Annotated in this window: 40 protein-coding genes and 2 tRNA genes; 28 read left to right on the plus strand and 14 right to left on the minus strand. The window is 71.5% G+C overall.

Features of this window, described 5'->3' with window-relative positions:
- Nucleotides 1-172: 172 nt before the first annotated feature.
- On the plus strand, nt 173-550 hold the full coding sequence (locus ACIRS4_RS30460; RefSeq protein WP_404202132.1) for a hypothetical protein: 378 nt from the start codon (nt 173-175) through the stop codon (nt 548-550).
- A 205-nt stretch (nt 551-755) separates the two neighbouring features.
- On the opposite strand, the gene ACIRS4_RS30465 is transcribed toward ACIRS4_RS30460, so the two are convergent.
- The 9 genes from ACIRS4_RS30465 to rfbB all read right to left on the minus strand — a co-directional run bounded on the left by ACIRS4_RS30465 (nt 756) and on the right by rfbB (nt 13,587).
- A complete protein-coding gene (locus ACIRS4_RS30465; RefSeq protein WP_404202134.1) occupies nt 756-2,321 on the minus strand; it encodes a DUF6020 family protein in 1,566 nt (521 codons plus the stop codon).
- Entirely contained in the window at nt 2,318-5,893 is a 3,576-nt protein-coding gene (locus ACIRS4_RS30470; RefSeq protein WP_404202136.1) for a CDP-glycerol glycerophosphotransferase family protein, read from the minus strand. The genes ACIRS4_RS30465 and ACIRS4_RS30470 overlap by 4 nt, the downstream gene beginning before the upstream one ends.
- Before the next feature lie 59 nt (nt 5,894-5,952).
- Nucleotides 5,953-8,175: a CDP-glycerol glycerophosphotransferase family protein gene (locus tag ACIRS4_RS30475; protein ID WP_404202138.1), complete on the minus strand. Its 2,223-nt coding sequence runs from the start codon at nt 8,173-8,175 to the stop codon at nt 5,953-5,955.
- 72 nt (nt 8,176-8,247) lie between these two features.
- Nucleotides 8,248-9,156, minus strand: a complete 909-nt coding sequence (locus ACIRS4_RS30480; protein ID WP_404202140.1) for a glycosyltransferase family 2 protein — start codon at nt 9,154-9,156, stop codon at nt 8,248-8,250.
- Nucleotides 9,153-9,881, minus strand: coding sequence for a glycosyltransferase family 2 protein (locus tag ACIRS4_RS30485; RefSeq protein ID WP_404202142.1), 729 nt, complete (start codon nt 9,879-9,881; stop codon nt 9,153-9,155). Before ACIRS4_RS30485 ends, ACIRS4_RS30480 begins: the two co-directional genes overlap by 4 nt.
- Nucleotides 9,878-10,273, minus strand: a complete 396-nt coding sequence (locus ACIRS4_RS30490) for a DUF2304 domain-containing protein (protein ID WP_404202144.1) — start codon at nt 10,271-10,273, stop codon at nt 9,878-9,880. Before ACIRS4_RS30490 ends, ACIRS4_RS30485 begins: the two co-directional genes overlap by 4 nt.
- A 163-nt stretch (nt 10,274-10,436) precedes the next feature.
- The gene (locus ACIRS4_RS30495) at nt 10,437-11,705 is read right to left on the minus strand and encodes a hypothetical protein (RefSeq protein ID WP_404202146.1); all 1,269 of its coding nucleotides are present in this window, start codon (nt 11,703-11,705) and stop codon (nt 10,437-10,439) included.
- Nucleotides 11,702-12,601 carry a dTDP-4-dehydrorhamnose reductase gene (gene rfbD, locus ACIRS4_RS30500; RefSeq protein ID WP_404202147.1) on the minus strand — a complete coding sequence of 300 codons (900 nt, stop codon included), beginning with the start codon at nt 12,599-12,601 and terminating at the stop codon, nt 11,702-11,704. Before rfbD ends, ACIRS4_RS30495 begins: the two co-directional genes overlap by 4 nt.
- On the minus strand, nt 12,598-13,587 hold the full coding sequence (gene rfbB / locus ACIRS4_RS30505; protein WP_404202149.1) for a dTDP-glucose 4,6-dehydratase: 990 nt from the start codon (nt 13,585-13,587) through the stop codon (nt 12,598-12,600). Before rfbB ends, rfbD begins: the two co-directional genes overlap by 4 nt.
- Nucleotides 13,588-13,691: 104 nt before the next feature.
- On the opposite strand from rfbB, the gene rfbA reads away from it, so the two are divergent.
- From rfbA to ACIRS4_RS30540, 7 genes are all read left to right on the plus strand, one after another.
- The gene (gene rfbA, locus ACIRS4_RS30510) at nt 13,692-14,561 is read left to right on the plus strand and encodes a glucose-1-phosphate thymidylyltransferase RfbA (RefSeq protein WP_130436800.1); all 870 of its coding nucleotides are present in this window, start codon (nt 13,692-13,694) and stop codon (nt 14,559-14,561) included.
- Between the two features lie 22 nt (nt 14,562-14,583).
- Nucleotides 14,584-15,189 (plus strand): dTDP-4-dehydrorhamnose 3,5-epimerase family protein, encoded by a 606-nt coding sequence (rfbC, locus tag ACIRS4_RS30515; RefSeq protein ID WP_403806902.1) that lies wholly within the window; start codon nt 14,584-14,586, stop codon nt 15,187-15,189.
- 161 nt (nt 15,190-15,350) lie between these two features.
- Nucleotides 15,351-16,457, plus strand: a complete 1,107-nt coding sequence (gene proB, locus ACIRS4_RS30520) for a glutamate 5-kinase (protein ID WP_404202224.1) — start codon at nt 15,351-15,353, stop codon at nt 16,455-16,457.
- Nucleotides 16,458-16,672: 215 nt separating this feature from the next.
- On the plus strand, nt 16,673-17,149 hold the full coding sequence (locus ACIRS4_RS30525; RefSeq protein WP_404202226.1) for a hypothetical protein: 477 nt from the start codon (nt 16,673-16,675) through the stop codon (nt 17,147-17,149).
- A gap of 86 nt (nt 17,150-17,235) precedes the next feature.
- Nucleotides 17,236-18,522, plus strand: a complete 1,287-nt coding sequence (locus ACIRS4_RS30530; RefSeq protein WP_404202152.1) for a glutamate-5-semialdehyde dehydrogenase — start codon at nt 17,236-17,238, stop codon at nt 18,520-18,522.
- Nucleotides 18,523-18,619: 97 nt separating this feature from the next.
- Entirely contained in the window at nt 18,620-19,213 is a 594-nt protein-coding gene (locus ACIRS4_RS30535; protein WP_404202154.1) for a hypothetical protein, read from the plus strand.
- 87 nt (nt 19,214-19,300) lie between these two features.
- Nucleotides 19,301-20,371: a hypothetical protein gene (locus tag ACIRS4_RS30540; RefSeq protein WP_404202156.1), complete on the plus strand. Its 1,071-nt coding sequence runs from the start codon at nt 19,301-19,303 to the stop codon at nt 20,369-20,371.
- A 65-nt stretch (nt 20,372-20,436) separates the two neighbouring features.
- On the opposite strand, the gene ACIRS4_RS30545 is transcribed toward ACIRS4_RS30540, so the two are convergent.
- Nucleotides 20,437-21,531, minus strand: coding sequence for a M48 family metallopeptidase (locus ACIRS4_RS30545; protein ID WP_404202228.1), 1,095 nt, complete (start codon nt 21,529-21,531; stop codon nt 20,437-20,439).
- 142 nt (nt 21,532-21,673) lie between these two features.
- On the opposite strand from ACIRS4_RS30545, the gene ACIRS4_RS30550 reads away from it, so the two are divergent.
- From ACIRS4_RS30550 to ACIRS4_RS30595, 10 genes are all read left to right on the plus strand, one after another.
- Nucleotides 21,674-21,835, plus strand: a complete 162-nt coding sequence (locus ACIRS4_RS30550) for a hypothetical protein (RefSeq protein ID WP_404202158.1) — start codon at nt 21,674-21,676, stop codon at nt 21,833-21,835.
- Between the two features lie 107 nt (nt 21,836-21,942).
- Nucleotides 21,943-22,107 (plus strand): hypothetical protein, encoded by a 165-nt coding sequence (locus tag ACIRS4_RS30555; RefSeq protein WP_165430287.1) that lies wholly within the window; start codon nt 21,943-21,945, stop codon nt 22,105-22,107.
- A 79-nt stretch (nt 22,108-22,186) separates the two neighbouring features.
- Entirely contained in the window at nt 22,187-22,825 is a 639-nt protein-coding gene (nadD, locus tag ACIRS4_RS30560) for a nicotinate-nucleotide adenylyltransferase (protein WP_404202160.1), read from the plus strand.
- Between the two features lie 16 nt (nt 22,826-22,841).
- Nucleotides 22,842-24,713, plus strand: coding sequence for an LCP family protein (locus tag ACIRS4_RS30565; RefSeq protein WP_404202162.1), 1,872 nt, complete (start codon nt 22,842-22,844; stop codon nt 24,711-24,713).
- 97 nt (nt 24,714-24,810) lie between these two features.
- Nucleotides 24,811-25,254, plus strand: coding sequence for a ribosome silencing factor (gene rsfS, locus ACIRS4_RS30570; RefSeq protein WP_351091057.1), 444 nt, complete (start codon nt 24,811-24,813; stop codon nt 25,252-25,254).
- Nucleotides 25,251-25,925, plus strand: a complete 675-nt coding sequence (locus tag ACIRS4_RS30575; protein ID WP_404202165.1) for a histidine phosphatase family protein — start codon at nt 25,251-25,253, stop codon at nt 25,923-25,925. The genes rsfS and ACIRS4_RS30575 overlap by 4 nt, the downstream gene beginning before the upstream one ends.
- Nucleotides 25,926-26,041: 116 nt before the next feature.
- Nucleotides 26,042-26,114 (plus strand) — tRNA-Ala (locus ACIRS4_RS30580).
- A 276-nt stretch (nt 26,115-26,390) separates the two neighbouring features.
- On the plus strand, nt 26,391-26,564 hold the full coding sequence (locus ACIRS4_RS30585; protein ID WP_404202167.1) for a hypothetical protein: 174 nt from the start codon (nt 26,391-26,393) through the stop codon (nt 26,562-26,564).
- 3 nt (nt 26,565-26,567) lie between these two features.
- Entirely contained in the window at nt 26,568-26,801 is a 234-nt protein-coding gene (locus ACIRS4_RS30590; protein ID WP_003976229.1) for a hypothetical protein, read from the plus strand.
- Between the two features lie 108 nt (nt 26,802-26,909).
- A tRNA-Ala gene (locus ACIRS4_RS30595) sits at nt 26,910-26,982 on the plus strand.
- 137 nt (nt 26,983-27,119) lie between these two features.
- On the opposite strand, the gene ACIRS4_RS30600 is transcribed toward ACIRS4_RS30595, so the two are convergent.
- Nucleotides 27,120-28,730, minus strand: a complete 1,611-nt coding sequence (locus ACIRS4_RS30600; RefSeq protein WP_404202169.1) for an NADH-ubiquinone oxidoreductase-F iron-sulfur binding region domain-containing protein — start codon at nt 28,728-28,730, stop codon at nt 27,120-27,122.
- Nucleotides 28,727-30,034, minus strand: a complete 1,308-nt coding sequence (locus tag ACIRS4_RS30605; RefSeq protein WP_404202171.1) for a cytochrome b/b6 domain-containing protein — start codon at nt 30,032-30,034, stop codon at nt 28,727-28,729. Before ACIRS4_RS30605 ends, ACIRS4_RS30600 begins: the two co-directional genes overlap by 4 nt.
- A gap of 422 nt (nt 30,035-30,456) precedes the next feature.
- Here ACIRS4_RS30605 and leuS point away from each other — a divergent pair, with 422 nt between their 5' ends.
- The 8 genes from leuS to holA all read left to right on the plus strand — a co-directional run bounded on the left by leuS (nt 30,457) and on the right by holA (nt 41,309).
- Nucleotides 30,457-33,333, plus strand: a complete 2,877-nt coding sequence (gene leuS, locus ACIRS4_RS30610; protein WP_404202173.1) for a leucine--tRNA ligase — start codon at nt 30,457-30,459, stop codon at nt 33,331-33,333.
- Nucleotides 33,334-33,470: 137 nt separating this feature from the next.
- Nucleotides 33,471-34,199 carry a hypothetical protein gene (locus ACIRS4_RS30615; RefSeq protein WP_404202175.1) on the plus strand — a complete coding sequence of 243 codons (729 nt, stop codon included), beginning with the start codon at nt 33,471-33,473 and terminating at the stop codon, nt 34,197-34,199.
- 120 nt (nt 34,200-34,319) lie between these two features.
- Nucleotides 34,320-35,165 carry a DegV family protein gene (locus ACIRS4_RS30620; protein WP_404202177.1) on the plus strand — a complete coding sequence of 282 codons (846 nt, stop codon included), beginning with the start codon at nt 34,320-34,322 and terminating at the stop codon, nt 35,163-35,165.
- Nucleotides 35,166-35,323: 158 nt separating this feature from the next.
- Complete coding sequence (locus tag ACIRS4_RS30625) at nt 35,324-36,502, plus strand: helix-hairpin-helix domain-containing protein (RefSeq protein WP_404202179.1); 1,179 nt, start codon at nt 35,324-35,326, stop codon at nt 36,500-36,502.
- Nucleotides 36,499-39,126, plus strand: coding sequence for a ComEC/Rec2 family competence protein (locus ACIRS4_RS30630; protein WP_404202181.1), 2,628 nt, complete (start codon nt 36,499-36,501; stop codon nt 39,124-39,126). Before ACIRS4_RS30625 ends, ACIRS4_RS30630 begins: the two co-directional genes overlap by 4 nt.
- A 4-nt stretch (nt 39,127-39,130) precedes the next feature.
- The gene (locus tag ACIRS4_RS30635) at nt 39,131-39,997 is read left to right on the plus strand and encodes an arylamine N-acetyltransferase (protein WP_404202183.1); all 867 of its coding nucleotides are present in this window, start codon (nt 39,131-39,133) and stop codon (nt 39,995-39,997) included.
- On the plus strand, nt 39,990-40,235 hold the full coding sequence (locus ACIRS4_RS30640; protein ID WP_404202185.1) for a hypothetical protein: 246 nt from the start codon (nt 39,990-39,992) through the stop codon (nt 40,233-40,235). Before ACIRS4_RS30635 ends, ACIRS4_RS30640 begins: the two co-directional genes overlap by 8 nt.
- A gap of 87 nt (nt 40,236-40,322) precedes the next feature.
- Nucleotides 40,323-41,309: a DNA polymerase III subunit delta gene (gene holA, locus ACIRS4_RS30645; RefSeq protein WP_404202187.1), complete on the plus strand. Its 987-nt coding sequence runs from the start codon at nt 40,323-40,325 to the stop codon at nt 41,307-41,309.
- A gap of 575 nt (nt 41,310-41,884) precedes the next feature.
- Here holA and rpsT read toward each other — a convergent pair.
- On the minus strand, nt 41,885-42,151 hold the full coding sequence (rpsT, locus tag ACIRS4_RS30650) for a 30S ribosomal protein S20 (RefSeq protein ID WP_053750780.1): 267 nt from the start codon (nt 42,149-42,151) through the stop codon (nt 41,885-41,887).
- 232 nt (nt 42,152-42,383) lie between these two features.
- Here rpsT and lepA point away from each other — a divergent pair, with 232 nt between their 5' ends.
- Nucleotides 42,384-44,252, plus strand: a complete 1,869-nt coding sequence (gene lepA / locus ACIRS4_RS30655; RefSeq protein ID WP_404202191.1) for a translation elongation factor 4 — start codon at nt 42,384-42,386, stop codon at nt 44,250-44,252.
- A gap of 199 nt (nt 44,253-44,451) precedes the next feature.
- Nucleotides 44,452-46,335 carry an AMP-dependent synthetase/ligase gene (locus ACIRS4_RS30660; protein WP_404202193.1) on the plus strand — a complete coding sequence of 628 codons (1,884 nt, stop codon included), beginning with the start codon at nt 44,452-44,454 and terminating at the stop codon, nt 46,333-46,335.
- A gap of 320 nt (nt 46,336-46,655) precedes the next feature.
- On the opposite strand, the gene ACIRS4_RS30665 is transcribed toward ACIRS4_RS30660, so the two are convergent.
- Nucleotides 46,656-49,783 (minus strand): HAMP domain-containing protein (locus ACIRS4_RS30665; RefSeq protein WP_404202195.1); only part of this gene is annotated, 3,128 nt, incomplete at its 5' end.

A 49,783-nucleotide genomic window follows, 5' to 3' on the forward strand; every position in this document is an offset into this window, starting at 1 on the left:
CGGGTGGGAGGGCAAGGGCCGGTTGTACTTCGCCGACGTGACGGGCGACGGCAAGGCCGACATGGTCGTCCACGGCACCGACGGCAAGATCGCCGCGCGGGTCAACGCCGGCATGTACTTCGCCATCGCGCCCGGCGACGACTGGATCTGACGGGCCCACTCGTCCGAGGGCATGACGGGCTCACACCTCGTTTCCCGCCCCGGCCATCACCCGTGGCCGGGGCGGGCGAGTGGTTCTCCTGCATCTGCGGTGGCACGCCGACGCTCTCAGCACGCTGCCGCAGGCTCGATTCCCGGGGAGCGGAGAATCGGGGAACTGGGGCAGGCGCCGCGTCCATGGAGCCTTCGAGGCCCCCACGGCGTCGAGCCTCGTTCTCAGCGCCACGCCCGCCGCAGCCGCGACCCGCAAGCCCGAACCCGGCAGAGACGGCGATCCGTTAGCCCGCCGGACACGGAGCGCACGAAGGTCGTCCGCGCCTGGCTGCTCGGCGGCAGAGCCGTCCGTGCCGCCGCGCAACTCGCGCTCATGGGCTCCGACACCGACGTGTAGACGTCTCTGGCGGTGGACCTGCCCAGGCTCACCGTGGAGGACGACCGCTTCGCCCTCGTCTCCGCCTGGCGCAGCACATCACTCGTGCCCCTGATCAGGAGCGGCACCGGGGCAGCGGCCTGCAGGCCGCTGCCCCGAATTTTTCTTTTCTGCCCCCAGGCGGATCGTGAAGCCACCGAGAGGTGCCGTGCGGCGTCGTCGGATGTCAGGTGACGGGTTCCGGGTGCGGATCACGGTCCTTGGGGGAGGCGCTCTCGGACTCCAGGGTCGGATCAGCCGCTGGAGACTCCGATTCCTGCCGTCGGCCGAACCTCGGCTTCGCGGCGAGCAGTGGCAGCGTCAGGATGCCCAGGAACATCGGCGCGAACATGTAGCGGGCCAGCGGCGCCGGGTTCGCAGCGATCACCGTCAGCTGGAGCGCCAGCGTCACCGACATCAGGCCCACCGGCGCCCAGGAGCGGTGCCGGCGTGAGAATGTCAGCAGCACCGCGTACGCCACGTAGCACCAGGTGCCGCCGCGGAAGAGCAGCCACTGCAGCTGCGGCGTCTTGCTGGCCTTCCAGACGAAGAACGCCACGTCGTGCAGCTGGTCGTTGAGCGGGCGGATCTTCAGGACGGGCCGGTAGGGGCTGTCCTGGATCTCCTTGTTCCAGTCCGCCCAGCCGAACAGGTTCTTCGGCACGGACGGCGGGCTGATCAGGGTGTGGCCCATCATGTCGACCGGGCCGGGGAAGGGCGACCAGGCGATGTGCGAGCGGCACAGCCGCGCCGCGATCATCTGGTCCGGCGTCCGCTTCAGCACCCGCATCCACAGGTCCAGCAGCTGGCTGTTGAGCTCGTCGGCCTTCTTGCGGTTCATCGGCGGCCGCATCGCCCAGTCGGCGTTGTAGCAGTTGGCCGCGCGGCCGCCCCAGTGCGACAGCGGGGCCACCTTCGACATGAGGTCGGTGTCGGCCTTGCTGAAGGTGTTGGGGGCCTTGCCGTAGACCACCGCGATGTCCGCGTAGTTCATCGCGTAGACCTGGTCCTTCGTCGGCGTGATGACGCCGATCGCCGGATAGATCACGGTCTGCAGCAGACCGGCGGTGAGCGCCGGGATCACCGTGGCGACCAGCAGCGCCTTGCGCATCCTCGGCAGCACCAGCAGCAGCACCGGCGCGGCGATGACCGCGACGAGCAGGCCGTTGTTGCGGAACAGGCCCATGCACAGGAAGCCGGCGAACAGGACCGCGATCTCGTTGCGGAACGCCTTGTCGCGCGCGGAGTCCACCCCGCGCATCCGGCGTACCACGAGCCGTCCGGCCGCGCCGAACGCCAGGACGGAGCCGATGACGAACGGCACGTCCTTCCAGACGAAGATGACGAAGGAGCCGATGGACGGCACCGCCGCACAGGCGACGGTGGCCGCCGCGCTCCACTTGCCCGGCACGCCGAACTGGCGCAGCGTCACCGCCACATAGGCCAGTGCCGCCGCCATGGCGACGCTCTGGGCGAACGTCAGCAGCGCCAGGTCGCCGGTCGTGTTCAGGGACAGCCACACCAGCGCGTCGTAGGCCACCGAGTGGTTGGACATCCAGTGGCCGGTGGTGACGTGCCACACGTACGCGATGGAGTCGTAGCTCATCCCGCCCGGGTAGAAGGCCGCCCACCAGATCAGGAAGATCAGCTGAGTGGTGCCGTAGACGGCCAGCGGCAGCCGTCGCCGCGGCGGAATGCGCTCCAGACGCTTTCTCAGACGCTCTCGGTCAAGGGGGATCCTCGTTGCTTTCAACGCTGCTCCGCGGGCTCAAGAGGGGGTCGGTCGGGGTGCGCGAGCTCCAGCATCCGGGTGATCACCCGCTCGGCGGCATGCCCGTCGTCGAGGTCGCAGAACACGTCCTTGAACTCGCGGTAGGCGTCCGCGTACGAGGCGCTGATGTCCTCGATCCCGGCCAGCGCGTCGATGAGTTCGTCGGAGCTCTGCAGGAGCGGGCCTGGAGCCCGCTTCTCGAAGTCGAAGTAGAAGCCACGCAGCTGGTCGCGGTAGTACTCCAGGTCGTAAGTGAAGAACAGCATCGGGCGGCCCGTGTTAGCGAAGTCGAACATCAGTGACGAGTAGTCGGTGACCAGGATGTCCGTGATCAGGAACAGCTCGGCGATGTCCGGGTAGCTGGACACGTCGAAGACGAAGCCGTCACCGGCGCCGGGTACCGCGTCGACGATGTTGGAGTGCTTGCGTATGAGGAGGACGTGGTCGTCGCCGAGGCGCTCGCGCGCCTTCTTCACGTCGAGCCGCAGATCGAACTTGTAGTTGCCCGCCTGGTAGAACTGGTCGTCCCGCCAGGTCGGCGCGTACAGCACGACCTTCTTGCCCTCGGGCAGGCCTATTCGCTCGCGTACGGCGCGGGCCACGTCCTGCGTCTTGTCGGACAGCAGGAGGTCGTTGCGCGGGTAGCCGGACTCGAGGATCTCGCCGTCGTACTGGAACGCCCGCTTCATGATCGGGGTGGAGAAGCGGTTCGGTGAGACGAGGAAGCTCCAGCTCGGCGTCTCCTCCGCGACCTTCGAGAGGTACTTGCGGTCGGCGAACTGGACGCTGTCGATGTCGTGGCCGATCCGCTTGAGCGGGGTGCCGTGCCAGGTCTGCACGATGACCTGGCCCTCGCGACGCCGGATCCAGTGCGGCAGGTGGGTGTTGGTGACGATGTACCGGCTGCGGCCGAGCGCCTCGTACCAGTCGCGGCTCCACCGGCGTATGACCTTGACGCCCGCGGGGATCTCGGCGCGGCGGTCCTCGACCACCCAGATGTGCTCCAGGTCGGATCCCTGGCGCACGAGCTCCTCGTAGACGGCGCGCGGCGAGTCGGAGAACTGGCGGCCGGAGAAGGAGGCGTACAGGACCGTGTCGCGCAGCGGTGCGGTGCGCGCCTGCGCGTACACGCCGGTGCGCATCTGGCGCTGGCGGAACCAGCCGAACTCCTCGGGGCCCAGGTCGGGGGCGGCCTCGATCAGCAGCCGGTCGAAGAAGCGGTGGGTGAGGGCGTAGTCGCGGCCGCGGACGGCGAAGCGCACGGGCAGGCCGGCGCGCGCGGACGGCACGACGCGGACCGGCACCTCGACGCGGCTTTGGGTGGTGCGGGCGAACAGGTACCAGCGGCCCTGGCGCAGCGGCACCTCGCTGATGCTGGTGGGCACGGGCAGGAAGTCGGCGCGGAACGTGCCGTCGACGACGCCGGCCGGGTGGGAGTGCTCCTCGGCGTGCCGGCTGTGCCGCAGCACGATCTCGACGGGCTCGTCCACGGTCACGGGCAGGGCGCCGGTGAGGAGGAGGCGGCCCTCGGGGGTGACGGAGAGCTCGCCGACCATGGGCTGGACGGGCTGGGTGCGCAGCGCGAGCCGGCCCACGCCGTCGTCGGTGACGGCCGTGACACGGCCGCCCCACTCGGCGACGGGGCCGCCGTGCAGGGGGTGCTGCGGTTCACGGTCGTCGCGGGCGGTGTCGACGGCCACGGAGTGCCCGCGCCTCGCGCCGCCGACGAGCAGTTCGGCCGTCCACTTGTCGACGACCTCGAGGTTCCCGGAGTCGCGGCCCTCGACGTCGAGGTCGGCGAGCGGCACCCGCAGGGAGAAGCCCTTCCCGGCGGTGCGCTCCACCGGGTACTCCAGCTTCGCCTCGGTCGAGCCGTGCTTGAAGCGCAGGGTGAGGGGCGCGTCGCCGGTGGCGGCCTCATGGCCGAGGACGCCGGTCAGCTCCAGTACGCCGTCCTCGACGCGGTGTCCGGTGAGCTTGGCGCGGACCCGCTCGACCCGCAGATAGAGGTGGTCGTCGTTGATGAACGGGATGACCCGTACGTCGTCGTCGACCCAGAACGGGGCGGGGCTCTCGGCGCTGCCGCTCTCGCCGGCCTTGAGCCGGGTGTGGCGGACGATGCCCTGCTGGACGGTGGCCACGGTCACCCGCCACACGGCGTCCCGCCAGCCGCCGCGGGCCTTGAGCTTCGCGGGGTCCAGGTCGAGGGTGAAGCCCGACCAGTCGTAGTTGTGCAGCGACTGACCGGAGGTCTGGGTGGCGCGCGAGGCCTGGGTGCGGGTGGGCCGGACCAGGACGGTGCGCCGGCTGCCGGTCTCGCGCAGCATCAGCACGCGCAGGGTGGTCGGCTGCGGCCGCTCGGCGGCCAGGTTGCGGATGTAGGAGTGGCCGCCGATGTGCAGCCGGCCGTCGCGCCAGACGATCTCCTCGGCGCGGGCCCGGGCGGCGAAGTCGGAGTCGACGCGCAGCACGGAGCGGGGCACGGCGCGCTTCTTGTCGATCACCGGGTAGTCGGCGAGGTAGCGCAGGCCCTGCCGGACCACCGGGACGGCCCGGCCGGCCTCGCGTTCGAAGGCGAGCAGTTCCATGAGCTCGTCGAGCCGGCCCTCGCGGATGAGGTGGCACTTCAGGCGCATCGCGACGGGCAGCCGGGGCATGACGCGGGGGTCGACGCGGCTGAGGAAGTCGGCGGCGCCGGACATGAACAGGTCGCGGAACTCGTCCCCGGCCTGGTCCAGGACGCCCATGAAGAGGGGCAGCTCGTCGGTGATGAAGATCTCGTCGTACCAGCGCTTGTGCTGGACGTACGCCTCGCCCGGCTGGGAGGCGAGGAACCGGCTCACGGAGTCGCAGGAACGGATGCGGTCGCGGACGTTGACCGGCTCGGTGCGGCGCTGGGTGATGGAGGGCGCGCCGCCGGTGCGCTGGCGCCACAGGTAGATCGGCTCGCTGAGCACGTCGACCGCGGAGGCCAGGAAGTGGGCCGGCAGGGTGACCGGCGCGTCCTCGTAGAGGATGCCGGGGAACTGGAAGGCGTGCTTGTCCCAGAACGACCGGCGGAAGACCTTGTTCCAGGCGGTGCGGTCGTAGACGAGGTCCTTGTCGCGGCTGATGTGGGTGCGGGAGCGGTCGGTGCGCAGCCGCTTGGCGTGCAGCGGGGAGACGAGGATCTCACCGGCCTTGAGGAGGTTGACGTTGCCGCTGACGAAGTCCGAGCCGGACTTCTCCAGGCTGGCGATGCACCGCTCGTAGGCGTCGGGCAGGACGATGTCGTCGCTGTCGACGAAGGCGAGGAACTCGGTGCCCTCGGTGAGGTGGGCGACACCGGTGTTGCGGGCCGGCCCGAGTCCCTGGTTCTCCTGTGCGACGACCCGGATCCGGGCGTCTCTCTGCGCCCACCTTTCGGCGATCGCCAGGCTGCCGTCCTTGGAGCCGTCGTCCACGACGATCGCCTCCCAGTCGGTGAACGTCTGGTCCACGAGCGACTGCAGGCACTCGTCGAGGAACAGTTCCACGTTGTAGGAGGGAACGACTAGGGACAGACGGGGAGGCATCTGGGGTACTGCGCCTTTCTACAGGTGTTCGTCAACCGGACTTGCCGGACACGGTAGCTCTAGCCCCGCGCCGGACGGCTCGGACGCTCCGGGGAGATCACCGCAGGGGGGTCGACCTCCTCGTCCAGGAAGACCCTGCGTACCACACGTTCGGCGGCACGCCCGTCGTCGAACTCACAGAAGCGCCTGCGGAACTCGGTACGCGCCTTCGCGGACGTGTCGTCGCACCAGCGCCCCGAGAGGAAGATGTCGACGAGGTCGGTCTCGGTTGCCGTCACATGGCCGGGGGACTGGGCGTGGATGTCGAAGTACGTGCCGCGGGTGGCCCGGTAGGTCTCCCAGTCGTTCGCGAAGAGCACGATCGGCCGGTCGAGGAGCGCGTAGTCGAACATCAGCGACGAGTAGTCGGTGAGCAGGCAGTCGGCGGCGAGGAACAGCTTCTCCACCGAGGGGTGGTCGCTGACGTCGACGACGGTGGAGCCCTCGGCGGAGCCGGGGCCGGAGCCGAGGTTGAAGTAGTGGGCGCGCACCAGCACGGTGAAGCCCTCGCCGAGCTGCTGCGCCAAGTGCTCCACGTCGAGCAGCGGACGGGGAACGGCCATGTAGTCGCGGTGCGTCGGCGCGTACAGGACGACCTTGGCGTCGGGGGCGAGCCCGAGCTCGGCGCGGGCCGCCGCCCGGTCCTCGTCGCCGGCGTTCACCAGGACGTCGTTGCGCGGGTAGCCGTAGTCGAGGGAGGTGTAGGTGGAGGGGTAGGCCCGGTCCCAGACGGCGGTGGTGAAGCGGTTGCTGGAGACGCTGTAGTCCCAGCGGTCGACCCGCTTCATCAGCGTGTCCATCTCCAGGTCCTTCTGGCCGAGCGGGAAGTCGACCAGATCGACGCCCATCCGCTTGAGCGGTGTGCCGTGGTGGGTCTGCACGAAGACCTGGCCCGGCCGCTTGACCACGAGGGTGGGAAAGTTCACGTTGTTCACGAAGTACTTGCTGCGGGCCATCGCGCGCCAGAACGGGAACGAGCCGGGGTGCACGACGGCGGTGCCGGGCGGCGGGGCGTTGCGCGCGCCGGGCTTGAGCACCCAGGTGCTCTTGACCTTGGGGGCGAGTTCGCGCAGCTTCTGGTGGACGGCCGCCGGGTTGCAGGCGTAGTCGGCGTTCCAGTAGGCGGCGAAGACGGCGGTGTCCTTCTGCACCGGCAGCATCCGCTGGGTCCGGTAGTAGGCCATCAGGACGGCGTGACGGACCGGCTTCTTCAGCTTGCGGGCGGCGCGGTAGGCGCGGCGGGCGGCGGGGCGCAGCCGGCGCGGGAGCCGGTCGGCGGGGCGGCGCCGGCGTGCGGCTTCCTTGGCTCCGCTGTCCTTGGGCTCGCGGTAGCCGGCCGGGCGGTGGGCCTGCTCGGCTTGAAGGCGGCGGGCGCGGAACTCGGCGCGGGCGCCGGCGGGCAGCCGGCCCGGCATCCGCTCGATGACGCCGAGGTGGAAGGTCATGCGTTCGAACAGCGCGGGCCGCCAGCGCTCGAACTCGGGGTGCTCGGCGAGGAAGGCGAAGACCAGGTCGTACTGGTCGAAGACCTCGAAGTGCTTGCGGCTCGCGGAGGACAGGATGCTGCCCTGGCGGCGCTGGCGGTAGTGGACGCAGATCCGGTCGAGGACGGCGATGGTCTCGGCGGCGACCAGCACCGGGTAGGTCCAGGGGGTGTCCTCGTAGTAGCCCGTGGGGTACTCGAAGCCCCAGCGCTCGACGAAGTCGCGGCGGTAGGCCTTGTTCCAGGCGACCTGGAGCAGCTGGAGCAGTTCGGGGTTGCCGTCGAGGCCCACGGCCTCGCGGGGGCTCGCGGTGAGCACCGAGCGCTTGGCGTTGGGGCTGACGCGGCCGTCCCAGTAGGTGCGGGCGTAGTCGAAGACGAGCAGCTCGGGGTCGTCGGTCTCCTGGAGCCGGCGGGAGACGGCGAGGAGGGAGCCGGGGAGCATCGTGTCGTCGCTGTCGAGGAAGAGCAGGTACTCGCCGCGGGCGCGTTCCATGCCCGCGTTCCGCGCCCGGCCCAGGCCCACGTTCTGTTCGAGCTGCACCGCCACGACACGGGGGTCCGTGTCCGCGTACTCGGCCATGATCTCGCCGCAGGCGTCGGGCGAGGCGTCGTTGACCGCGATGATCTCGAAGTCCCCGAACGACTGGCTCAGGACGGAGTCGAGGCAGTCACGCAGATACGCCTCGACCCCGTACGCCGGCACGATGATGCTGAACCGGGGAGTGGGGGACGGTTCTGCGGCTTGCGTGGGAGTCATCAGGGCTTGGACTTTCGGCAGGGTTCGGCGGTTTGCGGTCCGCGGGGCGGGGACCCGTCCCGCGCGTGACGATCACTCGGATCTGGTGAGGGCATATCCGAGCAGGCGGCGCACGGCGTCCGAACGGCGTTGACGCAGGGCTCCGGGGAGCATGGTCAGCGCGTGCAGCCGCATGGACAGGTGCCGCCGGGCGGCGCGGGCGGCCTTGGGCCAGCCGTGCCGGTCGAGGTCGTCGGCGACCTCGTTGAAGAACCGTACCGCCTCCGAGAAGCGGGCCCCGGTCACGGCCTCCGCCGAGGAGAGGCTGCCGGAGTGACGTCGGTAACGGAAGGCGAGGGCCGGGTCGACGACCAGCTTCTCGCCGCGCTTGATCAACTCGATGATCATCGCGAGGTCCTGGATGACCGAGAGGTCCTCGCGGAAGCCGACCGGTTTGACGGCGTCGGCGCGCCAGCAGATCGACGGGAAGTACAGCCAGTTCCCGCCCAGGAGGTTCGCGGCGAGCGGCTCGCCGGAGAGCACCAGCCGGGCGCCGTCGGGGTTCTTCGGCGCGTACAGCCGCCGTTTGACCTCGTCGCCCAGGGAGGTGGAGGGGTTGCCGTTCTCGTCTATGACCTCGACGCCCGGCTGGTAGATCGCCGCGTCCGGTTCGGCCTCGACGGCCGCGCGGATCGTCGCGACGTAGGTCGGCAGCAGCAGGTCGTCGCTGCCCAGCATGGTGAAGTGCGTCGACTCGACCAGGTCGACGCACTTGCGGAAGTTGCCGGTGATGCCGAGGTTGCGTTCGTTGCGCATGTAGCGGACCCGGCTGTCGCCGAGTGAGGAGAACCACTCGGGCACGCCCTCCTCGCGGCCGTCGTCGACGACGGTGAGCCGCCAGTCCTTGTCGGTCTGGTCGAGCACGCTGCGCACGGCCGCCTGCATCAGGGCGGTGTCGCCGTAGTGCGGCAGCATGATGTCGAGGGTCTGCACCTGGCTCACTTGCCCTTCTTGCCGAGCGAGGAGCGGCGGCTGAACGCGAGGAGCAGGATCATGCCGATGCGGCCGAGGTAGAGGGTGGCCTTCCACGGCGACTGGCTCGGGGTGCCGGTCACCCGCGGGCGCATCGCGACGGGCACCTGCTCGACGCGGTAGCCGGCGCGCAGGACGGCGATCGTGGACTCCACGGTGTCGCCCAGGTACTCCACCGGGTACCAGCGGGCGAAGGCCTCGATCAGGTCGCGGTTGCAGGCGCGGAAGCCGGAGGTGACGTCGGTGAGCTTGGTGCGCGCCATGCGCGACAGCCAGAAGGCGAGCACGAGCATCGCCCAGCGGCGCGGGCCGCGGGCCTCGTATTCGCCGGTGCCGGCGAACCGGGCGCCCATGACCAGGTCAGCGCCGGTCTCCAGGCGGTCCAGCAGTTCGGGCACGTTGCGCGGGTCGTGCTGGCCGTCGGCGTCGACCTGGATGGCGATGTCGTAGCCGCGGTCGTGCGCGAACTTGTAGCCGGCGCGCATCGCGCCGCCCACGCCGAGGTTGTAGGGGAGCTTCATCACGGTGGCGCCGGCCGCCTTGGCGACGACGGCCGTGTTGTCGGCGGAGCCGTCGTCGACGACGAGGACGTCCACTCCCGGAAGCGTGGTGTAGGTCTCCTTGATGACGTCGGCGACGCCCTCGGCCTCGTTCCACGCCGGCATGATGATCAGTACGCGCTTGCCGTCGATCACTTCAGATTCCCCCGTTCGGCAGATGCGGCCGGGGTCTCCTGTGCGGCGAGCCGGGACCGCAGCTCCGTGACGTCGATGCGGAGCAGGGCCACTTCCTCGGAGAGCGTGCGGCCCTCCTCCTCCAGGTGACCCACCTCCCAGCTGAGCTGGAGGCACACGATGAAGAGGAACGCCACACTCAGGAACAGGATGAGGCTGACGCCCGAGGCGACTCCGACCAGGCGGGCCACCGAGTCCAGACCGGTGGGGAAGAAGCCGAGCGGGATGATCACCAGCCCGGTGATCACCCACAGGAACGCGTACTTCTCCTTGAGCTTCCGCCGGCGCAGCAGCTCGACGATGCACAGGACGAGAAGGACTCCGGTGACCGAGGTCAGCATCCACAGACTCATGCCGCACTCCGGTGTATCGGACGACTCATTGGAAAAAGGCCTGTCTACTCTTCCAGGGGAATTCCGACGCGGACGGCCGCAGAACGAGGCCGCCGGACTGCAGTCCACTGTCCGTCACATTTTGTCGCAATGCTTACGGAGAGTGATAGAATGGTGATCATTCTTAGGAGTGCAACGAACGGTAGCCTACACGAGCGCGGACAACGAGCGTCATGAAGGCGACCACCACGAAGGACCCCGCCGTGTACGCCACCTCGACCCGCGTGCGCAGGGGAAGGGAACTCAGAGTGACCGCCACCAGGGCCGCCGTCCCCACGATCCACGCCACCAGCTGAAGCCGCGCGGCGCCGCTGGTCAGCAGAGCCTGACCCAGCACCATAGCCAGCATGTAGAGGGTCGTCCCGAGCGACAGCCAGGCGAAATCGACCGGCCCCAGCACGTCGGGCGCGCCGAACAGCGCCGGCAGCAGCGCCGGTCCGAGCGCCACCGCGCCGATGCCCCCGGCCACGCCGAGCCCACCGGTGACCGACGCCGCCTTCAGCAGCAGACGGCGGTACTTCAGCGTGTCGCCCTCGGCCGCCGCCGACGACAGCCCCGCGAGCAGCGACACCTGGAAGGCGCCGAACACGAACAGCGGCACCCGCGCCAGGACCAGCGCCGACAACAGCGCCGCGACCAGCGCGTCGTCGTCCGTGGAGATCAGCTTGGTGCTGATCACCGCGATGTTCACCAGCACCTGGGCCAGCAGCGTGGAGCCGACCAGCAGCCCCAGGTGCTCGATCAGGTCACGCCAGTGCGCCGGCGACCCCGACCGCGCGCCCTTGACCACCGGCCCGATCGTCGCCAGCACGGCGAGCAGCGGGGCCACCGTCAGGACCGCCGCGAAGGCGAACACCGAGTGCACGCCGGACAGCGCGAGTCCCGCCGGCAGCACGATCCGCAGCGCGCCGTCCAGCCCCAGCTGCATCCCGTAGGCCTCGAACCGGCCCAGACCCGCGAGGACGCCCCGGGTCACGTACGCCACGGCCAGTGCCGCGAACGCCCCGCCCAGCGCGAGGACCATGCCGGTGTCGCCGTGGAAGAACAACTCGGCGACCTGCCGGGCGAACACGCCCAGCGGCACCAGCACCACCGCGAGCAGGGAGGCGGAGAGCACCGCGCCGCGCCGCAGCACCGGCAGCGCCCCGTCGCCGTGCACCACCCGGGCGGCGACCACCCGGGTGATCTCCTGCTCGACCGGGAAGAAGAGCCCCAGACCTATGGAGGACACCACCGTCCACAGGACCGAGAAGCTCGCCATCCCGTCGACGGGGAGCGAGTGGCCCGCCGCCGCGAGATGGATGTAGCTCGCCACGCCGAGCAGCGCCGTCCCGGCGCCGACGAACGCGGTGCCCTGCGGCAGCGCCGTGGCGATGCGGTCGAGGAGACTCACGCGCCGGTCCGCCCGGATGCGTCCGTCCGCCCGCCGGGAGCGATGACCTTCAGCGCCTCGGCGAGCTGCTCGCGCCAGTCCGGCTGGACCGCCACGCCCGCCGTGGCCCACCGGTCGTGCGCCAGCACGCTGTAGGCGGGACGACGGGCCGGCCGTACGAACTTCTCCGACGTCGTCGGGCGCACCCGCTCCGGGTCGAGACCCGTCAGCTCGAAGGCGGCCCGCGCCAGGTCGAACCAGGTGCCCGTGCCGGACGCGGTGCCGTGATAGACGCCGGCCGGGGCCCGGCCGGCCACGGCCGCCTCGCCCAGGTCCGCGATCTGCCGGGCGAGCGCCACGGTCCAGGTCGGCTGCCCCCGCTGGTCGTCGACCACGTCCAGGGTCTCGCGCTGCCCGGCCAGGTTCAGCATCGTCGCGACGAAGTTGCGCCCGTGGGCGCCGTACAGCCAGGCCGTGCGCACCACATAGCCGCGCTCGGGCAGCAGCCCGGTCACCGCCTCCTCGCCCACGAGCTTGCCGCGCCCGTAGGCGTTCACCGGCGAGGTCGGGGCGTCGTGCGGGTACGGCTCGGCGGCGTCGCCCGGGAAGACGTAGTCGGTGGAGACCTGGATCAGCGCGGCGCCGCTGTCCGCGCACGCCTGGGCGAGCACCCGCGGGCCCTCGCCGTTGATCCGGGTCGCCGCGGCCTCGTCGGCCTCCGCGCCGTCCACGTCGGTCCACGCGGCCGCGTTCACCACGACGTCGTGGCCCGCCACCGCCGCCCGCACCGCGGCGGCGTCGGTGACGTCCAGCTCCTGCCGGGTCGACGCGGTGACCTCGGCCCCGCGCTCCGCGAGCACGTCGGTCAGGTCCCGGCCGAGCATGCCGCCCGCGCCGGTGATCAGCCAGCGGGTCATGCGGGAAGCGCCGCCTTCGCCTTGAGCGGCTCCCACCAGGCGCGGTTGTCGCGGTACCACTGGACGGTGTCGGCGAGGCCCTGCTCGAAGGTGACGAGCGGCGTGTAGCCGAGCTCCTCGGAGATCTTCGCGATCGACAGGGAGTAGCGCAGGTCGTGGCCCTTGCGGTCGGCGACGTGCTCGACCATGTCCCAGCCCGCCCCGCAGGCGTCCAGGAGCAGACCGGTGAGCTCCTTGTTGGTGACCTCGGTGCCGCCGCCGATGTGGTAGACCTCGCCGGCCCGGCCGCCGCGCAGCACCATCTCGATGCCCCGGCAGTGGTCGGAGACGTGCAGCCAGTCCCGCACGTTCAGGCCCTCGCCGTACAGCGGGACCTTCTTGCCGTCCAGCAGGTTCGTGGTGAACAGCGGGATCATCTTCTCGGGGAAGTGGTACTGCCCGTAGTTGTTGGAGCAGCGGGTCACCACGACGTCCATGCCGTGCGTGCGGTGGTACGACAGCGCCAGCAGGTCCGAGCCCGCCTTCGAGGCCGAGTACGGCGAGTTCGGCGCCAGCGGCCAGTCCTCGGTCCAGGAGCCCTCGGCGATCGAGCCGTAGACCTCGTCGGTGGACACGTGGACGAACCGGCCCACCCCGTGGCGCTTGGCGGCGTCCAGCAGCACCTGGGTGCCCAGCACGTTGGTCGTCACGAACGGGGAGGAGTCCGCGATCGAGCGGTCCACGTGGGACTCGGCGGCGAAGTGCACCACCGCGTCCTGGCCGCGCATCACATCGTCGACGATGGCGACGTCGCGGATGTCGCCGTGGACGAAGGTGTACCCGTCCTTGCCGGCGACGGGGGCGAGGTTCTCCTCGTTGCCGGAGTAGGTCAGGTTGTCCAGGACGGTGACCTGGGCGCCCGCGCCCGAGGGCAGCTCGCCGAGGAGCAGCGCCCGTACGAACTGTGAACCGATGAACCCGGCACCGCCGGTGACAAGAATCTTCATAAGAGCCCACATTCTATAGCCCGCCGTATCACGCGCTGTGCAGTGGCCCTTTTCACGGCGGGGGTGGCGGGAGTGGTCCGTACCCTGCCGTAGGCTGCGGGCCCATGCGTGGAATTCTGCTCGCCGGTGGTACCGGTTCCCGACTGTGGCCGATCACCCGTGCGGTGTCGAAGCAACTGATGCCGGTCTTCGACAAGCCGATGATCTATTACCCGCTGTCCACCCTGGTGATGGCGGGACTGCGGGACATCCTGATCATCACCGGACCGGCCGAGCGACCCCAGTTCGAACGGCTCCTGGGCGACGGGTCCGACTGGGGCCTGAACATCGAGTTCGCCACGCAGGAGCACCCCAACGGCATCGCCGAGGCCTTCGTCATCGGCGAGGACTTCATCGGCGACGAGGCCGTCGCCCTGATCCTCGGCGACAACATCTTCCACGGCTACGGCCTCGGCCGTCAGCTCGCCCGCTACAGCGACCCCGAGGGCGGCGTGGTCTTCGCCCACGCCGTCTCCGACCCGACCGCCTACGGCGTCGTCGACTTCGACGAGCAGGGCCGCGCCCGCTCCATCGAGGAGAAGCCGAAGAACCCCAAGTCCCGCTACGCCGTCCCGGGCCTCTACTTCTACGACAGCCGGGTCGTCGAGATCGCCAAGGGCCTCAAGCCGAGCGGCCGGGGCGAGCTGGAGATCACCGACGTCAACAAGTACTACCTCGACCGCGGCGAGCTCCAGGTCTCGGTCCTCGACCGCGGCACCGTCTGGCTCGACACCGGCACCTTCCAGTCCCTCGTCCAGGCCTCCGAGTACGTCCGGGTGGTCGAGGAGCGCCAGGGCATGAAGATCGGCTGCCTGGAGGAGGCCGCCTGGCGCGCCGGGTTCATCGGCGACGACCGCCTGCGCGCGCTCGCCGAGCCGCTGACCAAGAGCGGCTACGGCGACTACCTGCTCGACCTGCTCGCCCACGAGGCCTGAGAGAGAAACGGAAACGGTTCCGATGAAGGTGAACCCCCTTGGCATCGAGGGCGCCTGGGAGTTCGTCCCCCAGCAGCACGGGGACGCCCGCGGCCTCTTCCTGGAGTGGTACAAGGCCGAGCGCATGGAGGAGGCCGTCGGCCACCCGCTCGACCTGAAGCAGGGCAACCTCTCCGTCTCCGCGGCCGGCGTCGTGCGCGGCATCCACTTCGCCGACGTGCCGCCCGGCCAGGCCAAGTACGTGACCTGCGTCCGCGGCGCCGTCCTCGACGTGATCGTCGACGTCCGGGTCGGCTCGCCGACCTTCGGCCGCTGGGAGACGGTGCGCCTCGACGACCAGGACCGCAAGGCCGTCTACCTCTCCGAGGGCCTCGGCCACGGCTTCTGCGCGCTCACCGACGACGCCACCGTCACCTACCTGTGCTCCGAGGGCTACGCGCCGCAGCGCGAGCGGACCGTGCACCCGCTCGACCCGGCGATCGGCGTCGAATGGCCGGTCGAAGGCGTGCCCGAGCTGTCCGCCAAGGACGCCGAGGGCCCGACGCTGGCCGAGGCCCGCGAGGCGGGCATCCTGCCGGTGTACGAGGAGTGCGTGGCCTTCCGGGCCTCCCTGGCGAACCGGGGCTGAGCCCCCCTCCGGTTGTCCCCGGAAGCCGTCCGACCGGCGAAACGCGAAGGCGGCGCCGCCCCCCGCTCACGTAGATTGCGGGGCGAGCGCCGTGGCGGGGAGCACGCGGCGCCAGGGACAGCCGAGTGAGGACGACGCAGGTGACAGAGGCAAGGCAGCACGTGGCGCAGGCCCGCAGGATCGTCGTCAAGGTGGGCTCCTCGTCTCTGACGACCGCCGCCGGGGGACTGGACGCCGACCGCGTCGACGCGCTCGTCGACGTCCTCGCGAAGAGTCGCAGCGGCGGGGAGCGGGAGATCGTCCTGGTCTCCTCCGGCGCCATCGCCGCCGGACTCGCCCCGCTGGGCCTGCGCCGCCGTCCCAAGGACCTCGCCCGTCAGCAGGCCGCCGCCAGCGTCGGCCAGGGCCTCCTCGTCGCCCGCTACACCGCCTCCTTCGCCCGCTACGGCGTCCGCGTCGGCCAGGTGCTGCTGACCAGCGACGACATGAGCCGTCGCGCCCACCACCGCAACGCCTCGCGCACCCTGGACAAGCTGCTGGCGATGGGCGCGTTCCCGATCGTCAACGAGAACGACACCGTCGCCACCGACGAGATCCGCTTCGGCGACAACGACCGTCTCGCCGCGCTCGTCGCCCACCTCGTCCACGCCGACCTGCTGGTCCTGCTCTCCGACGTCGACGGTGTCTACGACGGCGACCCCGGCAGGCCGGGCACCTCGCGGATCGCACAGGTGCGCGGGCCCGCCGACCTGGCGGGCGTCGAGATCGGCAGCGCCGGCAAGGCGGGCGTCGGCACCGGCGGCATGGTCACCAAGGTCGAGGCCGCCCGGATCGCCGCCGCCGCCGGCATCCCCGTCGTCCTCACCAGCGCCGTCCACGCGGCCGACGCCCTCTCCGGCGGCGACACCGGCACCTTCTTCCACGCCACCGGCAAGCGCTCCGCCGACCGGCTGCTGTGGCTCCAGCACGCCTCCACCCCGCAGGGCTCGCTCACCCTGGACGACGGCGCGGTGCGCGCGGTCGTCGAGCGGCGCAAGTCGCTGCTGCCGGCCGGGATCGCCGGCGTGGAGGGCGAGTTCAACGCGGGCGACCCGGTGGAACTGCGCGACGGCGCCGGGCACGCGGTGGCCCGGGGACTCGTCAACTTCGACGCCAGGGAGATCCCCCTCCTGATCGGCCGCTCCACCCGCGAACTGGCGAGGGAACTCGGCGCCGAGTACGAGCGCGAGGTCATCCACCGCGACGACCTGGTGATCCTCCATCCCTGAGCGGGTCCACGAGGGGCACGGGTGACCCCCGGGGCGTCGAACGACGGATTCCGGGCGGGGTCGAACGGCCGGGACCGGCGGGGGACGTTCCGTGAAACCGCCCCAAGGAGCCGCGCGGCCTGCTCAACTTTGTGTCGGGGGCAAGGACCCGTCCACGTCCCCTGCACGGACACGTTCCGCACGAGCGCTGCGTAAAGGAGGCCGTCGTGAGACGAGTGCGCCCTGGGGCGGCGGCGACCCGCGGCGGCGCCGGCGAGGAACGCGCCCTGACCAGCGTCGCGGCCGGGGACCGGTACCGGGCCGCGGAGGCCGACGGCGACGAGGGCGCGCTGGGAGCCGGGCCCGAGGACCTGCCCCGCCTGTGGCACGTCACCCTCAGCGTCTCCGGAGCCGACGCCGACCTGAAGGAGCTGCGGCGCGCCCTGGAACAGCTGGCCCACGACCACCCCTTCCTCCTGACCAGCCGCTACGCCGCCGACCACGCGGAGATCCGCTACTGGGAGGAGGCCCGCGACCTGCACGACGCGGCCGCCGTCGCGCTGCGGCTGTGGGGCGAGCACCGGCAGACGGCCGGACTGCCGGCCTGGGAGATCGTCGGCCTGGAGGTCGTCGACCGCCAGACCTACCACCAGCGCATCGCCGAGGGCTACGGCCCGGCGCCGGCCGCACCGGTGGGCGTCCACCCCTTCTGACCTCGCTTCCGGCACCCGTCCCAGCACGTGTCTCGGCGTGTGGAACGCACGCCGAACGGCGCAGCCCGGCGCACTACCCTTCCCGTATGACCACGCTCTCGCCGTACGACGCCCTCTCCCCGGTCACCCAGGCCGCCTACCGCGCCAAGGCGGCCGCCGCCGACCTCGCGCCGCTGCCCCGGGCCGTGAAGGACGACGCGCTCCTCGCCATCGCGGACGCGCTGGAGGTCCGTGCGAGTGACGTCGTCGAGGCCAACGCCAAGGACATCGCCAAGGCCCGCGAGGCCGGCACCAGCGAGGCCATCGTCGACCGGCTGACCCTCACCCCGGAGCGGGTGCGGGCCATCGCCTCCGACGTGCGGGACGTCGTCGCGCTGCCCGACCCGGTCGGCGAGGTGGTGCGCGGCTCGACCCTGCCCAACGGCATCGACCTGCGCCAGGTCCGCGTCCCGCTCGGCGTGGTCGGCATCATCTACGAGGCGCGGCCCAACGTGACCGTGGACGCGGCCGCGCTCTGCCTGAAGTCGGGCAACGCCGTGCTGCTGCGCGGCTCCGCCTCCGCCTACGAGTCCAACACCGCCCTCGTCCGGGTGATCCGCGACGCGGTCGGCGGCGCCGGGCTGCCCGCCGACGCCGTCCAGCTCGTGCCCGGCGAGAGCCGGGAGAGCGTGCGCGAGCTGATGCGCGCCCGCGGTCTCGTCGACGTCCTCATCCCGCGCGGCGGCGCCTCCCTCATCCGGACGGTCGTCTCCGAGTCCGTCGTCCCGGTGATCGAGACCGGCACCGGCAACTGCCACGTCTACGTCGACGCCCGCGCCGACATCGACATGGCGATCGAGATCCTGATCAACTCCAAGGCCCACCGGGTCAGCGTCTGCAACGCCGCCGAGACCCTCCTCGTCCACCAGGACATCGCCCCCGAGTTCCTGCCCCGCGCCCTCGACGCCCTCGCCGAGGCCGGCGTCACCGTCCACGCCGACGAGCGGGTCATGGCGTACGGCGAGGACTCCAAGGCGACCGTCGTCGAGGCCACTCCGGAGGACTGGGAGACCGAGTACCTCTCCCACGACATCGCCGCCGCCGTCGTCGACTCCCTGGACAAGGCCGTCGAGCACATCCGGCTGTGGACCTCCGGCCACACCGAGGCGATCGTCACCACCTCGCAGCAGGCCGCCCGCCGGTTCACCCAGCTGGTCGACTCCACCACCGTCGCCGTCAACGCCTCCACCCGCTTCACCGACGGCGGCCAGTTCGGCTTCGGCGCGGAGATCGGCATCTCCACCCAGAAACTGCACGCCCGCGGCCCCATGGGCCTGCCGGAGCTGACCAGCACGAAGTACATCGTCACCGGCGACGGACACGTCCGGCGCTGACCCGCGCGCCCCTCGAGGGTTCGCCGAGCCGTCTCAGCAGGCGGATGAATTTCCCTTCCGCCTGCCCAAGGCGACCGCCCAGGTCTACTCTGGACCCGTGCCGGAGGACGTGGGGGGCACGCCGTTCCCGGACGGCTGGGAGCCCGACGACGACCAGGACCGCGGGGTGTCGGACGAAGAGTTCGCCTCCGTGGTCTTCGACGAGGCCTTCGTCCAGGCGGCCGTGGTGCACGAGCCGACCGCCGTCGAACGCCTCCTGGCCGCCGCCGAGGCCAGAGCCGAGGCCTCCGAGGCCGAAGCCCGCCGGGCCCGTGCCCGCGGCGAACGCCACGGACCCGAAGGCCCCCGGCCTTTCGGCCGTGATCCGGACCAGGGCGGCCTCGACGACGACGTGGCCGCCTGGGAACGCCACTACGACGACTACGACGACATCGGCCCCTACGGCCGTCAGGCGCGCTGGCACCGTCCCGTCGCCTGGGTGCTCGCCCTCGTCATGGGCATCGGCATGGTCGCGCTGGCCTTCGCCGCGGTCTACCGGGGGGCCTCCTCCGACAACCGGGACCAGATGCCACTGCCCGCCTCCACCGGCCTGGGCCAGGGCGGCGGCCCCTCCGCGCCGCCCGAGGCGGCCGCCGAAGGGGCCGTCGACCGGCTGCGCTCACCTGTCCCGGCGGTCCCGCAGACGCCCTGAACGACGCCCCCCGACGGGTGAGAACCTGTCAGAAGTTGTCAGAATGCAGGGCGTTTACCCGAGCTCCCCGCGACCTACCCTGAAAGTATGGGCGGGCCTGGCGACCCACCGCAGGGGACACCTGAGGGAGCCCCCGGCGGCGGCGAGGAAGAGTACCGATCCGTCGTCTTCGACGAATCGTTCGTCCGCGCTGCCCGCCTCCAGGAGTACTCCGCCGAGGAACGCATCACCGAGCACGCGCCCGCCGTGCGCCGCCGCCCGCCCGCGCACCGGGGCCTGTCCCGGCAGGCGCTCGTCCTGGTGGTGCTGATCGCGCTCGCCTTCGGCACCGCCGTCTACATGGGCGTCCGCCACCCCTACCAGAACGCGGCCGCCCGCCGGCCGGCGGAACCCCTGCGGATGACGGTCATCCCGCTCGCCCCCCAGGGAGCCGTACCCGGCTCGACCGACACCGCCTCCCTGTACGCGCACAGCCCGGCCGCCAACTTCCGCGTCGGCGCGGCGGGCATCCCGCTGCCCGCCGCCCGGCGCACCGCGCACTTCTCCGACAGCCAGGTCGTCACCGCCCTGCTCACCGCCCGGGACTACGTCATGCGCTCCTCCCTCTACCCGGAGGTGCTCACCGGGCAGCAGGTCCGGCCGGTGCGGCTGCTGATCTCACCCGACCAGCTCGACCAGTTCGACGAGAGCTTCGCCCACCCCGCCGCCGACGGACGGCACGCGCCCACGGGCTGGCTGGTCCGCCTGGACCCCTCCCGGGCCGAGCTGGCCGACCCCGAAATCCGTGTACAGGGCACCCTGGAGGCCGCTGAGAGCGACTCGGCGACCCTGGAGGTCACCGCCGACCACACCTTCGTCTACGCCCTGCGGCCCGTCGGCGCCGATGCCAGGGCGCCGGTCTCGCTGTTCACCGTCCGCCGTGAGCTGCACTTCCGCTTCGACCTCGACGACCTGCGGCTGCGCCAGACCCAGCTGGTCGTCTCCTCCCTCCAGGCCGGCCCGCTGTCCTGCGCCGAGGACTCGGCGGGCCATCTGCGGCCGCTGCTCGCCGGCCAGAGCGCCAAGGCGGGCGGCCCGGCCGGCACGGACCCGTATGTGACGGGCGACGCGCCCGCGCTGTGCGGGTCGCTGGCGAGCAGCGCGGAACCGCAGGTGTGAGCTCGCGGGGGTGAGCCCGCAGGGGGTGAGCCCGCGGGGGGGGGTGAGCAGCGTCCCGCCGTCGGTCAGTCGTCCTCGCGTGGGGGCGTGTCCGCCGGGCGTTCCTTCGGCGGCGCGGAGCCGGTGAAGCCGTCGAAGCCGCGCCGGACCCGGCCGCCCAGGTCGCCCGCCCCGCCCGCGAGGTCGGTGACCAGCTTCATCAGCGGATCCTTGGAGCTCTTGACGTGGTCGGCGTAGTGCGAGGCCGACTCCCGGAAGGAGTCCGTGACCGAGGTGTCCTTGTCCTCGGAGCGGCGCGGGTAGTGACCGTCCATGATCCGCTGGTGGTCGCGCGACTCGGCCCACTTCTTCAGCTCGGCGGCGCGCACGGTGGTGAAGGGGTGCGAGCGGGGCAGCACGTTGAGGATCTTCAGCACGGAGTCGCGCAGGTCGCCGCCCGCCTCGTACTCCTCGGCCTGCTTCAGGAACGCGTCCACGTTCATCTCGTGCAGATGGTTGCCGCCCGCGATCTTCATCAGACCGCGCATCGAGGCCCGCAGGTCCTGGCCGACCAGCAGCCCGGCGCGGTCCGCGGACAGCTCCGACTTGCGGAACCACTCGCGCAGCGCCGTCACGACGGCCATGATCGCGATGTTGCCGAGCGGGATCCAGGCCACCCGCAGGGCCAGACCGGTCAGGAACAGCAGGATGGTGCGGTACACGGAGTGGCCGGACAGGGCGTGCCCCACCTCGTGGCCGACGACCGCCCGCATCTCCTCCTCGTCGAGCAGCTCGATCAGACCCGTGGTGACCACGATGATCGGCTCGTCCAGGCCGATGCACATCGCGTTGGGCTGCGGGTCCTGGGTGACGTACATCGGCGGGACCTTCGGCAGGTCCAGGATGTAGCAGGCGTCCCGCAGCATGTCGTTCAGGTGGGCGAACTGCTCGTCGGACACACGCACCGAGTCGGACAGGAACAGCAGTCTCAGACTCCGCTCGGGAAGCAGTCCGCTGAGCGCCTTGAAGACCGTGTCGAAGCCGCTCAGCTTGCGCAGCGCGACCAGCGCGGAGCGGTCGGCCGGGTGCTCGTACGCACGCGAGGAGATCCCGGGAAAACGGGTGCGCTGCCTGCTCGGCACGTTCCCGTGCCCGTTCTGCTCGTGGCCGTCGTCGGACATGTCATCCCCCATGTGCGTGTGTATGGGCCCTCGTATGTGAGGTCCTTTACGGACCCTTGTGGGGCCCTTTGCGCTCCCGGAGCAGGGCCCAGCCTAGGCGGAGTTACGGTGGACGGGCACCACGCAGAAGGAGACCCGCGCCATGGAGCACAACCCCGCAGCAGCCTGGCTCGCCGAGGCCGCCGGCGCCGCCCAGCGGCAGGGGCCGGGCGACCTGCTCCGCGTCGTCCTGGTCGTCATGCTGGTGGGCTGTGCGCTGACCGCCTGGTTCCTGCTGCGTGGCTACAGGCGGAAGGACGACTGAGCGCCCGGGAAGGTTCCCCGGCGGAGTCGGCGTGAGGGGCGGCGAGCCGCACGCTTACGATGGGCCGACATCTTTATCCCGCCCACATTGGATAGGTCCTGCCGAAGATGAGCTTCCACAGCGCCGCCGCCCAGTTGGTCACCCTCGCAGCCGAGGGCGAGGAGAAGGGCGGCAACCACGAGAGCCTCAGCCCGCTGGTCACCGGCGGTTCCGCCTTCCTCATCCTGCTGCTCCTGCTCTGGGTCACCACCCGGTTCAACCGCGACCGCTGAGGCGTCCGGTGGTCACACCGGGGCATTCCGGACTCCCGTCGGCCGGCCCCCTCGGGCGGGGCCGGTAGGGTCTGCACGCATGGGAGAGCAGGACATGCCTACCGGCCCGGCGCACGGCCCGGCTAAGCGGGGCAGGCGCCGTCTCGGCGTCATGGGCGGAACGTTCGACCCGATCCACCACGGGCACCTGGTGGCGGCCAGTGAGGCCGCCGCGCGGTTCCACCTGGACGAGGTCGTGTTCGTCCCGACCGGCGAGCCCTGGCAGAAGAGCCACCGCAGGGTCTCCCTGGCAGAGGACCGCTATCTGATGACGGTCATCGCGACCGCCGAGAACCCCCAGTTCTCGGTCAGCCGCATCGACATCGACCGGGGCGGACCCACCTACACCGTGGACACCCTGCGCGACCTGCGGGCCCTCAACCCCGACACCGACCTCTTCTTCATCACCGGCGCGGACGCCCTGGGCCAGATCCTGACCTGGCGGGACAGTGCGGAGCTGTTCTCCCTCGCCCACTTCGTCGGGGTGACCCGGCCGGGCCACAACCTCGCCGACCCGGGACTCCCCGAGGGGGGCGTCTCCCTCGTCGAGGTCCCCGCCCTGGCCATCTCCTCCACCGACTGCCGCGTGAGAGTCGCCAAGGGCGACCCCGTCTGGTATCTGGTGCCCGACGGAGTCGTGCGCTACATCGACAAGCGCGAGCTGTACCGCGGCCAGTGAGCCGAGAGGGGTACCGGTGAACGACCGATACGACGCGGGAGACGCGGGATACGACGCCGGCCACGGCGGTGGCCACGACGCCGGGTACGGCGAGGCCTCGTACGAGCTCGTCGGCTACGACGAGTACGGACAGCCGGTGTACCGGCAGGTCCCGGCGCAGTCCTACGACCCGTACGCGCAGCGCGGGCAGCAGGACTACGGCTACGACCAGTACGCCCCCGGCGCGCAGCAGCAGACCCATGGCTACGACCCGTACGCCGCCGGCCCCTACGACACCGCACAGCAGCCGCCCGTCGCCGGCTACGACACGGGCCGTCAGACTCCGGTGGCTCACGACCCGTACACCTCCGGGACCACGGCCCCCTACGACCCGTACGACCCCTACGGGCAGGCGGCGACCAGCGGGCAGCAGCCGCGGGTCACCGAGCAGACCGCCTACATCCCGCACCAGGCGGGCCCGGCCGACGACCGCTCGGCTCAGAGCCGCCAGGCCGCGACGCCCGCGTCGCAGACCGGGCGCCCGCACGCCGAGCCGCCGGCGGAGGAGGCCCGCGGGGCGTCCGAGGGGACCGGATCCCTGGAACGCGATGGTGACGCGGCCCAAGGCGACTACCACACCGAGCAGTTCGCGTTCGTGGAGGAGCCCGACGGCGACTCCGAGGACGTCATCGACTGGCTGAACTTCACCGAGAACCGCACCGAGCGCCGCGAGGAGGCCAAGCGCCGCGCCCGCAGCCGGCTCGTCGCCCTCGTCGTCGTCCTCGCCCTGGTCGCGGTGGGCGGCGTCGGCTACCTCTGGTACGCCGGGAAGCTGCCCGGCCTGTCGTCGTCCGGGGAGTCCAAAACCGGCGCCGCCACCGCCTCCGCCGCGCAGAAGCGCGACGTGGTCGTGGTGCATCTGCACGACACCGGAGGCCAGGGCACCTCCACCGTGCTGCTGGTCGACAACGCCACCACCGAGAAGGGCACCACGGTGCTGCTGCCCAACTCCCTCGTCGTCACCGCCGACGACGGCACCACCACGACCCTCGCCAAGTCCGTGGACGCCGACGGCTCGGCCGGCACGCGCGAGGCGCTGGACACCGTCCTCGGCACCCGGATCCAGGGCACCTGGCGCCTCGACACGCCCTATCTGCAGAACCTCGTCGACCTCGTCGGCACCATCGAGGTCGACACCGACACCGCAGTGCCCGACCCCACCGCCAAGAAGAAGGGCGCCGCCCCGCTCGTCAACAAGGGTGAGAACCAGACCCTCAGCGGCAAGATGGCCGTCGCCTACGCCACCTACCGTGCCGAGGGCGAGGCCCAGAACTCCCAGCTGGAACGCTTCGGCCAGGTGATGCAGGCCGTGCTGCGCAAGGTGTCCTCCGACGCGCAGGCCGCCACGGTCACCGTCCAGACGCTGGCGCAGATCCTCGACCCCTCGCTGACCGACAAGGACCTCGGCGCGTTCCTCGCCCGGCTCGCCGACCTCGCCAAGGGCGGCGACTACAAGACCGCCCTGCTTCCCGTGGAGCCCGACGGCACGCTCAGCGCCCAGGCCGGCGCGAGCGTCGTCAAGGACGTCCTCGGAGGCACCGCGAAGAGCCCCGACAAGGACGCCGCCGTCAGCGTCTCCGTCCAGAACGCGAGCGGCCGCGCCGCCGACACCGAGAACGCGCGCGTGGTGCTCCTCAACGGCGGCTTCACCTTCCTGGACGGCGGAAAGCCGTCCGGCACGCAGGGCGCCTCCGAGGTCCTGTACGGGGACGACGCCGACAAGGACGACGCGGCCGAGGTCGCCAAGACCCTGGGCCTGCCCGCCGGCGCCGTCAAGAAGGGGACGGTCGCCGCCAACGCGGACGTGACCGTCGTCCTCGGCGAGGACTACAAGGCGTCGACCTCTTGAAGAGGCGCCACCCGGCGGGCGGACGTGAAACGGATGGGGCGCCGTCGGCGGTCGTGAGACCCTTGAGGTCAAACGACCGCCGACGGAAAGCCGCGTAGTGACCGCCACCGACCGCTCTCTCGAACTCATCACCACCGCCGCGCAGGCGGCCGCCGACAAGCTCGCGCACGACATCATCGCCTACGACGTCAGCGACGTGCTGTCGATCACGGACGCCTTCTTGCTGGCCTCCGCCCCCAACGACCGCCAGGTCAAGTCGATCGTCGACGAGATCGAGGAGCGGCTGAACAAGGAGCTCGGCGCCAAGCCGGTGCGCCGCGAGGGCGACCGCGAGGCCCGCTGGGTCCTGCTCGACTACGTGGACGTCGTCGTCCACGTCCAGCACAGCGAGGAGCGCGTCTTCTACGCCCTGGAGCGGCTGTGGAAGGACTGCCCCGAGCTCGACCTCCCGGAGGACGCCAAGGCGACCCGCGGCAAGGCCAAGGAGCACGCCGCGCTGAACGCCGAGGAGGACGCCGCCGGCTTCGGGGACCCGCGATGAGTCCGAACTCCCGGGCCGCCGCGGGCCGCACGCAGAGCCGGGGCCGCCGGATCATCCTCTGGCGGCACGGCCAGACCGCCTGGAACGTGGAGCGCCGTTTCCAGGGCACCACGGACGTCCCGCTGACGGAGGAGGGGGTCGCCCAGGCCCGCCGCGCCGCCCGGCTGCTCGCCTCCCTCAAGCCCGACGCGATCGTCGCCTCGGACCTGTCCCGGGCTGCGAACACCGCGGCCGAGCTCGCCGCGCTCACCGCTCTGGACGTCGCTCACGACGAGGGCCTGCGCGAGACGTACGCGGGCGTGTGGCAGGGCCTGACGCACGAGGAGATCGTCGCCCGGCACGGTGACGAGTACGCCGCGTGGAAGCGCGGTGAGCCGGTCCGCCGCGGCGGCGGCGAGCTGGAGACGGAGGTCGCCGACCGCGCCGCCCCCGTGGTGCTGCGGCACGCCGAGAAGCTTCCCGAGGACGGCACGCTCGTCGTCGTCAGCCACGGCGGCACGATCCGCACCACCATCGGCCGTCTCCTCTCTCTGGACGCCCGCGACTGGGAGAGCCTCGGCGGGCTGTCCAACTGCTGCTGGTCCGTCCTGGGCGAGGGAGCCCGCGGCTGGCGCCTGCTGGAGCACAACGCCGGCACCCTGCCGGAACCGGTGCTCGGCGACGACGACTGAGCCCTCACGGGCGGCCCGGGGGCCGATTTCACTTTCCGGCAGGTCGCAGGCTAAAGTTCTTCTTGTTCGCACCGCGGAGCGGAGCGAAACACCACGAGGTTCGCCACGTGGAACCAGGGGCTATAGCTCAGTTGGTAGAGCGCCTGCATGGCATGCAGGAGGTCAGGAGTTCAATTCTCCTTAGCTCCACGGTCCGACTCTCTCCGGAGTCGTCGGAGATCGCTTCGACAAGATCCCGTCCCCCCTCTCGGGGGCGGGATCTTTTGTCGTCGGCTTGAGTCACTTCGGTCCCGGAGGCGTATACCTCTGCGAAAGCGCTTCTCACATGCATGTTCGCGCTCGCTGGGGCAGTCGCGCCGGGGTGCCGTGTCCGGACTGGTACTGAGGCGTCGCTGACCGTATTGGCCCGGCCGTGGCAGAATCAAACGGCCGGAAGGGGGCGCGGCCCGACGGGAGGGAGTAGCGATGCCTGCGAGCATCCTCGGAGAGGTCGGCCACCTCTCCGGAGCGGCATGGACACGGGAAACGGCCACCCGGCTCAGCTGCCCTTCCTGCGGTTCCGCTTTCGTCGCCCAGGTCCTCGGGGACAACGGCGGGATCTCCTACGTGTGTACGGCCTGCCGCCACAGCTGGAGCTGATCGATGGGTGCACACAGGCGGAAGTGCGACTGGTGCGGCAGCGGCACCCCGATCGTGCGGGACATGGAACCGGTCAACCCCGACTACCAGTACTGGTGCGAGGAATGCGCGCGGGCGCTGATCATAAAGGGCGATCCCATCGAGACCTACCGGGAGTTGGAGGGCGAGCCGATCTACGGCCGGCTTCTGGAGGAGCACTGCACCCTCAAGCGGTTCTACTCGTTCGTGACGGCTTGATCCGACTTTTCTCGCCAAAGCGGACGGAACGGAAACGATTTGGTGGTCCGCCCCCCGGACCGTGTAATGTTGGCTTCGCCGCCGGGGAAACCCGCCGGAGCGAAACAAGGGGCTATAGCTCAGTTGGTAGAGCGCCTGCATGGCATGCAGGAGGTCAGGAGTTCAATTCTCCTTAGCTCCACAGCAGATCCCGCCGGATCGGAAAGATCCGGCGGGATCTTTTGCGTTCGCACACTCGCGCGTCCAGGTGTGCCGACGACCCGCCCATGCGCGAGGGGCCGCCTGTTTCCAGGCGGCCCCTCGTATGTGCGTACCGCGTCAGCGGCCCAGGGCGCGGCGTCCGCGGCCCTGGGAGAGGACCGGGAGGTTGCGGGAGGGCGCCTGTCCGCGCGTGTCCTCCTCGACGCGCAGGGCCAGCGCCGGGCAGCGGCGCACCGCGCGCAGTGCCTTGGCCTCCGCGTAGCGGGGCACCTTCGCCTGCGCCACGGTGGGGAAGCCGTCGGCGCCGAGCTGGAAGACCTCGGGGAGGATGTCCGCGCACAGGCCGTGGCCGCGGCACAGGGTCCAGTCCACGAAGATCTTCTGGCGGCTGTCGCCGGTGTCCGCGGGCTCCGAACCGCCCGGGAGGCTCGACGGGCCCATGCCGCCCTCGAAGAGCGGCAGAACGCCCTCCACGGGCCGTCCGCAGCCGTTGCCGAGGACGTGCGCCGCGAGGTCGTCCGTGAACGCCTTGATCGTCGACTCCAGGAACATCGCGGAGCCGTCCGGGTGCGAGCACGCGCCGCGCCGCTTGACGTTCTTGGCGACCTGCTTGAGGGCCTCCAGGGCGGCCGGGCCGCCGCCGTTGAGGATGTCCTCCATGCCGCGCGCCGCGGCCGGCAGACCGAGGTAGCAGGGGCCGCACTGCCCGGCGCTCTCCTCGGCCAGCCACTGGGCCACCCGCAGCGACTCGCCCAGCGGGCAGGTCTCCTGACTGATCGGCAGGATCGCCCCGGCGCCCAGCGCGCCGCCCACGGCGTCCAGGGAGTTGCGGGAGACGATCGCCTCGTTGACCGTCGCGGCGTCGATCCACTTGCCGTGGTAGCCGCCGGTGAGCACGCCCTGCGGGACCGGAGGGGCGCCCGCCAACTGCAGGACGTAGCGCAGCGGGACACCGGTGGGGACCTCGATCACCAACGGGCGGGCGACGGCGCCGGACACCGTCAGCATCACGGTGCCGGGCTCGTCGTACAGGCCGGTGTTGCCGTAGCGCTCGGCGCCGATGCGGGCGGCGATGGCCAGTTGGGCGAAGGTCTCGGCGTTGGACAGCAGGGTGGGGGCGCCGCCGACGCCGTTCTGCGAGGCGCTGACCTTGCGGCCGGGCGGGATCGCCGGGCCGCCGTCGATGGAGCGGATCACGGAGGCGGCCGCGCCGGTGACCATGCGGATCGGGTTGCGCTGGACGAAGGCCTTCAGCGCCGAGCGGCGGCCGTTGCTCAGGCCGCGCTCGGCGAGGGCGGCCTCCATGGAGCGCTCGGTCGACTCACGGGTGACCGCCACCACGAGCGTGCGGGCGCCCAGTGCCTCGGCGACGAGCAGCGCGCCGTCCAGGATGAGGTGCGGGGCACGGTTGATCATCACCGTGTCCTTGCGGCAGGCCGGTTCGTCCTCGCTGCCGTTGACGACGACGACCGGCCGCACGCCCCGCTTGATCGCCGCGTCGGCGACCGAGCGCAGCTTCTTGTGGAAGGGGAAGCCCGCGCCGCCGCGGCCCTTGAGGTTGATGCGCTCGGAGAGCTGCGCGAGCTTCTCCCCGCCCATCGGTTCGAGCGGCCCGTGCACCTTGAGGTGCATGGGCAGATCGAGTCTTTCGACAAGGTCGAAACCCGACGTGAGCTGCGGAAGCCCGACGACGCGGACTTCCGGGGTGTCGGGCAGGGCCTCGTTCACCTATAGCCTCCGGAAGGCATGTTCCAAGGTTCGCCCGCACCCGGAGTGTCGAAGGACGCTCCGGGCGCTGGGTCGCCCGCGGGACCGCTGTTGTACGTGTCGTTCGGGTTGTACGCGTTGTACCCGGTGTTCGTCTCACCGGTGTTGTACGCATCACTCCCGGCGTATCCGGCAGTGCCCGGATTGCCATAGACCGGGATGGTGAATCCCGTGTCCTGGAGCGGGTCGTAGACCGACTGGGGCGCCTCGCCGACCGGCGGCGGGGAGGGAATCGGCCAGCTGCCCGAGGTGCTGCCGCCGTTGTCGACCCGCGGCATCGCCTCCGTGGCCTGCATGTCGAACGGCATGTTCATGCGCGCGGTCTGGTCGGCCCCGTACGACTGCTGCCCGCGGGGGGTGTTGACGGCGCGGTAGGCGGCGGCGAAGCCGTTCGCGGGCTCCGCGCCGGCGGGCGCGTCGAACAGCGGCGACGAGGACGGCGACCTGCGCGAGGAGCCCATGGTGTCGGCGGTGGAGGAGCGGCTCGAGCGGCTCTCGTATCCGGGCAGCGAGCCCGACCCGGTCGCCTCGGCCATGCGCGCGCGGCTGGCCTCCAGCGCGTCCCGGCCGGCCGGCTCGGGCTCGCCGCCGATGATCGCGCCGATGCGGTCGGCGAACTGGCGCTTGATCGGGCGGGGGGCGGCGCGCAGCGCCAGGGCGGCCATGACGCCGACCAGCGACAGCCCGTACAGGATCACGAAGATCGGCTTGGCCGCGCGACCCGCGTAGAGTCCGTGCAGCAGCGCGGCGCACCAGGCCGGATAGGCCAGCATGTGCATCGCCCGCCAGCGGGCGGCCACCGGGGCCGGGGAGGCGAACCGGGAGCGCAGCGCTCCGGTGATGCCCACGAAGATCATCAGCAGGCCGGCCAGGGAGCCGAGGCCGATGAGGAAGCCGCTGCCGGTGACGCCGAGCGAGAACGGGATGATCGCGGCGATGAGCTGGGTGTGCTCCAATGCGATCTTCGTGGTGATGTGCAGCAGCAGGAACGCGATCGAGGCGACGGCCGTCGTCCGGTGCACCGCCTGGCCGACGATGCGCTGGCGGGTGTTGAGGACGACCCGGTCCTGGGCGACCAGGCCCCAGATCACCGAGCAGCTGAGCGAGACGAGGGAGAGCACACCCGCGCCGAAGTTCAGGAACTCCTGGAACCGGTCGCCTCCGACCAGTACGACCACGGGTATGAGGATGAGGACGACAGCGGTCGCCACCCCGTAGGCCGACCGGCCGGGCTTGGGGAGCGAGCTGTTACTACGAGTGTTCATGGGGGCAACTCCGAGCAGTTCGGGAAAGCGGTCCCGCTGCCGAACTCTAAGTGGGCGCCATACCGATGGGTACGAGGTTTGAGTATTGCGTTGTTATCAAAGGACAGTGCGGCTGGTGGGATGTCCCATAGCGGCTGTTACGCCAGGTAAGCTTTGACTCTGGTTCAGTCTCGGGGGCTCCGTGCGGTCGGTGTCATTGTCGACCACGCATACGGAAGCGCGTCGCAGTCTGCTCAAGCGCTGCGGTACCCTTTGCCCATGCGTGCCGTACGCCTTCTGCTTAGCGAGCCGCGCTGATCAGTCCCGAACGCCGGTGAACCGGACGGTTCGGAATCGGCGCGGCGTCCCCTCCTGTGCGAGGGGTTTTTTCGTTTCTTGAATCGCAGCCGCTGGCAGAGACGATCGATGGAGCTTAAAGGATCATGAGCGAGACGAACCCCGCGGCCGCCGAGACGGCCGCGCCGCACCGCTACACGGCCGCCGTCGCCGCCGAGATCGAGGCACGCTGGCAGGACTTCTGGGACGCCGAGGGAACCTACGCGGCGCCGAACCCGGAGGGTGATCTGGCGGGCGACCCCGAGGTCGCCGCCTGGCCCAAGAAGTTCATCATGGACATGTTCCCCTACCCGTCGGGTGCGGGACTGCACGTCGGTCACCCCCTGGGCTACATCGCCACCGACGTCTTCGCCCGCTACCAGCGCATGACCGGCCACAACGTCCTGCACACCCTGGGCTTCGACGCCTTCGGCCTGCCCGCCGAGCAGTACGCCGTGCAGACCGGCACGCACCCGCGCGTGTCCACCGAGGCCAACATCGAGAACATGAAGGCCCAGCTGCGCCGGCTGGGCCTGGGCCACGACAAGCGCCGGTCGTTCGCCACGATCGACCCGGACTACTACAAGTGGACCCAGTGGATCTTCCTGCAGATCTTCAACTCCTGGTACGACCAGGAGGCCGACCGGGCCCGCCCGATCGCCGAGCTGGTGGCCGCGTTCGAGTCCGGTGAGCGCCCCGTGCCCGGCCACACGCGCGCGTGGAGCGAGCTGGACGCCGCGGAACGCGCCGACGTCCTGGGCGATTTCCGCCTGGCCTACGCCTCCGACGCGCCCGTCAACTGGTGCCCCGGCCTGGGCACGGTCCTGGCCAACGAGGAGGTCACCGCCGACGGCCGCTCCGAGCGCGGCAACTACCCGGTCTTCAAGGCCAAGCTGCGCCAGTGGAACATGCGCATCACCGCCTACGCCGACCGGCTGCTGAACGACCTGGACGCGCTGGACTGGCCCGAGGCCATCAAGCTGCAACAGCGCAACTGGATCGGCCGCTCCGAGGGCGCCCGCGTCGACTTCCCCATCGACGGCGAGCGCATCACCGTCTTCACCACCCGCCCCGACACCCTGTTCGGCGCGACCTACATGGTGCTGGCCCCCGAGCACCCGCTGGTCGAGAAGTTCACCCCGGACGCCTGGCCCGAGGGCACCCGAGAGGCGTGGACCGGCGGCCACGCCACCCCGGCCGACGCCGTCGCCGCGTACCGCGCGCAGGCCGCCTCCAAGTCCGACGTGGAGCGCCAGGCCGAGGCCAAGGACAAGACCGGCGTCTTCATCGGCTCATACGCCACCAACCCGGTCAACGGCGAACGCGTCCCGGTCTTCATCGCCGACTACGTCCTGATGGGCTACGGCACCGGCGCGATCATGGCCGTCCCGGCGGGCGACCAGCGCGACTTCGAGTTCGCGCGCGCCTTCGAGCTGCCGGTCCACTGCATCGTCGAGCCGACCGACGGCCGCGGCACCGACACCTCCACCTGGGAGGACGCCTTCGCCTCGTACGAAGCGAAGATCATCAACTCCTCCAACGACGAGATCTCCCTGGACGGCCTGGGCGTCACCGAGGCCAAGGCGCGCGTCACCGACTGGCTGGAGCGGTCCGGCATCGGCGAAGGAACCGTCAACTTCCGTCTGCGCGACTGGCTGTTCAGCCGCCAGCGCTACTGGGGCGAGCCCTTCCCGATCGTCTACGACGAGGACGGCGTCGCCCACGCCCTGCCCGAGTCGATGCTGCCGCTGGAGCTGCCCGAGGTCGAGGACTACTCGCCGCGCACCTTCGACCCGGACGACGCGGACACCTCCCCCGAGACGCCGCTGTCGCGCAATGAGGACTGGGTCAACGTCACCCTGGACCTGGGCGACGGGCGCGGCCCGCGCGCGTACCGGCGTGAGACCAACACCATGCCCAACTGGGCCGGTTCCTGCTGGTACGAGTTCCGCTACCTGGACCCGCACAACGGCGAGAAGCTGGTCGCCCCCGACATCGAGCGGTACTGGATGGGCCCGCGCGAGGGCCTGCCGCACGGCGGCGTCGACCTGTACGTGGGCGGCGCCGAGCACGCCGTGCTGCACCTGCTGTACGCGCGCTTCTGGTCCAAGGTCCTGTTCGACCTGGGGCACGTCTCCTCCGCGGAGCCGTTCCACAAGCTGTTCAACCAGGGCATGATCCAGGCGTTCGTCTACCGCGACAGCCGGGGCATCGCGGTGCCGGCCGCCGAGGTGGAGGAGCGCGACGGCGCCTACTACCACCAGGGCGAGAAGGTCTCGCGGCTGCTGGGCAAGATGGGCAAGTCCCTGAAGAACGCGGTCACCCCGGACGAGATCTGCGCCGAGTACGGCGCCGACACCCTGCGCCTGTACGAGATGGCGATGGGCCCGCTGGACGTCTCCCGCCCGTGGGACACGCGCGCGGTGGTGGGCCAGTTCCGGCTGCTGCAGCGGCTGTGGCGCAACGTCGTCGACGAGGGCACCGGCGAGGTGACGGTGGTGGACGCCGAGCCCGGCGAGGACACCCTGCGGGCGCTGCACAAGGCGATCGACGGCGTGCGCCAGGACCTGGAGGGCATGCGGTTCAACACCGCCATCGCCAAGGTCACCGAGCTGAACAACCACCTGACCAAGGCCGGCGGCCCGCTGCCCCGCTCCGTCGCCGAGCCGCTGGTGCTGCTGGTCGCACCGCTGGCCCCGCACATCGCCGAGGAGCTGTGGCGCAAGCTGGGCCACACCGACTCCGTCGTCCACCGCGACTTCCCCGTCGCCGACCCGGCGTACGTCGTGGACGAGACCGTGACCTGCGTCGTGCAGATCAAGGGCAAGGTCAAGGCGCGCCTGGAGGTGTCGCCGTCCATCTCCGACGAGGAGCTGGAGAAGGCGGCGCTGGCCGACGAGCACGTCGTCAACGCGCTGGGCGGCGCCGACATCCGCAAGGTGATCGTGCGGGCGCCGAAGCTGGTGAACATCGTCCCTGCGTGACGTGCCGCGCCCTGCGTCAGGGTGGTCCCCTACGGGCAGGTTCGGGGTTCTTCTGGAACTTCGGACCTGCCCGTGGCGTTTACCGTTGAAGAGAGCGGCGCGCGGTGTGCCGGGGCCCGGTTTGTCAGGAGGAGCTCGTGGAAGCGGTGATCGCAGTCTTCGCACTGCTCTTCGTGCTGTCCCTGGCGCTGGGCGCCTACGCCACGGTGAAGGCCGTCGGCGCGGCCAAGCGCAGCGTGGACCGCACCCTCACACAGGCCCGGCGCACGGTCGAGGACCACACGCTGCGGGCCAAGTCCTTCACCCAGTTCGGTCCCGCCGCGGAGATCGCCCAGCTCCGCCTCAGGCTGCGCACCTCCATGCGGGCCACCCAGGACGCGCTGCGGGCCGGCGCAGTCGAGGACGAGTCCCTCAAGGAGTCCCTCGCGCTCTTCCAGCGCCTGAGCGCCCACGGGTACGAACTGGACGCCGAGCTCAAGCGTCTGGAGACGGAACCCGACCGGGCCACGCTCACCGAGCGGCTGCCCTCGCTGCGCGAGCGCACCGAGCGCGTCACGGCGTCGGCGGACTCGCTGCGCTGGGCGGCCCGGGACCGGGCCCGCCGCTTCGCGGACGAGGACCTGGACGCCCTGAGCGCCGAGATCGACGTGGAGGCGGGCGCGCTGCGCCACTGGACCACCGCGGACCCCGGTCCCGCCTCGGCCGCGTGGCCCGAGACGCCGGCCGCCGCCCCGGAAGAGGAGAGGCGGCCGCGGACCTCCGGTGTGCGCACCGCGCGGGAGCCGGCCCGGCCCGCCATCACCCCGTCGGGGCCCCGGCCCACGTACCCGTGGCAGAAGAAGCCCCGGCCCGAGAGCACGACGTGACACGGCGTCCGGCGCTGCGCCTGACAGCGCTGCGGACCCGCCGCCGGGGCCCGCGCGGCGAGGTCCGGCCGGACGGGGCCGGGCTGCCGTCCGTGGGCTACGCGAGGTAACCTCCAGCTCATGTCCCGCCATGTCGCGATCGTCACCGATTCAACGGCCTACCTGCCGCAGCGGACGATGGAGCGCCACGGCATCACCGCGGTGCCCCTGACCGTCGTCGTCGGCGGCCAGGCCCTCGAAGAGGGCACCGAGATCTCCACCCGCTCCCTCGCCGTGGCGCTGCAGAAACGACGCTCCGTCACCACCTCGCGCCCGAGCCCCCAGCTCTTCGCCGAGACCTACCGCAAGGCCGCCGCGGCCGGCGCCACCGGCATCGTCTCCCTCCATCTCTCCGCCGAGCTGTCCGGAACGTACGACGCGGCCGTGGTCGCGGCGCGCGAGGCGCCGGTGCCGGTGCGGGTGGTGGACACCGGCATGATCGCGATGGCGCTCGGCTTCTGCGCGCTCACGGCCGCCGAGACGGCCGAGGCGGGCGGCAGCGTCGACGAGGCGGTCACCGCCGCCGAGAAGCGGGCCGCCGCCACCTCCGCCTACTTCTACGTCGACACCCTCGACTATCTGCGCCGCGGCGGCCGGATCGGCGCCGCCCAGGCCCTGTTGGGCTCCGCGCTCGCGGTGAAGCCGCTGCTCCAGCTCGACGGGGGCCGGATCGAACCTCTGGAGAAGGTGCGGACGGCGTCGAGGGCGATCGCCCGCCTGGAGGAGCTGGTGGCCGAGCGGGCGGGCGGCGCCCCGGTCGACATCGCCGTGCATCATCTCTCCGCCCCCGAGCGGGCGTCGGCCCTCGCGGACCGGCTGCGGGCCCGTGTGCCCGCCCTCGGAGAGCTGCATGTGAGCGAGGTGGGCGCGGTGATCGGGGCGCACACCGGGCCCGGGTTGCTGGGAGCCGTGGTTTCGCACCGGTGACCTCCGTGTCGCGGGAGAGCCGGCGGCCCTTCGGCCTCTTCTCCTGATCCTCGATGAGACGCACTCGTGTGGGTGACGAAGTTGTCCACAACCGGCGCGCTGTCCACGGAAATTGAGCAAGATCACCGCGATGTGGCGAAGTGTCCGATCCTCGTCGCATGGCACTTCGATCACGTTCACATACGACGAACCCGACCAGTGGCCCCGGCCGGCGGCCCGGCTCCGACGGACGCCTCCGACACCGGCGTGACCCCGCTCGCGGCCGGGTGGGGGGCCGTCCTGCCCCGGCGGAGGAACTTCGCCGACGGGCGGAGCTGATGTTCGGCGGACCGGGAGGAGGGCCCGCGGAGCGAGGCGGGCGCGGCGAGTCGGGGACCGGGCCGCCGGGGCGTGGCGGCGTGCCACTCGGTGGGCGTGCGGCCGGGGGCATGGTGGGGGAGCCGGCACAGCCGTCCGGTGATGTGCTCGTGGCAGTGGACGGGCCCGAGGCGGTGGTCGACGAGTTCGCGGGGCGGCTGCGTCCCGCGGACGACGAGACGCGGGCCGCCGCGGACGGGGCGGACTGGCGGACGCGGGCGGGGCTCGCCCTGCGGGAGCGGATGCCGGTCTGGGTGCAGGCGCGTTGCGGGCTGGAGGCGAGGAGCGCGATCGCGCTCTCCGTGGTCGTCGTCGCCGTCGGGGCCTTCGCCGTGCAGCACTTCTGGTCCGGCGGGGCGCAGACCGTGCGGGCGCCCGAGGTGGTGCGGGCGGCCCCGTACGAGGGAGGCGAGCGGAGCGGGCCGGGCGGCGGGCGGGAGGCTGCTGTCGGAGCGGGCGGCGCGGCGGGCGTGGTGGCGCGGGGTAAGGCGGGTGTCGCGGGCGCCGGCGTGGGCGTGGTCACGGCCGAGATCGTGGTGGACGTCAGCGGGAAGGTGCGCGAACCCGGGATCCATCGACTGCCGGCGGGCTCGCGGGTCGTCGACGCGCTGAACGCGGCCGGCGGGGTGCGGCCGGGCACGAACACCGACGGCCTGAACCGGGCGCGGTTCCTGGTCGACGGGGAACAGGTCGTCGTCGGCGGCGGCGCAGCGGTGGGAGGTGGCGCGATCGGCGGTGGCGCCGCGAGCGGGCCGCCGGCGGGAGGGGCGGCGGGGCCGGGGGCGGGGGTTCCCGTCTCGCTCAACACGGCCACCGTGGAGCAGCTCGACGCGTTGCCCGGAGTGGGGCCCGTCCTGGCGCGGCACATCGTCGACTACCGCGCGCAGCAAGGCGGTTTCCGCTCCGTGGACGAGCTGCGCGAGGTCAACGGCATCGGTCAGCGGCGCTTCGCCGACCTACGCGATCTCGTACGGCCATGAGGGGCGACGACATCTCGCCGACGGTGGCGGCGGCGGACGCCGAGCCGGGTACGGGGCCACGCCGGGCCGTGCACGCGGCCTCGGGGAGGCGGCTGGGAAACGCGCATCCGCGGCAGGAAGGCCCGGTGGATCTACGGCTCGTGCCGCCGGCGCTCGCGGCCTGGGCGACGGCGGCCGTGGCGCTGGACGCGTCGCCGGGGCTGCTGACCGCCGTCGTGCTCGTCTGCCTGACGGTGACCGGGGTCCTGCTCGGCGCGGGACGGCGGGAGCGGCCCGCCTCGGGTGCGAGCGCCGGCCGGTCGCGGGCGACCGTCGCCGCGGTGCTGCTCTGCGTGGCCGCGGCCGCCGCGTCCGCCGGGCTGCACGGCGCCGACCTGCGACGCGGACCGGTGCCCGCCCTGGCCAGGGAGTACGCCACGGTCACCGTGGAGGCGGAGCTCACCTCGGACCCCCGGCTCGCCCGCCCGCGCTTCACAGGAGACAGCCGCGCCCCGGACTCGGTGCTGGTCGACGCGGAGATCCGCAAGGTCGAGGTGAGTGCGGGGCGGGCCGGGGTGAAGGAGGCGGCGGGGGCCGGACCGTGGGAGGGACGGGTCAGAGCGGTGGCGGTGCGCACTCCGGTGCTGCTGGTGGTCGATGTCGCGGGCGCCGGGGGACCGGGAGCCCGGGGGAGGGCCGCGAGGGCGGAGTGGCTCGGGATGCTGCCCTCTTCTCGGGTGCGGGTGACCGGGCGGCTGGCGCCGGCGTCGAGCGGCGGGGACCGGACCGCGGCGGTGCTGCGGGTGCGGGAGCGGGCGGGGCCCGTGGTGGTGCGGGGGCCGACGGCGGCGCAGCGTGCGGCGGGACGGCTGCGGGCCGGGCTGCGGGAGGCCACCGACGGGCTCCCGGCGGACGCGCGGGCGCTGCTGCCGGGGCTGGTGGTGGGGGACACCTCGCGGATCACGCCCGAACTCGACGAGGCCTTCAAGGAGACGGACCTCGCCCACACGCTCGCCGTGTCCGGCAGCAACCTCACGATCATGCTCGCCCTGCTCCTCGGACCGCCCGGTCTGGCCCAGCACGTGGAGCGGCGCGGGCTGGCGCCGAGGCTCGGCATCTCCCTGCGGGCGACGGCGCTGCTGGGCGGCGTGCTGACCCTCGGGTTCGTCGTGGTGTGCCGGCCCGACCCGAGCGTGCTGCGGGCGGCGGCCTGCGGCGCTGTCGTCCTGCTCGCGCTGGCGACCGGTCGCCGGCGGTCGCTGATCCCGGCGCTGGCGACGGCGGTCCTGCTGCTGGTGCTCTACGACCCGTGGCTGGCGCTCAGTCCTGGTTTCCTGCTGTCGGTGCTGGCCACGGGGGCGTTGTTGACGCTGGCCCCGCGCTGGAGCGCTGCGCTGCGCCGGCGCGGGGTGTCGCCGCGGCTGGCGGAGGCGCTGGCGGCGGCGGGGGCCGCGCAGGCGGTGTGCGCGCCCGTGGTGGTCGTGCTGTCGGCGCGGGTGAGCCTGGTGGCGGTGCCGTGCAATCTGCTGGTGGAGTTCGCGGTGGCCCCGGCCACGGTGCTGGGGTTCGCGGCGCTGGCGACCGCTCCGCTGGCCATGCCGGTGGCCGAGGCGCTCGCGTGGTGCGCGGGCTGGCCGGCCGGGTGGATCGCGGGGGTCGCGCGGACCGGGGCGGCGCTGCCCGGTGCGGGGCTGGACTGGCCGGGCGGCTGGACCGGGGCGCTGCTGCTCGCCGTCGCCACGGCCGCGCTGGTGCCGCTCGGGCGGCGGCTGACGAGGCGTCCGTGGCTGTGCGGGATCTGCGGAGCGCTGCTGCTGCTCGTGGTCGTGCGGCCGCCGCCGCTGACCCGGGTGCTCACCGGCTGGCCGCCGCCGGGCTGGCGGCTCGCGATGTGCGATGTGGGGCAGGGCGACGCGACGGTGCTCGCGGCGGGCGCGGGCACCGGGGTGGTGGTGGACGCCGGACCCGATCCGGTCCTGGTCGACCGGTGTCTGCGCGCCCTGGGCGTCACCCGGGTTCCGCTCGTGGTGCTGACCCACTTCCACGCCGACCATGTGGCGGGGCTGCCGGGGGTGTTGAGGGGCCGGGCGGTGGGGGCGATCGGGACGACGGAGTTCGAGGAGCCGGCCGACCAGGCGGAGTTCGTGCGGAGGGAGGCGCGGGAGCGGGGAGTTCCCATGGTGCGGGCGGCGGCGGGGGAGCGCAGGCGGGTCGGCGCGCTCGACTGGGAGGTGCTGTGGCCTCCGCCGGCCACGACCGCCGCGGCGGAGCCGGACGGGCCGAACGACGCGAGCGTGACCCTGCTGGTGCGCACGGCCGGGCTGCGGATGTTGCTCCTCGGGGATCTCGAACCCCCGGCCCAGCGGGCGCTGCTGCGCTCGCCGGCGGCCGCGACGCTGGCCGGCGGGGTGGACGTGCTCAAGGTGGCCCACCACGGTTCGGCCTATCAGGACCCCGATCTGATACGCACTCTGGCGCCGAGGATCGCGCTGATCAGCTGCGGGGCGGACAACCGGTACGGCCACCCGGCTCCGGGCACGGTCGCGGCGCTGCGGGCGTCGGGCGCGGTGGTGCTGCGCACGGACCGGGACGGGGCGCTCGCGGTCGCGGGTACGGGCGCTGAGCTGCGGGTGGCGCGAGACTGAGGGCATGGACTCCGCACAGGCCGCCTTCGCGCCGCTCGACTCCCCTCTGCTGGACGCCTATCTGCGCCGCCTCGGCGTCGCGCACCCGGCGTGGCCCACCGCCGACGTGCTGCGGGAGCTGCATGTGCGGCATCTGCAGACCGTGCCGTTCGAGAACCTGTCCGTCCATCTCGGGGAGGAGATCGTCCTGGAGGAAAGACGGCTGGTGGAGAAGGTGGTGGAGGGCCGCAGGGGAGGGTTCTGTTACGAGCTGAACGGCGCGTTCGGGGCGCTGCTCGCGGCCCTCGGCTTCGATGTGACGCTGCTGGCCGGGCGGGTGTACGGGGAGGAGGGGCGGCCCGGGATTCCGTACGACCATCTCGCGCTGCGGGTGCGGACGGTGGACGCGGGGGAGTGGCTGGCCGACGTGGGCTTCGGGGCGCACAGCCACTGTCCGCTGCGATGGGAGCACCGGGGCGAACAGGAGGATCCCGGGGGCGTGTTCAGGATCGTGGAGGCCGGGGCGGACGCGGCCGGGGTGAAGGGCGGGGCGGACCGCTCGGCCGGTGACCTGGACGTCGTCCGCGACGGCTCGCGCCAGTACCGGCTGGAGGTGCGGCCGCGGGCGTTGGGCGACTTCGCGGCAGGGGCGTGGTGGCACCGGACGTCCCCGGAGTCGCACTTCACCCGGTCGCTCGTCTGCTCGCGGGTGACGGAGGACGGCGGGAGGATCACGCTGAGCGGGCGCCGGCTGAAGTCGACGACGGCCGACGGGGCGAGCGAGGAGCGGGAGTTGACGCGGGACGAGGAGGTGCTGGCGGTGTACCGGGAGCGGTTCGGGATCCGGTTGGAGCGGGTGCCCGCGGTGCGGGCAGGATGGGGGCGTGAGTGATGTGAGACATGTGCTGGTGCTGCCCGACCGTGACGCCGCGGAGGAGGTGGTCGAGGCGCTGCGGGAGCGGTTCGGGGTGCGTGAGGAGCCGCAGGTCGTCCGCGACGCCTTGGCCGGTGAGGACGACGCGGAGGACGCGCAGTGGCTGGTGGTGCTGCGCGACGAGGAGGGGCGGCTCGACGCGGCCGGGCTGGACGCGTTCGCGGGGGAGTGGGAGGGGTGGCGCGAGGAGCCGTGACGCTTCCCGGCCGCCTGTCCTCGCGGCCGCGCTCAGGGCTCTTCGGGCGGGGCCGCGTTGTCAGTGGGCCGTGGGATGCTGTGGGGGATGGCCAGGAAGACTGCGAACGACGACCTTCTCGCCCCGGTGACGCTCGCCGTCGGGCAGGAGGACCTGCTGCTCGACCGCGCCGTGCAGGAGGTGGTGGCCGCCGCCCGGGCCGCCGACGCCGACACCGATGTGCGCGACCTCGCCCCGGACCAGTTGCAGCCCGGTACTTTGGCCGAGTTGACCAGTCCCTCGCTCTTCGCGGAGCGCAAGGTCGTCGTCGTGCGCAACGCGCAGGACCTGTCGGCGGACACGGTGAAGGACGTCAAGGCGTATCTCCAGGCTCCCGCCGAGGAGATCACGCTCGTGCTGCTGCACGCGGGCGGGGCCAAGGGCAAGGGGCTGCTGGACGCCGCGCGCAAGGTGGGGGCGCGGGAGGTGGCCTGCCCGAAGATGACCAAGCCGGCGGACCGGCTGGCCTTCGTGCGGCAGGAGTTCCGGGCGACCGGGCGTTCGGCCACGCCCGAGGCGTGCCAGGCGCTCGTGGACGCCATCGGCAGCGACCTTCGGGAGCTGGCGTCGGCGGTGTCCCAGCTCGTCGCCGATGTGGAGGGGACCGTCGACGAGGCCGTCGTCGGGCGGTACTACACCGGGCGGGCGGAGGCGTCGAGCTTCACCGTCGCGGACCGGGCCGTCGAAGGGCGGGCGGCGGAGGCGCTGGAGGCGCTGCGGTGGTCGCTGGCGACCGGCGTCGCGCCCGTGATGATCACCAGCGCGCTCGCGCAGGGCGTGCGGGCGATCGGCAAGCTGTCCTCGGCGCGCGGGGGCCGTCCGGCCGACCTGGCGCGGGAGTTGGGCATGCCGCCGTGGAAGATCGACCGGGTGCGGCAGCAGATGCGGGGCTGGACGCCGGACGGGGTCGCCGTCGCCCTGCGGGCCGTCGCCGAGGCGGACGCGGGCGTGAAGGGCGGCGGGGACGACCCGGAGTACGCGCTGGAGAAGGCCGTGGTGACGATCGCCCGCGCGGCGCGGTCGCGGGGGCGCTGAGCGCTCCGCCGGCGGTGCCCCGGGGTGCGTTGTGCTGGGGCTGGGGGTGTCCCGGGCTGCGGGTGTTGCTCGTGTGGATTGCGCCCGGATGCGGGTGTTGCTCGGGTTTGTCGCGCCGGGGTGCGGGTGTTGCTCGTGTCCGTCGTGCTGGGGCTGCGGGTGCCCGGGGTGCGTTGTGCCGGGGTGCTGGTGTTGCTCGGGTGCGTTGTGCCGGGGTGCCGGTGTCGCTCGTGTGCGTTGTGCCGCGGGGCGGGTAGGGCGGAGTGCGGGTGTGTCTGTGGGCTGCGGGCGGGGTGTGGCTGGTCGCGCGGTTCCCCGCGCCCCTTCAGAGCGCTGCCCCGAGCGGCGATTCCGAGGCGCCGTCGGGCCGCCCCCCCCCCACGGCGGTGCCGTGCTCGCAGCCGGAAGCCCCCGTGCGCCGTCCTGGGGAAGGGCGGGTACGGGGGCTTCGGGTCACGCTGTGTGGAGCCGCGCCCGCGTGGCGAACGCAGGCCGCGCGCGGCTGCCGGGGGCCGGACGGGAGCGGATGAGAGAGGGCCCGCTCTGGGTCCTTCCGGCGGTCAGATCAGAAGGGTTCAGCCCTTGAGGGTCGCGACCTTGGAAGCGAGCGCCGACTTCTTGTTGGCGGCCTGGTTCTTGTGGATGACGCCCTTGGAGACGGCCTTGTCGAGCTGACGCGCGGCAGCGCGCTGGTACTCGGTGGCCTTCTCGACGTCACCCGCGGCAGCGGCCTCGCGGGCCTTGCGGATCGCGGTCTTGAGGGAGGACTTGACGGCCTTGTTGCGCAGCCGCGCCTTCTCGTTGGTCTTGATCCGCTTGATCTGGGACTTGATGTTCGCCACGAATGAGCCTTTACAGGTTCAGGCGCCGGCCCGCACGGATGCCGCGCGGATCCCGCACCAGGTGATTTCTTGATGACGTGCCTCGCGCTGAGAGGGCATGAGACACAGCTGCCCAGAGTACCAGTGGCCCCTAGGGCGGCCCAAACCGCTTCCAGGTCCCCACGCGTGGGACCATGGAACCTACGTATCGATCCGACCGAGGCATAAGGCGCCTCAAGAGACAGGACCCTGCGTGCCCGCGATCCCTAACAACGTGCCCGAGCCGAGCCGTACCGACCCGGCGCTGATCCGCAACTTCTGCATCATCGCGCACATCGACCACGGCAAGTCCACGCTCGCCGACCGGATGCTCCAGCTGACCGGTGTGGTCGAGCAGCGGCAGATGCGCGCCCAGTACCTCGACCGCATGGACATCGAGCGCGAGCGCGGTATCACGATCAAGTCGCAGGCGGTGCGTCTGCCGTGGGCTCCGAGCCACGACAAGGACAACACGCACATCCTCAACATGATCGACACCCCCGGGCACGTCGACTTCACCTACGAGGTCTCGCGGTCGCTCGCCGCCTGCGAGGGGACCGTCCTCCTCGTGGACGCCGCCCAGGGCATCGAGGCCCAGACCCTCGCCAATCTGTACCTGGCGATGGAGAACGACCTCAAGATCATCCCTGTGCTGAACAAGATCGACCTGCCGGCCGCCCAGCCGGAGAAGTTCTCCGAGGAACTCGCCAACCTCATCGGCTGCGACCCGGAGGACGTGCTCAAGGTCTCCGCCAAGACCGGCGTCGGCGTCGACCTGCTGCTCGACAAGGTGGTCGCCGAGGTGCCGGCCCCGGTCGGCGTCAAGGACGCGCCCGCCCGCGCCATGATCTTCGACTCCGTCTACGACTCCTACCGGGGCGTGGTCACCTACGTCCGTGTCATCGACGGCCAGCTCAACAAGCGCGAGCGGATTCGGATGATGTCCACGGGCGCCACCCACGAGCTGCTGGAGATCGGGACCAACTCGCCGGAGATGCTGGCGGCCGACGGTCTCGGCGTCGGCGAGGTGGGCTATCTGATCACGGGTGTGAAGGACGTCCGCCAGTCCAAGGTCGGCGACACCGTCACCAGCCAGGCCAAGGGGGCGACGGAGGCGCTCGGCGGGTACAAGGACCCCAAGCCGATGGTCTTCTCCGGCCTGTATCCGCTGGACGGCTCCGACTACCCCGAGCTGCGCGAGGCGCTGGACAAGCTCCAGCTCAACGACGCCGCGCTCGTCTACGAGCCGGAGACCTCCGCCGCCCTCGGCTTCGGCTTCCGCGTCGGCTTCCTCGGCCTGCTCCACCTGGACGTGATCCGGGAGCGGCTGGAGCGCGAGTTCGGGCTCGACCTCATCGCGACCGCTCCGAACGTGGTCTACCGCGTGGTCATGGAGGACGGCGCCGAGCACACCGTCACCAACCCGAGCGAGTTCCCGGAAGGCAAGATCAGCGAGGTGTACGAGCCGGTCGTGCGCGCCACCGTCCTGGCGCCGACCGAGTTCATCGGCTCGATCATGGAGCTGTGCCAGACCAGGCGCGGCACCCTGCTCGGCATGGACTACCTCTCCGAGGACCGGGTCGAGATCCGCTACACGCTTCCGCTCGCGGAGATCGTCTTCGACTTCTTCGACCAGCTGAAGTCGAAGACGCGCGGGTACGCGTCGCTGGACTACGAGCCCACAGGCGAGCAGACCAGCTCCCTCGTCAAGGTCGACATCCTGCTGCACGGCGACAAGGTGGACGCGTTCTCCGCGATCACCCACAAGGACCAGGCGTACGCGTACGGCGTACGGCTCGTCGCCAAGCTCAAGGAGCTCATCCCGCGGCAGGCCTTCGAGGTGCCGGTGCAGGCGGCCATCGGCTCCCGGGTCATCGCCCGCGAGACCATCCGCGCCATCCGCAAGGACGTCCTCGCCAAGTGCTACGGCGGCGACATCTCCCGTAAGCGCAAGCTGCTGGAGAAGCAGAAGGAAGGCAAGAAGCGGATGAAGATGGTGGGTTCCGTGGAGGTTCCGCAGGAGGCCTTCATCGCCGTGCTCAGCAGCGACGACAGCTCCGGGTCGGCCAAGGGCAAGAAGTAGCGGTCCGTTCGGCTGCCGAGGGGCCCGTCGCGCGGTTGCGCGGCGGGCCCCATGCCTGTGGTCTGTGAAAAGTGACAGTACGTGACCCCTTACGTGCCGGGCGGTCGCCCTCTACGCTGAAGCCTGCTCGATAGTTACTCGCGAGTTAAACAACAGCCGCACTGAGCCAGCCGCATCGTCGCGGGCCCCGGAGGATGTCGTGAGCGACACACAGACCCTGATCGAGAACCGTCCGCCGTCCGTCGCGGGCCTCTTCCTGGAGCGCGTGTCCGCCACGCCCGACGCGGAGGCGTACCGGTATCCGGTGCCGGCCGCGTCCGGCCAGGGCCCGGACGACTGGAAGTCGCTGAGCTGGGCGCGGACCGCCGAGCGGGTGTACGCCATCGCGGCCGGGCTGATCGAGCTGGGGGTGCAGCCGGAGCAGCGGGTCGCGCTCGCCTCCTCCACCCGGATCGAGTGGATCCTCGCCGACCTCGGCATCATGTGCGCCGGCGCGGCGACCACGACGATCTACCCGCAGACCAACGCCGAGGAGTCGGCGTTCATCCTCTCCGACTCCTCCAGCCGGGTGCTGATCGCCGAGGACGCGGCCCAGCTCGCCAAGGCGGTGGAGAAGCGCCCCGAGCTGCCCGAGCTCACCCATGTGGTCGTCGTCGACGCGGCGGGCCTGGAGAGCGTGGACACCGGCGACTGGATCCTCACGCTCGACGAGCTGGAGAAGCGCGGCGCCGCCCGGCTGGAGCAGGAGCCGGAGCTGATCAAGGAGCGGGTCGGCGCGATCGCCAAGGACCAGCTCGCCACCCTCATCTACACCTCGGGCACCACCGGCCGCCCCAAGGGCGTGCGCCTGCCGCACGACAACTGGTCGTACATGGCGAAGGCGATCGCCGCGACCGGCCTGGTCAGCGGCGAGGACGTGCAGTACCTCTGGCTGCCGCTCGCGCACGTGTTCGGCAAGGTGCTCACCTCCGGGCAGATCGAGGTCGGGCACGTCACCGCCGTGGACGGCCGCGTCGACAAGATCATCGAGAACCTGCCGGTCGTGCAGCCGACCTACATGGCGGCCGTGCCCCGCATCTTCGAGAAGGTCTACAACGGGATCGCCACGAAGGCCCGGGCCGGCGGCGGCGCCAAGTACAAGATCTTCCAGTGGGCCGCCGAGGTCGCCCGCGAGTACGCCAAGGTCGCCCAGGACAACTTCCGGCGTACCGGAACGGCCTCCGTGCCCTTCGGGCTCGGCGCGAAGCACAAGGTCGCCGACGCGCTCGTCTACTCCAAGATCCGGGAGGCGTTCGGCGGGAACCTGCGCGCCTGCGTCTCCGGCAGTGCGGCCCTGTCGCCCGAGATCGGCTACTTCTTCTCCGGCGCCGGGGTCCACATCCTGGAGGGGTACGGCCTCACGGAGTCCTCCGCGGCCTCCTTCGTGAACCCGGGCGAGGCCTACCGCACCGGCACCGTCGGCAAGCCCCTGCCCGGCACCGAGGTGCGGATCGCCGAGGACGGCGAGATCCTGCTGCGCGGCCCCGGCATCATGGAGGGGTACCACGGCCTCCCGGACAAGACCGTCGAGGTGCTGGAGGCGGACGGCTGGTTCCACACCGGCGACATCGGCGAGCTGTCGGCCGACGGGTACCTGCGGATCACCGACCGCAAGAAGGACCTGATCAAGACGTCGGGCGGCAAGTACATCGCGCCGGCCGAGGTCGAGGGCCAGTTCAAGGCGGTCTGCCCGTACGTGTCGAACATCCTCGTGCACGGGGCCGACCGGAACTTCTGCACCGCGCTGATCGCCCTCGACGAGCCGTCCATCCTCGGCTGGGCCGAGGAGAACGGGCTGGCAGGCAAGTCGTACGCCGAGGTCGTCGCCGCGCCGGCGACCGTGTCCCTGGTCCAGGGGTACGTCGAGCAGCTCAACCAGGGGCTGCAGAAGTGGCAGACCATCAAGAAGTTCCGGCTGCTGCCGCGCGACCTGGACGTGGAGCACGGCGAGATCACGCCGAGCCTGAAGCTGAAGCGGCCGGTGGTGGAGCGCGAGTACAAGCACCTGATCGACGAGATGTACGCCGGCACCCGCGAGGCGTAGGCGGCCAGGGGCGCGGAGCCCGGCTCCGCGCCCCGGCTCCACGCCCTCGCGCTCACCTCGCGCCCGCGCTCACTCCGCGCCCCGGCTCCACGCCCTCGCGCTCACCTCGCGCCCGCGCTCACTCCGCGCCCCGGCTCCACGCGCCCGTGCCCCGGCTCCACGCGCCCGTGCCCCGGCTCCACGCGCCCGCGTCCCGGCTCCACGCCCTCGCGCTCACCCCGCGCCCGCGCTCACTCCGCGCCCCGGCTCCACGCCCTCGCGCTCACTCCGCGCCCGCGCTCACTCCGCGTCCCGGCTCCACGGGCCCGCGCCCCCGCACCTCACTCCGCGAGCCCGGCGTTCTCCGTGTCCCCGCCGCCCCCGGTGCCGGTCTCAGTGGGGGGCTCGGCCTTTCCGCCCCCGTCCTGGGTCGAGGAATCCAGCAGGGCGCACACGACCGTCAGCAGACGGTCGACGTCCACCGGCTTGGGCACGTAGTCGTTGGCTCCGCGCGCGATGGACTTCTCCCGGTCGCCGGGCATGGCCTTGGCGGTCAGGGCGACGATGGGCAGGCCCGCCCAGCGCGGGGTGCGGCGGATGGCGGCGATGGTCTCGTAGCCGTCCATCTCCGGCATCATGATGTCCATCAGGACGAGTTCGACGTCCGGGTTGCGCTCCAGCGTCTCGATGCCCTCGCGGCCGTTCTCCGCGTACAGCACGGGCATGCCGACCCGGCCCAGGACATGGGTGAGCGCGAAGACGTTGCGGATGTCGTCGTCCACGATCAGCACCCGCCGCCCGGGCAGGACCTGTCCGGCCCGCCCCGCCTGCCAGGCCTCCAGCTTGGTGAGGGCCGGCCAGGAGTCGTCGCTCTCGGGCGCCCCGGAGGAGGGCTCGGCGGTCAGGACGGACGCGCCGCGGTCCTCCGTGGCCGTGTGGCCGGGGCTGACGACCGGGACGTACAGCGTGAAGGTGGAGCCCCGGCCGGGCTCGCTCTCGGCGACGATGCGGCCGCCGAGCAGCCCCGCGATCTCCCGGCTGATGGACAGACCGAGGCCCGTGCCGCCGTACTTGCGGTTGGTGGTGCCGTCGGCCTGCTGGAACGCCTCGAAGATCACCGGGAGTTTCTCGGGCGCGATGCCGATGCCGGTGTCGGAGACGGTGAAGGCGATCACCTCGTCGCTGCTCTTCACATACCGGTAGTCGGGGTCGGCGACCCGGTTCACCCGCAGCTCCACCCGGCCGGACGCGGTGAACTTGATCGCGTTGGAGAGCAGGTTGCGCAGGATCTGCTGGAGCCGCTGCTCGTCCGAGTACATCTCGCGCGGCACGTCCTCCCCGACCGTCACCTCGAAGGCGAGCCCCCGGTCCAGGGTGAGCGGGCGGAAGGTGGCGTGGACGTAGTCCAGCAGCTTGATGAGGGGGAGCCGTTTGGGGCGTACGTCCATCCGGCCGGCCTCGATCTTCGACAGGTCCAGGATGTCGTTGATCAGCTGCAGGAGGTCGGAGCCCGAGCGGTGGATCGTCGTCGCGAACTGCACCTCCTGGTCGGAGAGATGACCGTCGGGGTTGTCCGACAGCAGCCGGGCCAGGATCAGCAGGGAGTTCAGGGGCGTGCGCAGCTCGTGCGACATGTTGGCCAGGAACTCCGACTTGTACTGGGAGCTGGTCGCCAGCAGGGCCGCCTTCTCCTCCAGTTCCGCGTTGGAGCGCCGCAACTCGGCCTGCTGCTTCTGGAGCTCGTCGGAGCGCTCCTGGAGCTGCATGGCCAGGCGCTGGGACTCGCCGAGCAGCGACTCCGTGCGGGAGTTGGCGATGATGGTGTTGATGGCGACGCCGATGGTGTTCACGAACTGGTCGAAGAACGCCAGGTGCACATCGGAGAACCGGGAGAAGGACGCCAGCTCGATCACCCCGAGGAGCTTGTCCTCGAAGAGGATCGGGATGATGACGATCGTGGTCGGGGAGGCCTCGCCCAGACCGCTGTTGATCTTGATGTAGTGCGGCGGGGCTCCCTCGACCAGGATCCGCTTCTTCTCCCGGGCCGCCTGGTGGACCAGGCCGTGCACCGGCAGCCCGCCCGTCTCCACGGTGGCGCCCTCCGCCGAGCCGTAACCGGCGATGAACGCCAGCCCCTTGGCCGGAACGGTCGTCCTGACGGCCGCCTCCCCTTCGGGATCGGCCAGGTAGAACGCCCCGTACTGCGCGTTCACCAGCGGCGTCAGCTCCCGAAGGATCAGGTCGGCGACCTCCATCAGATCCCGGTGCCCCTGCATCAGGGCGGCCAGCCGGGCCAGATTGGACTCCAGCCAGTCCTTCGCCCGGGTCGTCTCGCGCAGGTTGGCCACCATCAGGTTGATGTTGTCCTTCAGCTCGGCCACCTCGCCGCGCGTCTCCACGGAGATCGAGCGGGACATGTCGCCCTGGGCGACCGCGGAGGCCACCTCGGCGATCGCGCGGACCTGGGTGGTGAGGTTCAGCGCGAGTTCGTTCACGTTGGTCGTCAGGCGCTTCCAGGTGCCGTACACGCCCTCCACCCTCGCTTGGCCGCCGAGTTGCCCCTCGGAGCCCACCTCGCGGGCCACCCGGGTGACCTCGGAGGCGAAGGAGGACAGGGTGTCGACCATCGTGTTGATGGTGATCTTCAGCTCCAGGATCTCGCCGCGCGCGTCCACGTCGATCTTCCGTGACAGATCTCCCTGGGCGACCGCCGTGGCCACCTGCGCGATGTTGCGGACCTGTGAAGTGAGGTTGTCCGCCATGTAGTTGACGTTGTCGGTCAGATCCCGCCACACGCCCGAGACGCCCAGCACCTGGGCCCGTCCGCCGAGCCGGCCGTCCGTGCCGACCTCGCGGGCCACCCTGGTCACCTCGTCGGCGAAGGCCCGCAGCTGCTCCACCATCGTGTTGACGGTGTCCTTCAGCTCCAGGATCTCGCCCCGGGCGTCCACGGTGATCTTCTTCGACAGGTCGCCGTTGGCCACCGCCGTCGTCACCTGGGCGATGTTGCGGACCTGTGAGGTCAGGTTCAGCGCCATGAAGTTGACGTTGTCGGTGAGGTCCTTCCAGACCCCGGATACGCCTCGCACCTGCGCCTGGCCGCCGAGGTTGCCCTCGGTGCCGACCTCGCGGGCGACGCGGGTGACCTCGTCGGCGAAGGCGGAGAGCTGGTCGACCATGGTGTTGATCGTCGACTTCAGCTCCAGGATCTCCCCCTTCGCCTCCACGGTGATCTTCTTGCCCAGATCCCCCTGCGCGACGGCCGTGGAGACGAGCGCGATGTTGCGGACCTGCGAGGTGAGGTTGTCCGCCATGAAGTTGACGTTGTCGGTGAGGTCCTTCCAGACCCCGGAGACGCCTCGCACCTGGGCCCGGCCGCCGAGGTTGCCCTCGGTGCCGACCTCGCGGGCGACGCGGGTGACCTCGTCGGCGAAGGCGGAGAGCTGGTCGACCATGGTGTTGATCGTCG

Origin of the sequence: Streptomyces sp. NPDC101166 (assembly GCF_044768125.1) — a bacterium.
Taxonomy (GTDB): domain Bacteria; phylum Actinomycetota; class Actinomycetes; order Streptomycetales; family Streptomycetaceae; genus Streptomyces.

Excerpts from the sequence above, each read along its gene's own strand:
- ACIRS4_RS30490 (WP_404202144.1), bottom strand. The coding sequence starts at position 10,273 with ATGAGTCTGTGGATGCTGACCTCGGTCACCGGAGTCCTTCTCGTCCTG.
- ACIRS4_RS30590 (WP_003976229.1), top strand. The coding sequence starts at position 26,568 with ATGGGTGCACACAGGCGGAAGTGCGACTGGTGCGGCAGCGGCACCCCG.
- ACIRS4_RS30555 (WP_165430287.1), top strand. The coding sequence starts at position 21,943 with ATGAGCTTCCACAGCGCCGCCGCCCAGTTGGTCACCCTCGCAGCCGAG.
- rfbA (WP_130436800.1), top strand. The coding sequence starts at position 13,692 with ATGCGTGGAATTCTGCTCGCCGGTGGTACCGGTTCCCGACTGTGGCCG.
- ACIRS4_RS30475 (WP_404202138.1), bottom strand. The coding sequence starts at position 8,175 with ATGACTCCCACGCAAGCCGCAGAACCGTCCCCCACTCCCCGGTTCAGC.
- ACIRS4_RS30620 (WP_404202177.1), top strand. The coding sequence starts at position 34,320 with ATGTCCCGCCATGTCGCGATCGTCACCGATTCAACGGCCTACCTGCCG.
- ACIRS4_RS30550 (WP_404202158.1), top strand. The coding sequence starts at position 21,674 with ATGGAGCACAACCCCGCAGCAGCCTGGCTCGCCGAGGCCGCCGGCGCC.
- ACIRS4_RS30470 (WP_404202136.1), bottom strand. The coding sequence starts at position 5,893 with ATGCCTCCCCGTCTGTCCCTAGTCGTTCCCTCCTACAACGTGGAACTG.
- ACIRS4_RS30625 (WP_404202179.1), top strand. The coding sequence starts at position 35,324 with ATGGCACTTCGATCACGTTCACATACGACGAACCCGACCAGTGGCCCC.
- ACIRS4_RS30530 (WP_404202152.1), top strand. The coding sequence starts at position 17,236 with ATGACCACGCTCTCGCCGTACGACGCCCTCTCCCCGGTCACCCAGGCC.
- rfbB (WP_404202149.1), bottom strand. The coding sequence starts at position 13,587 with ATGAAGATTCTTGTCACCGGCGGTGCCGGGTTCATCGGTTCACAGTTC.
- ACIRS4_RS30540 (WP_404202156.1), top strand. The coding sequence starts at position 19,301 with ATGGGCGGGCCTGGCGACCCACCGCAGGGGACACCTGAGGGAGCCCCC.
- ACIRS4_RS30575 (WP_404202165.1), top strand. The coding sequence starts at position 25,251 with ATGAGTCCGAACTCCCGGGCCGCCGCGGGCCGCACGCAGAGCCGGGGC.
- leuS (WP_404202173.1), top strand. The coding sequence starts at position 30,457 with ATGAGCGAGACGAACCCCGCGGCCGCCGAGACGGCCGCGCCGCACCGC.
- ACIRS4_RS30605 (WP_404202171.1), bottom strand. The coding sequence starts at position 30,034 with ATGAACACTCGTAGTAACAGCTCGCTCCCCAAGCCCGGCCGGTCGGCC.
- ACIRS4_RS30545 (WP_404202228.1), bottom strand. The coding sequence starts at position 21,531 with ATGTCCGACGACGGCCACGAGCAGAACGGGCACGGGAACGTGCCGAGC.
- ACIRS4_RS30585 (WP_404202167.1), top strand. The coding sequence starts at position 26,391 with ATGCCTGCGAGCATCCTCGGAGAGGTCGGCCACCTCTCCGGAGCGGCA.
- ACIRS4_RS30630 (WP_404202181.1), top strand. The coding sequence starts at position 36,499 with ATGAGGGGCGACGACATCTCGCCGACGGTGGCGGCGGCGGACGCCGAG.
- ACIRS4_RS30635 (WP_404202183.1), top strand. The coding sequence starts at position 39,131 with ATGGACTCCGCACAGGCCGCCTTCGCGCCGCTCGACTCCCCTCTGCTG.
- ACIRS4_RS30460 (WP_404202132.1), top strand. The coding sequence starts at position 173 with ATGACGGGCTCACACCTCGTTTCCCGCCCCGGCCATCACCCGTGGCCG.
- rfbD (WP_404202147.1), bottom strand. The coding sequence starts at position 12,601 with ATGACCCGCTGGCTGATCACCGGCGCGGGCGGCATGCTCGGCCGGGAC.
- rfbC (WP_403806902.1), top strand. The coding sequence starts at position 14,584 with ATGAAGGTGAACCCCCTTGGCATCGAGGGCGCCTGGGAGTTCGTCCCC.
- holA (WP_404202187.1), top strand. The coding sequence starts at position 40,323 with ATGGCCAGGAAGACTGCGAACGACGACCTTCTCGCCCCGGTGACGCTC.
- nadD (WP_404202160.1), top strand. The coding sequence starts at position 22,187 with ATGGGAGAGCAGGACATGCCTACCGGCCCGGCGCACGGCCCGGCTAAG.